The following is a 55,263-nucleotide window of genomic DNA, read 5'->3' as shown; positions in this document are numbered from 1 at the left end:
CCCCAGCAGGTGTGCTTCTCCCAGCGCAGGTTCGACCTGACCGCGCCGGCCCGGGTCTCCATGGACGCCTGGGACGGCTACCGCGCCTCCCGCAACCGCGTCATGGCGGGCGCGAAGGCCGCGGGCGTCGACAACTGGATGGTCCTCACCGGCGACGTCCACGTCGGGTACGCCTTCGACATCAAGGACGACTTCGACGACCCGGCGTCCAGGACGGTGGGCACGGAGTTCACCTGCACCTCCATCGCCAGCGGCGGGAACGGCGCCCAGAAGCCCACCGAGTGGGACACGTACATGAAGGCCAACCCGCACATGAAGTTCTTCGACGGCCGGCGCGGCTACGTCCGGGTCGCGCTGGGCCGCGAGAACGCCCAGGCCGACTTCCGGACCGTCTCGGCCATCACGACCCCCGGGGCCGCCGTCTCGACGGCTGCGTCCTTCGTCACGGAGGTGGGCTCACCCGGCCTGAAGTCCGCCTGACCCGCGTCACGTCCGCACCTACTGCACTTGGCGCCCCATCCCCGCTCCAAAGCGCGAAACGCGGCGGCCCGGGACATCACTCCGGACCGTTCCGGCAAGGCCTATGGCCTTGCGTCAGTTCCACCGTGAGCGAAGGAGACACACCGAATGGTCCACAGACATGCCGTGACCGGCCGCCGGGCGGCCCTGACCGCGCTCGGCGCGCTCGTCGCCACCGGGATCCCCTCGGTCGTGGCGGCCGAGCCGGCGCCCCCCGCGGAACCTCTGCCCTCGGCCGCCCAGACCGTCGGCGCCGACCGCGCACCGGCTCCGGTCCTGCGTGCTCTGCAGCGCGACCTCGGGCTGACCCCGGCCCAGGCGTCCCGGCGACTGATCAACGAGGCGGAGGCGGGCACCCGGGCGGGGCGGCTGCGCAACGCGCTGGGCAACCGTTTCGCGGGGGCCTGGCTGCGCGGCACGACGTCGCAGGAGCTGTTCGTGGCGACCACCCACGCGACCGATGTGCCCGTCATCAAGGCCCAGGGCGCCAAGGCGGCCGTCGTGAAGCGGACACTCCGCGACCTCCGGGCCGCCAAACGGAAACTGGACGCGGCGGCGGGGCGCGTCAGCACGCGTGACACGCCCCTGTGGTACATCGACATCCCGGCGAACCGAGTCGTGGTGGAGGCCACGAACAAGGCCTCGGCCGCCGCCTTCGTCAAGGCCGCGGGCCTCGACGGCAAGAGCGTGGGCGTCAAGGTGACGGCCGACCGGCCGCGCCTTCTCACGGACATCACGGGCGGCGACGCCTACTACATCGACGGCTCCGCCCGCTGCTCCGTCGGCTTCTCCGTCACCAAGGGCGCGCAGCAGGGCTTCGCCTCGGCGGGCCACTGCGGCCGGAGCGGCGCCCGGACGACCGGGTTCAACAACGCGGAGCAGGGCACGATCCAGGCTTCCACGTTCCCCGGCAAGGACATGTTGTGGGTGGCCGTCAACGACCAGTGGACGGCCACCCCGAACGTGAGGGTCGAGGGCGAGCAGAAGGTGCAGATCACCGGCTCGGTCCAGGCGCTCGTCGGAGCCGCCGTCTGCCGCTCCGGCTCCACCACCGGGTGGCACTGCGGCCAGATCGAGCAGCACGACACCAGCGTCAGCTACGCCGAGGGCAGGGTGGACGGGCTGACCCGGACGACGGTGTGCGCCGAGCCGGGCGACTCCGGCGGGCCCTTCGTCACGGGCGTCCAGGCCCAGGGTGTGACCTCCGGCGGCACGGGCGACTGCACGAGCGGGGGCACCACCTTCTACCAGCCGATCAATCCCCTGCTCAGGGACTTCGGCCTCACGCTCAAGACCGCCGCCGCCCAGTCCTCGGCACAGCAGGACAAGGTCACGCAGGCGTGGGCCGCCGGGCGGGTCTATGAGGCCGGTGTCACGGTGAGCCACGCCGGTGTGCGCTACCAGTGCCTGCAGACCCACCAGGCCCAGGGCGCGTGGGTGCCCACTCGCACTCCGGCCCTCTGGCAGCGGGTGTGACGAAGGGTCAGGGCTGTCCGGTGCCGGCACGCCCCGTGCCGCCGGCGCCGGTCGGGCCCCGCTACTCCTCCTGAGCCAGCAGCGCGTACGCGGTGGCCAGGAACGGGTCGTGGGCGCGGAAGCGGCGGGTGCACAGCGCGGCCAGGGCCGTGCCGGTGTCCGGGCGGAAGCCCAGGAACGCCTGCTGGCCGAGCGTCGCGCCGCTGTGGAAATACATCGGTCCGCCGTCGGTCGGGTGACGGAACCAGGCGATGGTGTGGACGTGCCGGTGCCCGATGCCCCGGCGGAGCACGGGGCGGCACACCGCGCGCAGGGCGGGGGCCAGCTGCGATGGTGCTCCGTTCGGGTCCAGGTGAGCCTCGATGAAGGTGAGCAGGTCGTGCGGGGTGGCCCGCACGGCACCCGCCGCCTGGAAGCCCCCGGCGTCGAAGGGGGGTACGGGTGACTCCCCGTCCTTGCCGTGCCCGCGGGCGTCGAAGCCGGAGTCGTCCGCCCGCAGAGTCGTGCCGTTCAGGCCGAGCGGGCGCAGGACCTGGCCGGTGAGCAGGTCCTCCCACGGTGTGCCGGTCGCGGCGGCCAGTGCGTGCCCGAGCACGGCGACGCCGTAGTTGGAGTAGCGCCAGCGGGTACCGGGGCGGTGGCGGGGCCGGTGACGCAGGAAGGCGTCGACGACCCGGGCCGCGGGGAAGCGGGCGTAGGGGTTGGTGTGCCAGGCGGGCAGGCCCCGGAGGTAGAAGCCGGCCGGAAGGGCGGGCAGCCCGGAGGTGTGCGTGATCAGGTGGGCGAGCGTCACCGGGTTCGCACCCGCCGGCCGCCCCTCGTCCAGCAAGGCGGCGGCCGGTTCACCGCCGGACAACTCGCCGCTGTGGATCAGCCGGGCCAGCAGCAGACCGGTGAACGCCTTGGCGGCCGAGCCGGTCTCGTAGCGGAGGTCCTCGCGGGGAAGCGGCGGGGGCGGGGCGGTACCGCCGCTCAGGACGGTGCGGCGGCCGTGCCGGGAGAGGGCGAAGACGACGTCCGGGGCGTCGGATGCGGCCACGGCGTCCGCGAGCCGCTCGGCGAGCGGGCCGTCGTCCGGGGGCGCAGCCGGCCGACGGACGCGCCGGTCGGCGGTCGCGGCCGCAGGCGCCGCACGCTCATCCGTCGCCGTGTCACACAGTGGCGGGGACTCGTCCGCCGACCGGGCACGCGGTCCCGGGGCCCGGCCCCCCGACGTGCCACGCGAAGTAGCCGGACCCCCCTCCGCCGTCGTATCCCACCGAGCCGGCACGCCGCCCGCCGACCCCGAATGCGGCCCCGGCGCCCGGCCCCCCGACGTGCCGCGCGAGGTCGCCGGGTCCTCCTCCGCCGTCGTATTGCACCGAGCCGGCACGTCGTCCGCCGGCCGGGGATGGGGAGCCGGAGCCCACGTGTCGTCGGGTGGTTCGCCGGGCCAAGGCGTCTGCCGACGGGGCGTCATGAGGCCTCGGCGAGCAGGGACAGGGACCGGGAGGTGGCCAGGACGGAGGCGTAGGCCGCGACCAGGGTCGGGTGGTAGACGATGTCGAACACCTCGTCGGGGGCGCCCTCGGGCATCGTCCGCAGGGCGGGCATGGCCCCGTCGGGCTGCTGGGCGGCGGCGAAGCCCTCCCACGCCCTTTCGTCCAGGGTGGGGCGGGGCAGGCAGGCGTCGACCACCAGCAGTTCGCCGAGCAGGTCCCAGCGTTCCAGGTCCAGCCAGTCGTCGATCCAGACCGGCAGCCAGGTCTCGAGGTAGTCCGCGGTGCCGGGCGGCAGGCCGTCCGGCCTCTCCCCCCAGTCGGTCAGGTGGAAGACGTTGTGCGTGACGTCGTAGGCGATGTGCCCTTCCACGGTCCAGGGCTCGGGGGTGCGGGCCAGCCAGGTCGTGTCCCGCAGGTCGGCTTCCGGCGGCTTGGGCGTGAGACCGAACCGGCGCTGGAACGCGGACAGACCGAGTCGCCGGGTGGGGGTCGCCTCGAACGCCACCCAGCTGTCCAACCGGTGGTTCAGGACTGCCGCCCGCTCGATCTCGGGCTGGCTGTAGCCGAGTTCCTTGAAGGGCAGGTACACCTCGAACGGGATGGGGGACAGCGGCTCCGTGAGCTGCCCCCGCACCAGCATGCGGCCGCCGTCCAGCGTCTCGCGCCAGGCGTGGTCGAGGAGTTGCCGGGCCAGCTGCGCCTGACGCGATCCCGCGACACCCTCGCGGAAGAGCACCTTGCAGATCATGGCGAGTTCGCCGATGGGCTTGAAGCGCTCCAGGAAGCCGACCTCCGGGTCGACGTCGGGTTCCAGCTCGAATCCGTCGCGATGGGCCCACAGCCATTCCAGCGCGCCGGCTCCGACGTTGTGGATCAGGCGGGTGTCGGTCATCCCAGCACTCCTTGTCCGCCCGTCCGGTGGTGCGTGCCGGCCCGGGCTCCGTCGTCGAGCCGCCCGATGGTCAGGGTCGCCGCGAAGGCGGCCATGAGGGTGGGGTGGTAGTGGGAGAGGAAGTCCGGGCCGCTGTCGTGGCCCTCGCCGCTCCCCTGCTCCGGGATCGCGCCTGAGGGGTGCTGTACCGCCGCGATCCGCGCCCAGGCGTCCTGGAGGACATCGTGGTCGGGCAGCAGGGGCAGGCTCGCCGCCACGGCCAGCAACTCGCAGCCGAGGTCCCACATCCCGGCGTCCAGACACGTGTCGAGCCAGGGCGGCAGCCAGTCGGCGAGGTAGTCGGCCAGGTCCGGTGGCAGGCTCCCGGGCCCGGCGCGTCCCCAGTCGGTCAGGTGGAAGACCACGTGGGTGAGGGAGTAGCCCGAGGACGCCTCGAAGGTCCAGGGCTCGGGCAGCCCGGCCAGCCAGGTGCGCCGCAGCGCCTGCGGCATGCCGTCGGATTCCCGGATGCCGCTGCGGGTCTCGGCGTTCAGGACGCCGAGCCGCCGGGTGGGCTCCTGCTCGGTCAGCCGCCAGCTGCGGGTGCGGGCCACCGTGGCGGTGGCCGCCTCGTAGCCGGGGTGCCGCAGGCCCGCCGCGGCCATGGCGGCGTACACCTCCAACGGGTAGGTGGCGAAGGGCTCCAGCCGTTGCAGGCGCACGAACAGCTCTCCCCGGCCGGTCTGCTGCCACGCGAAGGCCATCAGGTCGGCCGCGCAGGCGTGGAGCGGATCCGGGGGCGCGGTGTGCCGGGACACGGTCGCGCACACCTGGGCCAGTTCCCCGAGCGGTTTCCAGCTGCGGTTCACCTGCCCGTCGGGGGCCAGCGCGTCCTCGCCCAGTGCGAACTGCTCGCGATGGGCGGACACCCACGCCAGCGCATCCTCGGCCACCTGCCGCGTCCCCCGTGACCTGCTCACACGAACGCTCCCGTCCGTGTCAGCCGCGCCGCCCGCACCTGCAGGGCCACGAGCGGGTCCTGACCGCCCATCAGCTCCACGAAGTCCAGGCCGTTGTCGAGTCCCAGCGTCCGCGGTACGCCGTCCAGAAGGGTCAGCCAGCGTCCGGCGCCGGCCGCCTGCCGCCAGTCCCTGCGGCGTACCGCGCGCACGAAGCCCCGGGCGACGTCGACCGGACGCTGCCCGGCCGCGCGGGCGACCGCGCACTCCTCGCCGGGCAGGGCGAGGGCGGCCAGGACCGCGAGCTGGTGCGTCAGGACTTGCCAGGTCGTTCCCCGGAGCCAAGCGGCGTCGGGTTCCTCGTCCGGGCCGTCGGCGTGGTCCGGGTCGAGCCGCCGCAGCGTACGTCGCATGGCCCAGTGGCTCCACCTGACGGTGGGGGCGGCGCCGGCACCGGGCGGGTAGGCCTCCACGGCCTTCCGGAACACGGCCAGTTCGCCGGGCGGGGGTGGGGCGTGCAGAAGGGTGCTCGGCAGCAACGCGTCGGCTCCCAGCACACGTACGGCCGCAAGGGTGAGGCCCTCCGCTTCCGTGTCGGCCACCGCCGGGCCGGGCGCACGAGCGTGGTCTCCGCTCCGAAGAGCGGAGACCACACCGGAAGCGAGTTCCCGCACCGCGTCCTGCAAGAGGGACGAAGTGCCTGACTGCTCCATGGTCACTCCTGTCGATCCACTCAACCCTTCTTGGGGCGCGGGGTGGGCGGCGAGAGGAGGAGACCGAATCCACCCTTGAACAGCGCGAGTGCGGCGCACTCACGGCTGTCGCGGTAGATGCCGTCGGCTTCTGCCGGGTCGAGTGCCGCTTCGATGTCGGCACTCTGGATGCCCGTCAGTTCTTCGGTGAACTTCTCGGTGGAAGTCATTGCACCATCTCCTTGGAGGAAGTGGACGCTTTCTCCTCTAGTGCACCCGATGTGGACAAAGCATGCCAACTTACCCATGAGTTTATTTCCATCACATATTCAACATCTCGCGCATGAGTAACAGCGCTGTCGCACTTGATGCCATGCACTGCGGGCCACCGGTTCAGCCCTGTGCCACCACCCGCAGGGTGCGGACGGAGGAGTCCGCCGCGTCGGGGATGAGGACACCGTGATCGGCACCGCTGCGCAGGTAGTCCAGGACCTCGTCGGTGATGACCTCGCCGGGTGCCACCACCGGCACGCCCGGCGGGTAGGGGCTGATCATCTCCGCGGCGATCCGTCCCGCGGCCCGTTCGGCGGGCACGTGCTCGACCGGGGCGAAGAACGCCTCGCGGGGCAGCATCGCCTGCTCCAGTTCCAGCGCCGAGGGCTCGGGCAGGTGGACCGGCGGCCGCCGCTCGATGGTGTCCGCACGCTCGACGAGCGCGGCCAGGGCGTCCACCAGGGCCGTCTCGGTCCGGTCGTCGTCCGCGTACGTGATCGAGGCGCTGATGCGGCAGGTGTCCGAGCCGCCGACGTCCACGTGGCGGTGGGTGCGCAGCCACTCCGTGGCCTGCATCCCGCTGATGCCGAGCTTCCGTACGTCTATGACGAGCTTGAGCGGATCGAGGTCGGCGGCGAGCCCCTCCTCCACGACCTCCCGGCCCATGGGCCGCAGACCCGGCAGGTCGGCGACCACCGCCCGGATGCGTTCGGCCCGGCGGATGGCCGCTTCCAGGAGCTCGCGTCCCTGTTCGACCATCTGGCGGCGCCAGCCGTCGAGCGTGGCGTACACGAGGGAGGAGGCACTGGTGGTGCCGAGCAGGTCCTCCCGCTGTTTCAGGGCCTCGGGCGAGACGCGGTCGTGCTGGAGGTGGAAGACGGAGCTCTGTTCCACGGCCCCGCCCATCTTGTGCACGCTGGTCACCACCAGGTCGGCCTCGGCATCCATGCCCCAGGCGGGCAGCGCAGGGTGGAACGGCAGGTGGGCGCCCCAGGCCTCGTCGACGATGACGGGCACGCCGAACTCGTGGCACACCCTGGCCACTCCCCCGATGTCCGCGCAGGAGCCCCAGTCGGTCGGGGTGATGAGCAGCATGCCCTTGGCGTCCGGGTGCTCCTCCAGACGACGGCGGACGTCATCGGGCTCGGGCGGGTGGGCCACGTGGCGTTCGGCGTCGAACTTCGGGTGCACCCAGATCGGCTCGACGCCGTTGACGACGACGGCCGCGATGACGGACTTGTGGGCGTTGCGCGACAGCAGCAGCTTCTCGCCCGGGCCGGCCACGGCCAGCATGGCGGTCTTCACGGAGAGGGAGCTGCCGCACGTGGAGAAGAACGCCTGCTCGGCGCCGACCGCGTCCGCCATGAGCTCCTGGGCCCGGCTGAGGACGCCCTGCGACTGGCGGCGGTCGTCGAGGCCGTTGAGGGAGAGCACGTCGGAACGGAACACGTCGAGCCCGACGATCTCGGCCACCCGGGGGTCCACTCCCCTGCCCTGCTTGTGGCCCGGCGGGCCGTAGGCGATGTCGCCGCGGCGCCGGAAGTCCTCCAGCGCCTCCAGGACCGGCACGCGCGAGTGGTCCATGGTTCCTCCCAGGTCCGGCCCGCCCGGCCGCCGCGGCGTCCACGCTGTCGTGGCCCGGCGGGGTACACCGACCGTGTTGCACTCGGGGACGCGTCGAAACGCGGTGCTGTCGCGCCCCTGGGCCGTGCCCCGCCCAGGGCACGGCCGCACGGGTCGGGAACGCGGCCCGTGCGGCCGCCCCAGGCGCTGAGCGCCCGGAAGCACAGCACACCGGCCGCACGCGGTCGGCACCACGGAGCACAGCCACACCGGCCGAGAACACGGCGACCCGTCGCCTGCGCTCGGCGTCGGGCACCGCGATACCCGCCAAGGGGCAGCCACACCGGCCCGAGACACGCCGAATGCCCCCGCCTCCGGCGCCGAGCCGCCCGGAGACACACCCGCACCGGACGGACGCGGCCGGTGGCGCTGTTCTGCGCCCTCACCAGCGCCGCCGGAGGCGATGCGCGGCAGGGCCCCCCACGGAACACAGCACCGCCCAGAACGCCGCGAGTGTCGTCGCACCGGGTGGTGAAACCCGGTCGGGGACTCATCGCGGTCGACGCCGGGGAGGCCCCTGTGGAGCGCACGCTCGACGACGTACACCAGGCCGTTCGTGAGGAGGTGGCGGCGCGGGCCGACGCGTTGTGGGGCGTGGCCTCGCTGCTGCACGCCGAGCCCGAGTACGCCTTCGCCGAGCACCGGGCGGCTGCCCTGCTGACGGGTGAGCTGGAGCGGGCCGGTTTCGCTGTGGAGCGCGAGGTGGCGGGGATGCCGACGGCGTTCACCGCGCGCTCGGGCCGGGGCCGGCCCGCCGTGGCACTGCTGCTGGAGTACGACGCCCTGCCCGGCCTCGGCCACGCGTGCGGCCACAACCTCATCGCGGCGGCCGGCCTGGGAGCCGCGCTGGCGGTGAGCGCCGTGCCGGATGCGGCCGCGGGGACGGTGCTGGCGGTGGGCACCCCCGCCGAGGAGGGCGGGGGCGGCAAGGCCCTCGAGGTGGAGGCCGGGGTGTTCGACGGCGTCGACGCGGCGCTGATGTTCCATCCGGGCGTCCACAGCTGGGTGCGGGCGCCGCTGACCGCGCAGGTGCAGTACCGGGTGGCCTTCCACGGCCGGGCCGCGCACCCCACGGGGAATCCGACGGAGGGCATCGACGCGCTCGCGGCGCTGGTGGAACTGTTCAACGTGCTGGCCGTGCTGGGACGGCGACTGCCGGAGGGCTCCCACGTGCAGGGCATCGTCACCCAGGGCGGCATCGCCACGAACATCGTCCCGGAGTACGCCGAGGGCCTGTTCGGTCTGCGCGCGGCCACGACGCCGGCGCTGGAGGACCTCACCGACCGGCTGCGCGAGTGCGCCGACGGCGTGGCGCGGGCCACGGGCACGACCGCCGAGGTGGAGCGGGCCACCGTGCGCTACGAGCACTTCCGGGACAGCGAGACGCTCTCCGAACGGTTCGCCGCGCATCTGTCCCGGGCCGGGATCTGGCTGTCACCGCCGGCGCCCGGCGTGTACCTGGGGTCGTCCGACATCGGGAACGTCAGTACGCGGGTGCCCGCCATCCACCCGTTCGTCGCGATCATGGACGAGGACGGCTCCGACCACACCACGGAGTTCGCCGAGGCCGCCGCCTCTCCCCGGGCCCGCGAGGTGCTGCTCGCCGCCACGGAGGCCCTCGCGTGCACCGCCGTGGACGTCCTGCTGTCGAAGGAGCTGCGCGCGGAGGCCTGGGCGCGCCACCGGGCGGCGCGAACCGCGTGAGTGCTTCAGCCCCAGGTGGGGAACCCGGCGAGCGCTGTACCCACCGACACCCTGGAGAGGGCCATGAGTCTGTTGCGTGTGCTCGGCCGTCCCATGCTGGCCTCGATGTTCCTCACGGGCGGCCTGAACTCCGTCCGCGACCCGGAGGCGGTCGCCCCGGCCGCCGAGCCGGTCGTACAACCGGTCACCGAACGCGTCTCGGCCCTGCCGGACCGCACCGAGCAGGTCGTACGGCTGAGCGGCGCCGTGCAGGTCGTGGCCGGGCTGATGCTGGCCACCGGGCGCATGCCGCGTCCGGCCGCGCTGGCCATCGCGGCCACGCTGGTGCCGACGACGCTGGCGGGGCACCGCTTCTGGGAGGCAGAGGATCCTTCGGAGCGGGCCCAGCAGCGGATCCACTTCTTCAAGAACATGTCCATGCTGGGCGGGCTGCTGATCGCCGCGGACGACACCGGCGCCCGCCCCTCGGTGCTGTGGCGCGGCAGCCACGCCGCCCGTGACCTGCGGCGGGACGCGAGTCTGGTGCGGCGCTCCGTCCGTGGCACCGCGGGCCCGGCCGCGGCGGCCGGGCGTATCCGGGCCAAGCTCCCGGCCTGACGCATCGGCGGGGGGCCGATCGGACCGCGCGTTAACCCCCTGGGGCCCGGGGGACCCGGGGGCTGGAGGTGAAGGACATGGGACACGGAGGAAACGTCATCGACGAGCTGGTGACCGATCACCGCGAAGTCGAGGAGATGTTCGGCAAGATCGAGGGACTGCCGTCCGGTCACGCGGACCGCAAGAGGTACGCGGACCAGGTCACGATCGAGCTGGTACGGCACTCGGTGGCCGAGGAGGCCTACCTCTACCCGGCCGTACGCGAGCACGTGGCCAACGGGGACAACCTCGCCGACCGGGAGCTCGAGGACCACGCCACGGCCGAGCGGATCATGAAGGACCTGGAGGGCTGCGACCCGGGCGACGCCGACTTCGACCGGCTGATGGGCATGCTGATGAGCGAGATCCGCTCGCACATCGCCGACGAGGAGGGCAACCTCTTCCCGGCGCTGCGACAGGCCTGTCCGATGGACACGCTGAACGAGCTGGGCGAGAAGGTCCGGAAGGCGAAGAAGACCGCCCCGACCCGGCCCCACCCGGCCGCCCCCGACAAGCCCCCGGCGAACAAGCTCCTGGCTCCGGGCACCGGGATGGTCGACCGGCTGCGCGACGCGCTGACCGGTCGCGGCAAGTCCGAGTAGAGCGGCCACCGCCGCACACCACAGAACAGAGAGAAGGGCCCGTCGCTCGGCGACGGGCCCTTCTCGCTGTCCGCTGTGGCCGCCGTCACGTGATGCGGCCGGGGCGAGGCTCATGATCGACAACTGTGATCAACCACACTCGCGGCCTCAAATGCCCGTGAGCCGGGTGTGGTTGGCAGGTGTGCGGGCGGCCGACGAGGTGCGTACGGAACCGACTCGGGGGTTTGCTCTGCCACGATGGTCGGCGCCGTATCCGGCGAGGGGAACCACCGCGCAGCGCAGCCGGTGTTCCTCGTTCTCCTCGTCCCCCTCCGCGTGAGTCCTCCGACTCGTCTTGCGAGTACCGATCTGTGTCTTCCTCACCCTCTCCTGCCCAGCCCGCCTCGCGCTCGCCCTGGCGGTCGCTGCGGTACCGCAGCATGCGCTGGTGGTCCGTCGCGAACTTCGTGTCGAACGCCGGTACGTGGATGCAGCTCACGGTGCAGAACCTGCTGGTCCTCCAGATCACCGGGTCGGCCGCCGCGACGGGGCTGTCCATGTCCGTGCAGGCCGCCCCGGCCCTGCTGATGAGCGTCCTCGGCGGCGCGGCCGTCGACCGGTGGCCCCGCAAGCTGACGGCGGCCGTGAGCCAGGCGCTGCTCGGCGCGATCGCCTTCACGACGGCCGTGCTCGTGGCGCTGGACCGGCTCGACATGACCTCCCTGATGGTGCTGGCCGCCGTCACGGGTGTCGTGGCGACCGTCGACAACCCGGCGTGCGCGCTGCTGGGCAACGATCTCGTCCCGGCGGAGGACGTGCCCTCGGCCATCGGGGTCGGGGCGCTGGTGCACCAGGCGGGCAGGCTCGTGGGAGCGGCCATGGCCGGTGTGGCGGTGGGATTCCTCGGCACGTCCGCGGCGTACTTCGCGAACGGCGTGTCGTTCCTGTTCGTGGCCTCGGTCATTCCCTTCCTGCGGCCTGCCGCCGGAGCGGTGCGGGAGGCCGCCGCGGGCCCGGGCCCGAAGGACACCGGCTCCGACATGTCCGTGCGCGAGGGGCTGGCCTTCTTCGCGCGCCGGCCGCGTCTGATGGCGCTCGCCGGGGTGACCGGGATCAGCGCGGTGTTCGGCCGCAACTACGGGCTCACCCTGGCGGTGCTCGTCACCGGGCCGCTCGCCGGTGGTGCCGGTTCGTTCGGCACGGTCTCGACCGTGCTCGCCGTCGGCGGCATCCTCGGTGCGGTCCTCGGCGCCCGGCTGCGTCGGCCGTCGGTGCGGCTGGTGGGGGCGCTGGCGGCGGCCGGGGCGCTGCTCCAGGTGGTGGCGGGGCTGTCGCCGTCGGTCGCGGTGCTGATCGTGCTCGTGCTGCCGATGGCCGTGGTGGAGTCCGTCTCCGACACCGCGGGCACGGCCGTACTGCAGACCGACCCGCCCGCCCATCTGCGGGGTCGTGTGCTGGGCGTGTGGGGCAGCATCGGCACGGTGTGGAGCCTGGGCGGCCCGCCCGCGCTCGGCCTCCTCATGGAACTGGCCGGCGCCCGTGGTGCCCTCGTCACCGGCGGACTGCTCATCGCCGGCGCGATCGGCGCGGGCCACCTGCTGCGCCGGCGCCGCACCGCGACGCCGGTGGTGGTCCGCACGGAGGAGGGCGACGTTCAGGGGCGGTCGGCACTGAGCACGGCGGCCTGAGCGGCCTCAGGACCCCGACGGCCGCAGGGCCGTCGTCGCCGCCTTCGCCGCCCGGCGGGTCAGCAGGGTCGTGGAACGGCCGTCGAGGTACGGCAGGACCACGGCCTGGCCGCCCCAGGCGCGCAGGGTCGCCGCCTCGGGCAGGTCCTGGACTGAGTAGTCGCCGCCCTTGACCCAGACGTCCGGCCGCAGCCGGGCCAGTACCGCCTCGGGGGTGTCCTCCTCGAACACCACGACGGCGTCGACACTGCCGAGCGCGGCGAGGACGCGGGCGCGGTCCGCCGCCGGGTTGAGCGGGCGGCCCGGGCCCTTGCGGCGGGTGACGGACGCGTCGGAGTTCAGGCACACGATGAGGCAGTCCCCGATCCGCCGCGCGCTCTCCAGCAGGCCGACGTGACCGGCGTGCACCAGGTCGAAGCAGCCGCCGGTGGCGACCACGGTGCCACCGCGGGCCCGGACGCTCTCCGCGAGGGTGAACGCGTCGGTCGCGGCGTCGTCCTCCGGGCCGGGCGGCGGCTCGGTCCGCCACAGGTCGGGGTTGCCCGCGCCGCCGGCCGCGACGAACGCGGCGGCCTCGGCGACCGCCCGTTGCAGGGCCTCCTCGGGCAGCAGGCCGTCGGCGAGGGCCGCCGCCGTGGTCGCCGCGAAGCAGTCGCCCGCGCCGCACGGGTCCCCGGCTGCCCGGTAGGGCACGGGGACGAGCATCGGCGTACCGGCCCCGGGCCGGGCCAGCAGCACCCCCCGGTCACCAAGGGTGACGGCGACTCCCGCGGCGCCCCAGCGCTCCGCGAGCCGTGTCCCGCGTTCGGCGTACGCGCCCAGGGACGTCCCTCCGGAGCCGGGGTGGAGAGCTTGCGCCTCCGCCGCGTTCGGCGTGACGAGCCGGGCTCCGGGCACGGGCGGGTCGCCCTTGGGGTGCGGGTCCCACACCAGGGGTGTGCGGCGGGCGGCTGCCTCGAGGTGCGGCCGCAGGGCGCCCGCGGTGTGGCGCCCGTAGTCGGCGACCAGGATCGCGCGGGCGTTCGCCAGGGCCTCCCGGACCGCGTCGTCGGGTTCGCCGGGCGTGCCGCCGCCCCGGTCGATGCGTACGACGGGCCGGCCGCCCGCGAGCACGCGGGTCTTGACCGGCAGGGTGCCCTTGAGCGGGAGCTCCAGCAGCCGGACCCGGCCGCGCAGGTCACGCCGTACGGCCTCGCTGGCGTCGTCGTCGCCGAGGGCGGTCACCAGGACCACGTCCCGGCCGCCGCGGGCGGCGAGGGCGGCGGCCAGTCCGGCTCCTCCCGGGTGCCGCCGGTCGCCGGTGACGTCGACGACGGGGGCGGGGGCGTCCGGGGAGAGCCGGGTGGAGACGCCTTCGATGTCCTCGTCGAGGAGGACGTCCCCGACGACCGCGAGCGGTTCCGGTCCGGTCATGACGTGCTCCCGTGGGTGAGGACCGTGCGCCGTGCGAGCGGTGAGGACACGGCCGTGTCGAAGCACTCGCAGAGCAGGTGGACGGCGACGAGGTGGGTCTCCTGGACGGTCGCGGTGCTGCCGGCGTCGACGCACAGGGCTTCGTGGGCGGCTTCCGCGAGCGGGTTCGGGCCGCGCCCGGTGAGCGCCCACACGTGCAGTCCGGCCTGCCGGGCGGTCACGGCGGCGGCGACGAGGTTGGCGCTGCGGCCTGAGGTGGACAGCAGCATCAAGATGTCGCCGGGGCGGCCGTGGGCGGTGACCTGGCGGGCGTAGACGTGGTCGAAGCCGTAGTCGTTGCCGATGGCGGTCACGCTGGACGTCTCGGCGTGCAGCGCGAGCGCGGAGTAGGCGCGGCGTTCCTGACGGTAGCGGCCGACCAGTTCGGCGGTGAGGTGCTGGGCCTGGGCGGCGCTGCCGCCGTTGCCCGCGGCGAGGAGCCGGCCGCCGCCGGTCAGGACGTCGGCGAGCCGGCCGCCCCAGTCCGCGATCCGTTCGAGGCCGTGCCGGCGGAACCGGCCGAGTGCCTCTTCCAGTGACCGGCAGTGCAGGCGGGCGGCATCGAGCGCGGGGTGTGCAGGGTGTTCGCTCATGCTGTTCGGGCGTGCCGCCGCCCGGTGGACGGTGGCGGACCCGCACCTCCTTCGGTCTTCGGGGTACCGGCGGTTGTCGGCGGGCCGGGGACGGATCGGTTCAGCCGGCGCCCGTCGCGGCGGGCTCGGCGTCGAGCACCTCGCAGTAGGCGGCCTCGGTGGCCGCGGCGACCCGGCCCCAGCCGTAGCGGCTCAGGACCCGGCGGCGGCCGGCCGCCCCGCACGCCTCGCGGGCCGCCGGGTCGGCGAGCAGGACGGCGACGGCGCCGGCCAGGGCCTCCGGGTCGCGGGGTGGCACCAGCCGCCCGGTGCCCGGGTCGGCGACGGTGTCGAGCTGCCCGCCGACCGCGCTGGCCACGACGGGCACGCCGCACGCCATGGCTTCCAGCGGGACGATGCCGAAGGGCTCGTAGTCGGCGGGGCACACCACGACGTCTGCGGAACGCAGCAGCGGCGGCACGTCCTCGCTGGGCACGGCGCCGGTGAAGCGGACCCGGTCGGCGACGCCGGCGTCCCGGGCGATGCCGCGCAGCCGACGCACCTCCGGGTCGTCGTCGAGCCGGTCCGCGGGCGGCCCGCCGACGACGACGAGTTCGGTGCCGGGCAGCCGGGCCAGCGCGGCGACGGCCACCGCGGCTCCCTTGCGCGGCACCAGCCGGCCCAGCTGGAGCAGCCGGTGCGGGTACGGGCCGCGCGGCGCGGCCGGGCCCTTGGGGGTGAACCGGTCGGGGTCGACGCCGCACGGCACGATGCCGATCTTGTGCCGGGGGATGCCCATGCGGGTCAGTTCGGCTGCCTCGTCCCGGCAGGTGGCGACGATGCGGTCGCAGCCCAGCCCGATCTCGATCTCGCCGGGGATCCGCTCGGGCGGGCTGGTGTCGGCATGGCGCTGGTGCCGTCGCTTCACGGTGCCGAGGGCGTGGTACGTGTGCAGCAGGGGCAGCCCGTGGGCACGGGCCGCGCGCAGTGCGGCCAGGCCCGACATCCAGTAGTGCGAGTGCACGAGGTCGGGGGCCCGGGTGCGCCAGCCGCGTGCCAGGTAGCGGCCGAACTCGCCCATGTACGGCAGCAGCTCGTCCTTGGGAAGCGGCTCGGCCGGTCCGGCGGGGACGTGGTGCACCTCGACGCCTTCGCGCAGCTCCACCCGGCCGGGCAGGTCGGGTGCGTCACGGCGGGTGTAGACGGTGACGCGGTGGCCACGGTCGGCGAGGGCGCCGGCGAGGCAGGCGACGTGGACGTTCTGCCCGCCGGCGTCGACCCCGCCGAGCGCGGCGAGCGGACTGGCGTGCTCCGAGACGAGCGCGATCGCGAGGACGCCCGGGTCGAGGGGGTCGCCGCCGAGCGGTCCGGTGGGGAAGGGGCTGAGGGACGGGGTCATGAGCACACCTCCGTGATCAGGCGCTCCCAGTCGGCGAGGAAGCGCTTGAGCCCGTAGCGTTCGAGGGCCGCCTGCCGGGCCCTGGCCCCGTCCGCGGCCGCGGCCTCGGGTTCGTGGAGGTAGCGGCGGGCGGCGCGGGCCAGGACGTCGGGGCGGGTGGAGAGGGTGCCCGCGCCGGGCGGGACGGCCTCGACGGCCCCGGTGGTGGCGAGGGCCAGGACGGGCAGGCCGAGGTGCATCGCCTCCAGCAGGGACAGCCCGAGGGAGGTCCAGCGCACCGGGTGCAGGTACATGCGGCGTTCGGCCATCGCCGTGTGCAGCTCGCTCTGCGGCAGGTCGGCGGTGCGGCACCGGTCGGGTGGCAGGGCGAGGTGGCCGGCCAGGCCCTCGGTGCCCATGCCGAACACGTCGAGCGGTACCGCCTCGGTCAGGGCGGGCAGCAGGTCCGTGCCGGTGTACCGGGCGCGTCGCACGGGTTCGTTGACGACGACGGCGGCGCGGGCGAGCCGGCCGGTGTAGCGGTGGCCGGGGTCGACGATGCCGTGTTCGACGACCTCGGTGCGGGTGCTGCCGCAGTCCCAGAACAGCCGGTTGAAGTGCGTGACGTGCACGATGGTCAGATCGGCGCGGTCGGCGCACGGATGCCGGGTGTCCGGTACGCCGCCGTCGGGCGCGTTGTGCTCCAGGTACAGCGCGGGCACGTCCCGGCCGGGGCGGCGTCCGCCGAGCCAGCGTTCGGCCAGTTCGAGTTCGTGCGGCCGTTGCAGGAGGACCAGGTCGACGGGCGTGTCGCGGAGTTCCCCGGGGGTGACCTCGCGGACCGAGGCGGGCCAGGAGAAGGTGCGGGCCCGTCCCAGGCCGTCCGGGTCGCGGCCCGGGGTGACGGGGACGAGGCAGGTGTGCGGGCCCTGGACGAACGCGGTCGTCCAGGAGCCGTGCACGTGCCACAGCAGGATGTTCATACGGCCGCTCCTCGCTCCGTCTGTTCTCCCTGGTCCGCCGGGTCGCCGGTGAGGGCCGCCACGGCGGCGAGCACCTCGGCGTCGCCGATGCCGTCCAGGCAGGGGTGTCCCGGCAGGGGGCAGTGCCGGGCCCGGGTGTCCGCGCACGCGGCGCGCCGGTCGCCGAGCAGGACGTGCGGCACGCCGTAGGGGGCCCATCGTTCGGCCGGCACGACCGGTGCGAAGAGGCTGACGACAGGTGTGCCGACGGCGGCGGCGAGATGGGCCGGGCCGGTGTTGCCGGCCACCACGGCCCGCGCCCGGGCGAGGACTCCGGCCAGGTGCGGCAGATCGGTGGCGCCGCCGAGGTCCAGCGCGTGCCGCCCGGCGACCCGCGCGGTCAGCTCCCGCTCGGCGCGGCTCCCGGTGACGACGACCCGGTGTCCCTCGGCGGACAGGGCGGCGACGGCCCGTGCCGCCCGGCCGGGGGTCCAGGCCCGGGCGGGGACGGCGGCGCCGGGGTGGACGACGACGTACGGTTCGCGGCCGGTGAGGTGAATGGTGCGGGGTGGCGGTGTGACGCGCAGCCTGCCGTCGTCGCCGGGCGGAAGGGCGTAGCCGGCGGCGCGTGCCAGGTCGAGGGCGGCCAGGGCCTCGTGGCGGTGCGGCGGTCTGCGGTGCCGCAGGTCGAGCAGCGCTCCCGGGTAGTCCTCGCTGTCGGCGGCGGTCCAGCCGATCCCGGCGAGCCTCAGCAACAGGGCGATCGGCAGCGCGCTCTGGTGGTACGACACGAGGACGAGCGCCCGGTCGAAGCGGCCCGCCGTGAGTGTCTCCATCAACCGCCGGGTGGCCCTCCGGGTGACCGGCGGGGGCTCCAGCCCGACCCAGGGGGCGTCGTAGGTCAGCACGTCGTCCGCCCCGGGCAGCATCCGCCCGGCCGCGGCGCCCTGCGGCCCGCACAGCAGCGCGGTGTACGAGGACCCGGCCGCGACGGCCCGCACGGCGGGCCCGGCCAGGAGCACGTCTCCGGCGCTGTCGAGACGGACGACGAGGGTCCGGGGCAGGCGGCTGCGGGAACGGATGGGGGTCATCGCGGCTCCCCCGTCGGCAGGGCGGGGTGGCCGCGCGGTGCCGCCGCCGGCGCGGCCGGGTGACGGCGCGGTTCGCCGGCCGGCCCGGCCGGGCCGCTCCGCCACTCCCTCGTCGCCGTACCGGGATTCCACCGAGGCTGTCCCGCCGGCGCAGCGGCGGGGGCCGGGTCGAGGACGAGGCGAACCGCGGCGAGCAGGTCGGCTGCCGTGGTGTCGGCCGCTGCGGTCTCCTCGGGGCGGGTGTCGGTCGTGGGGACCAGGACACCGCGGGCCCCCGCGGCCCGCGCGGCCTCCACGTCGGCCCCGATGTCACCGATGACGACGGTGCGTCCGGACGGGACGGCAAGCCGGCGGCACGCGGCCAGTACCAGGCCCGGGGCCGGCTTGCGGCAGCCGCAGCCCTCCCCCGGCCCGTGCGGGCACACGGCCCAGACGGCGAACGGCCCGAGCAGCTCCTCCACCCGCAGACGTACGTCCTCGACCTGGCGAGGAGTCAGCAGACCACGGGCCACGCCCGACTGGTTGGTCACGACACCGACGGGAATCCCGGCGGCGCGCACGGCGGCGACGGCCTCCCGCGCGCCGGGCATGAGCGCGACCCGCGACGGGTCCCCGTTGTAGGGGACGTCGGCGACGAGCGTGCCGTCGCGGTCGAAGAGGACAGCCGCGGGAAGCGGGCCGCCGGGGTCGTGCGGGGGCAGCCGTCCCCCGGTGGACCCGTTCCGCCCGGAGAGCAGCCAGGGGCCGGTGGGGCGGGTCATGACCGCAGCCGTTCCCTGACCACCGGGCGGGGCGCGGGCGCCGGCCCGCCGGTCCGCAGCGGGGTGAGCGGCCGGGCCGTACGGTGCGCGAGTCGCCCGCGCAGCCAGTGCCAGGTCGCGGCCGGCGGGACGAGCGCGCTGGTCACGGCCATGGTGAGTACCTCGTCACGGGTGCGCGGCCCGGGCAGGATCCGGGCGAGGGCGAATTCGGCCGTGCCGGCCAGCCATGCGGCGGCGCAGGCCCCGGCCGGCCGGTACCGGCCGAGCAGGGCGCAGCCGAGCGCCGTCACCCCCGCACCGGTCACGGCCAGGTGCAGGGGCAGCCGCCCGCGGGGAGCCTCCGCCCGGCGCCACCAGGTGCGGCCGTGCAGCCGGGTCATCAGCACGTCGTCGGCGTTGCCGGCCTGGAGACGGACGGAGGTCCACAGCCCGGCCGGCCGCACGGGGTGGGTGGTGGTGCGCCGGCCCCCGGTGAGGGTCCAGCCGGCGTCGAGGATGCGCAGGGCGAGGTCGGCGTCCTCCCGGAAGGCCCGCCGGAAGCGTTCGTCGAACCCGCCGACGGCGGCCAGCGCGTCCCGGCGGTACGCCATGTCGGCGGTGATCCAGCGGGCGCCGGCGAGTCCGGCCGTGTTGCGTTCCCAGTCGGTGGGGCGGCGGTCGGTGGGCAGCGGCACCTCGATCCGGGCGCTGATCCCGGCGGTCCGGTCCGTCGCCGCGGCCAGGTCCATCGTCAGGTCGTCGCCCCAGGTGGGCCCCGGTACGACGTCGTCGTCGAGGAAGACGATCCAGGGCACGTCACCGGCGGCCCGCCAGCCGAGGTTGCGTGCGGCGGCCGGGCCGCGCGCCCCGCCGGGTACGACGAGGGTGCGCGAGCGCAGGGACGGCGGGACGTCGGCGGTGAGGGACGGGCCGGCCGGGTCGGGCCGGTCGTCGACGAGGACCACCCGGACCGGCCCCGGTCCGCTCGCCTCGGCCAGTGCGTGCAGGCACCCGCGCAGGCTGGGCCGGCCGAGGGTCGGGACGACGACGGCGTACTCGGCATCCCGGGTGCGGGCGTCGGGCTCGGTCATCGCAGGCCTCCGGCGTCCTCGGAACGGAACAGGTCGCCGCGGCGGACGGCGTAGGGGCCGATGGCCAGCAGGTCGACGGGTGAGGAGCCGAAGCACTCCAGGGCGTCGCGCGGGTCGTCGACCATGGGCCGGCCGGCCGTGTTGAGGCTGGTGTTGACGACGACGGGCAGCCCGGTGAGTCGCTCGAACTCGCCGAGCATGCGGGCCACCAGCGGTTCGCGCGCCGGGTCGACGGTCTGGATGCGGGCCGTGCCGTCGACGTGGACGACGGCGGGGATGCGGTCCCGCCAGGCCGGCGCGACGTCGTGCACGAACAGCATGTACGGGCTGGGCAGCGGGCCGTCGAAGATCTCGGCGGCGCGGTCGGCGAGGACCATGGGTGCGACGGGCCGGAACTGCTCGCGGCCCTTGACGTCGTTGAGCCGTTCGAGGTTGCCCGCGTGCCCGGGGTGGGCCAGCAGGGAGCGGTGGCCGAGCGCCCGGGGGCCGTACTCGGAACGCCCCTGGAACCAGGCGACGATGGCGTTGTCCGCGAGGGCGCGGGCGACGGTGGCGGCGATGTCCGGGGGCCGTTCGAAGGGCACGGCGGCCGTCTTCAGCGAGGCTCCGAGCTCCGCGTCGGACCAGTCCCGGCCGAGGTCGGCGCCGGTCATGGGCTCCGGTTCGTCACCCTCGGCGGCGGACAGCAGCAGGGCGCCGCCCAGGGCGGTACCGGCGTCTCCGGCGGCGGGCTGCACCCACACCCGGGAGAAGGGGCCCTCGCGTGCGATACGGGAGTTGGCGACGCAGTTGAGGGCGACGCCGCCCGCGAGCGTGAGCACCCGGTCGTGGGTACGGCCGTGCAGCCAGCGCACGAGGTCGAGCAGGGTCTCCTCCAGCACGGCCTGGGCGCTGGCGGCGACGTCGGCGTGGTCCTGGGTCCACGGCTCGTCGGGGCCGCGGGGCGCGCACAGGTCGTGCCAGGGCACGCCGGTGGCGTGGAAGCCGCCGTCGCCGGTGGGGTAGACGTGGCGGCGCAGCTCGGTGAGCATGCGCGGGGTGCCGTGGGAGGCGAGGGCCATCACCTTGAACTCGTCGGAGGAGCGCAGGAAGCCGAGGTGTTCGGTGAGTTCCTCGTAGACGAGGCCGAGCGAGTGCGGCAGGTCCTGGGCGTGCAACGCCTCCAGCCGGCCGCCGACGCGGCGGGCGGCCAGGTGGGAGGCGCGTTCGCCGCGGCCGTCCAGGACCAGGACCGAGGAGTCGCCGGCGTCCGGTGCGGCGAAGGCGCCGGAGGCGGCGTGGGCCATGTGGTGCGGCACGAAGCGGACGATGCCGGGGGCGAGGCCGGGCAGGGCCGTCCGCAGGAAGCCGGGCGCCTCACGGGCGTAGATCAGCCGCAGGTGGTCCCACGGGTCGTCCAGGCCCATGTCCTCGGCGGGCCGGGCGAGTGCCGGGTCGAAGGAGTAGGTGACGGCGTCGAGGTCCTGCGGGCGCAGCCCGGCCCGCTTCAGGCACCAGGCGGCGGCCTTCTCGGGCAGCTCCCAGGCGGAGAACGGCAGGGGTCTCTTCCCGTGCTTGCGCCGGGAGAACCGCTCCTCCTCCGCGGCGGCGACGGTCCGCCCGTCGATCACCAGGGCGGCGGCGGGGTCGTGGAAGAGGGCGTTGATTCCGAGGATGCGCATGGGGTGGCGGGCCTTTCGGCGGTCGGGAGAGAACCGGACGCGGCGGTACGGAGATGCCCGGGCGCTGGGGTCAGTCGTCCGTGCCGTCCTCGCGGAACCAGGCGATGGTGCGCCGCAGCCCCTCCTCGGGGCGCACGTGCGGCTCCCAGCCGAGCTTGTCGCGGGCCAGCGTGATGTCCGGGCAGCGCACGGCCGGGTCGTCCACCGGGCGTTCGATGAAGCGGATCTCCGACGGGGAGCCGGCGAGTTCGACGACCAGCCGGGCCAGGTCGAGCATGGTGATCTCGGTCGGGTTGCCGATGTTGACGGGGCCGCGCATGCCGTGGGCGGCCGCCGCGAGGATGCCGCGCACGGTGTCGTCGACGTAGCACAGCGACCGGGTCTGGAGACCGTCGCCGGTCACGGTGAGGGGCTCGCCGGCCAGGGCCTGCCGTACGAAGGTCGGCACCGCGCGTCCGTCGTGGCCGCGCATCCGCGGGCCGTAGGTGTTGAACAGCCGCACGATGCAGGTGTCGGTGCCGTGGGTGTCGGCGTGGGCGGTGGTCAGCGCCTCGCCGAAGCGTTTGGCCTCGTCGTAGACGCTGCGCGGGCCGACCGGGTTGACGTTGCCCCAGTAGCGCTCGTCCTGGGGGTTCTGCTGCGGGTCGCCGTAGACCTCGGAGGTGGAGGCGAGGACGAAGCGGGCGCGGGAGGACCGTGCGAGCTCCAGGGCGTTGCGGGTGCCGAGGCTGCCCGTCTCCATGGTGTGCAGTGGCAGGCGCAGGTAGTCCGCGGGGGACGCCGGGGAGGCGAAGTGCAGGACGAGGTCGGGCGTTCGCTTGATCCGCAGGCCCTCGGCGACGTTGGCCTGCACGAGCGTGAACCCGGGCTGTTCGAGCAGCGGGGATATGTTCTCGGGCCGGCCGGTGCTGAAGTCGTCCACGCAGGTGACGGCCGCGCCCGCGTCCAGCAGGGCGGCGCACAGGTGGGAGCCGACGAATCCGGCGCCGCCCGTGACGACGGCGTGTTCCCAGCTCCGTGAGAGGGCGGTGGTCATCTCGGTCTCTCCTCCGTCAGCGGCGTCACTGCCCGGCACGACGGTGTACGCCTCGTGCCGCCGAAGGTGGCCGGAGGCCGTCGAGCCCACGCTCAGCGTCCGCCGCCCGTGCGCCCGTGGCACGGTCGCGTACGGCAAACCGGTGAGTCACGCAGGGTGACCGACTGTTCGCGCAGGTCGAAGATGTGGTGGAGAGCTGGGATCGGGGGTGCCCGCCCAGCCGGCGAGGGGGCCTGCGGGGCGGGTGTTCGGTCGCTGGGCCGAAGCCGGGGCGGTCCGGCGGACCGGGCCGTCGCAGGTCGGAGGGCCCGGTCCGCTGCGGGTCGGCGGACTGGGGTTGCGGCAGTCGGCGGAGCGAGGGCCGCTGCAGGTCGGCGGACCGGGGAGCCAGCGACGTCGCGGACCGACGCCTCGCGGACCAGGGGCGCAGCCCGGTCGCGGAGCGAGGGTCCAGCGCCGACGCGGACCAACGTCGGCGCTGTTCGGGGAGCGGCCGTCGTGGCTCGGGGGGCCAGCGCCCCGTGAGGCGGCAGATCCGGCCACCGAAGGTCGGCGACTCGACTCCGTTGCGGGCCGACGCCTGCCCCCCTGGGCTGGCGGAGGGGGGCTGCCGGAGGCCAGTGGGCCAACGTCATCGCAGACCGGGAGCCCGGGGCCCCTGGGCCGGTGAACCCGGCCACCGCACGCCGGCGAGCCACGCCACCGCAGACCGGAAGACCGGCGCCCCTGGGCCGGTGAACCCGGCCACCGCACGCCGGCGAGCCAAAGCCACCGGCAGACGGGCACGTGAAGGTCGGCGGACCGAGGCTGCTGTGAGCCCGGCGGGGCGGGCCCCGTCAGGGACAGCCGCCTGGGTCAGGCGATCAGTGTGCGGCCCGGGTGCAGGCGGGCGAGGAGCTGGGAGCGGTGCAGGTCGGCCACGGGGGCGAGCAGGTCGGGGTGGCGCAGCAGGGCGGCGGCGCGCTGGTCGCCGTCGTCGGGCGCCACGAGCCGCCGGAACTCGGTCGGTGTGCCGGTGCTGTGGCTGCCCTCGGCGAGCGCGGCCACCGCCAGGGCGGCCAGCTCCGGGTCGGTGAGCAGACTGGCCGCCCAGCTCGCCACGACCTCGTCGACCCAGGTGCGCCAGGCGTGCGCGTCCACGTCGTCACCCAGGGTCGCGTCGGTGCCGGTGACCCAGTCCAGCCGCGCGGAGCCGCCGGGGCCCGCCACACCGACCAGGGCGGCGTCCATCTCCGTCGGGTACCTGAGCCATGCCGCGACCGTCACGGCCTGCCGGGCCTGCACCTCGCACAGCGCGGAGGCGAGCGCGCCGCCGGAGGCGGGGAAGGCGCGGGTCAGCCACTGGGCGGTCGCCGCTATGACAGGAGACAGGTCTGCTTGCACTGCCGGGCCGTCCGAAAGGGGTGGGGAAGCGGGGGATCTGCCCGTAGACGGTAGCCGCCGCCCCGCACACCCGGACGTGATCGGGACCTCGTCCGAGCTGTGGCCTCGGCCACATCGAATCAGGGCTCGTGTGCAGGGACGCCGATCCCGTTTCGCCGGGAGGGGCCCGGGCACCCGCCCCGCGTAGTCTTCCGCAAGCCGGAAAGGTCCGGCGAACCCCCTGTTCCGGCCGCCCTGGGACAGGGCCGGAGCAGGACAGGAGCAATGCCATGACGGAACAGCGAACGGATCCGCCGGGCGCCCGACGTGCTCCGGCCACCGACATGTCGCTGCTGGGCGTCTACCTCAACGACCATCTCGCCGGCGCCACCGCCGGGACCGCGCGGATACGCCACCTGCTGCGCTCGTGCCGGGGCACGGCGCTGGCCGACACCCTGGCCCCGGTCGCCGCCGAGATCGCCGAGGACCGGGCGAGCCTGCTCCACATCATGCGGCGACTCGACGTCCCGGTTCGGCGCTACAAGGTGTACGCGGGCCGGGCGGTCGAGCAGATGGCCCGCCTGAAGAGCAACGGCAGCCTGGTACGGCGTTCCCCGCTGAGCACGCTGTGGGAGCTGGAGGCGCTGAGTCTGGGGGTGGAGGGCAAGTCGTCCGGCTGGCAGACGCTGCGCGACCTGGCCGCCACGGACACCCGCCTCGACGCGCGACACCTCGACGACCTCGTCGAACGGGCGCGGCGGCAGCGCGCCACGCTGGAGGAGCTGCGCCGCGATCAGGTGAGGGTCGCCTTCCGCGAGACCTGACGCACGGGTCCCGCCGCCGGCCTCGATCTACCAGAACCTGCTGCTGAGAGCCGGCTGATGCGACAGTTCCACGGCGTCCCGCAGCCGCAGCGCGACGCTGATGACGGCACGCAGGGCGGAGGGCCGTACGGTCTGGGCGGTCTCGGTGGCCAGGACCAGCAGGCACGCCGCCGCCTGCTCGACGACCGGCACGGGGAGGATGAAGTCGTTGTCGGCGGCGGCGCGGAACGCCTTCAAGGGGATCGCGGCCCCGTCGATGGCCCGGTGCGCGGCCTGCTCCAGGTGCTGTGCGGCCTGTTCGCACACGGGGGCGGGCAGGGCGATGGTGGGCTGGAACGATGAACTCGTCATGCCCCGACTGGTCCCCCGGCGATGGCTCGTTCTGTCGGCGGGCGGCGGGATTTCACCGTCCCGCGTGACCGGGGCGTGGCGAATGTCCCGGAACCACAACGGCCGCCGTGCCGATCAGGCTCGGAGCCGAGGAGGAGCACGTATGACCACGTGTACGGACGCCGTGACCCGGCTCACCGGGCGGCCGGTCACCGCGGAACGGCCCCTGTCCGGGGCCCTCGCCGAGGTGACGCTCAACGACGGGCGGGTGGTGGTCGTCAAGCGTGCCGACGATCCGGGGGCGACGCGGGCCGAGGCGGCCGGGCTGCGCTGGCTGGCCGGCGCCGGCACGGTGCGGGTACCGGCCGTGCACGGCCACGACGGGAACTGGCTGGTCGTCGACCGGGTCACGGAAGGGCGGCCGAGCCGTCAGGCGGCGGTCCGCTTCGGCCGTGACCTGGCCGCCCTGCACGCAGCCGGTGCGCCGGCGTTCGGCGCGCCGCCCCCTGGCGGCCCGGCGGACGCGTACATCGGGCTCGCCCCGATGCGCAACGAGCCCGGCACCGACTGGCCGGGCTGGTACGCCGAGCATCGCGTGCTGCCGTATCTGCGGCGCGCCGTCGACCAGGGCACCGTCCGCCCCGGCGAGGCGACCGACGTGGAGCGTCTGTGCGAGCGACTGCCCGAGCTGTCGGGGCCCGCCGAGCCGCCCGCGCGGCTGCACGGCGACCTGTGGAACGGCAACGTGCTGTGGGCGGCCGACGGGGACGTCCGGCTGATCGACCCGGCCGCGCACGGCGGGCACCGCGAGACCGATCTGGCGATGCTGCGGCTGTTCGGCTGCCCGCACCTGGAGCAGGTGCTGGACGGCTACCGGCAGCAGGCGCCGCTCGCCGAGGGCTGGGCGGACCGCGTCGGCGTGCACCAGCTGTTTCCGCTGCTGGTACACGCCGTGCTGTTCGGCCGGAGCTACGCGGAACAGGCCCTCGCGGTGGCCCGTGGCGCCCTGACGAGGTGACCGGTCAACGGGTCACGACGTGCCGTTCGTCCGGCACGCAGTGGGTCATGGTGAGACCCTCGACGTCGCGCGGCTGGTTCTTGCCCAGGTTGGCCAGGCGTTCGCGGTCCTCGTCGGTGAGGTCCTGGCTCGCCAGCGGCTGCAGACCGGCGACGTCCTCCGGGCCGATGCCCAGCCCCTCGCCGACCCGCAGACCGAGGTCGTTCTCGACCAGCAGGAAGTGCCAGACCATGCGCTCCTGGACGGGCCGGTCGCACTGGGACAGCAGGTCGGTGAAGTTCTTCACCAGATCGTCCCGCTCCCAGTCCTCCAGCAGCAGGTAGCGCTGCCCGGCCTGCATGTAGTCGTTGGTGCGGGGGATGCGCTTGCGGGTGACCCGCCCCTCGATCACGGGTCCCTGTTCGTCGTGGGTCGGGTAGCGGGCCTCGCGCAGACCGCCGGTGATCGACGGCTCGTAGTTGACCTGCGGGTTCTCGCCGCCGCCGTCCACGTGGTACGTCATCTGGCCGTCGCGCTGGTTGGTGCGCACGTCCGCGGCCTTGGCCTGGTTGACAGGGAGTTGGAGGTAGTTCGGGCCGACCCGGTAGCGCTGGGTGTCGCTGTAGGAGAAGGTCCGGCCGACGAGCATCTTGTCGTCGGAGAAGTCCAGGCCGTCGACGAGGACGCCGGTGCCGAAGGAGATCTGCTCGTTCTCGGCGAAGAAGTCCTTCGGCATCCGGTCGAGCACCATCCGGCCCACCGGCTTCGGCGGGAAGTCCTGCTCGGGCCAGGTCTTGGTGTCGTCCAGCGGGTCGAAGTCGAGCTCCGGGTGGTCGTGGTCGTCCATCATCTGGACGAGCAGTTCCCACTCCGGGTGGTCGCCGCGCCCGACGGCCTCGTACAGGTCCTTGGTGGCGTGGCCGAGGGAGTCGGCCTGGACGCCCGCCGCGTCCTCCTCGGTCATGCTGCGCACGCCCTGCTTGGGCATCCAGTGGTACTTGACGAGCTTGGTGTCGCCGTCGGCGTTGACCCACTTGTACGTGTTGACGCCGAAGCCCTGCATGTGGCGGTAGTCCGCGGGGATGCCGCGCGGGCTGAACAGGTTGACCAGCATGTGCATGGCCTCGGGCGTCTGCGACATGAAGTCGAAGATGCGGCGGGGCTGCTGCTCGAAGGTCACCGGGTCCGGTTTGAGGGCGTGGATGACGTCCGGGAACTTGATCGCGTCGCGGATGAAGAAGACGCCGAGGTTGTTGCCGACGAGGTCCCAGTTGCCGTCCTCCGTGTAGAACTTCACCGCGAAGCCACGCGGGTCGCGGGCGGCCTCGGAGGAGTCGCGTCCGCCGATGACGGTGGAGAAGCGGACGGCCACGTCGGTGCGTTTGCCGCGTTCCTGGAAGAGTTTGGCGCGGGTGTAGCGGCTGATCGGCTCGTCGCCCCAGGTGCCGTAGGCCTCGAAGTGGCCGTAGGCGGTGACACCGCGGGCGTGCACGACGCGCTCGGGGATGCGTTCCCGGTCGAAGTGGCTGATCTTCTCGAGGAACTGGTAGTTCTCCAGGGTGGCGGGGCCGCGGGGACCGATGGAGCGCTGGTTCTGGTTGTCGTAGACCGGATGACCCTGGCGGTTGGTGAGGACCTCGCGGTCGTCGCCCGGGGCGGGGCCGGTACCGGATACGTCCGTCATATGCGTGGGCTCCTTCGGCTCATGGCCGGCGGCCGGCCGGGGCGGCGCCGCGAGCGGCCGCCCGGCCGGTCGTGGCGGGACGGGCCGGGTACCCGGCGGGGCGGGGTCAGTCACGCGGGAAGAAATGGCCGGCTCCGGGCAGCGGCGGCTGGGCACCGTCGCGGCCTCCTCCCGGGCCTCCTGGGCCGGGGGTGCGGTCAGGGGCCGGGCACGCGTACCGTCCCGCGCACCACGGACCAGACCTCCGCGAGGAGGGCCGGGTGGTCGTCGCCGTAGGCGGCGACGGCCGCGTGCACCGCGTCGAGGGCCGCCCGGAGCGGGTGGTGCTCGGCCGCGCCGGTCACCGCGGGGAGGGCCATGTGCGGCTGGGAGATCCGCAGGGACGGGTGCGGTGGGCCGATGGTGAGCGCCACGGCGTACGGGCCGGAGCCGGAGGCCGGCGGTTTCGCCACGACGACCGCCGGGCCCACCACGGCCCGTGCCGCCTCCTGGGATTGCGGCACGGGCGTGCTCGTGGACGCGGGCGGCCGGAAGGGGGGCCGCTCGGGCGGGACGGCCCGGCCGACGGTCCGGTCCGGGACACGCGGGGCGGTGGCCAGGGTCTCCCACATGCGGGTGTCGTCGTCGAACGGCGGCGGCAGCGGACGCCCCTCGGCCAGGGCCGCGAGCGGGTCGGCGACCCGGTCGAGGGCGGTGAGACCGGCCGCTTCACACGCCCGGCGGGCCGTGAACAGGGCCACCGCGCGCTGGGTGGCGGGGCCGGAGACGTCGATGGCGTGGAGCAGGGCGGGGTCGGGCGAGCCGGCGTTCCCGTTGCGCTGTCTCCTGAGCGAGGCGGGCCCGGCGTTCGGCTTCGGCGCGTTCGGCCGGGGTGGGAGGCGGCGGTGGTTCGCGGGCGTAGCGGTGCCAGTAGGCGGCGACCTGCGCGGTCTGTCTCAGGACACGGTCCGGCTCGGGTGGGGCGGGCCAGAACTGGAGGAGGTACCGGTCGAGTTGGGGCTCGCCGTCCACTGCACGAGCGCGCTGTCGGCCGACACGGGACGGAAGGACACCTCCACCACGTCCTCCCAGGCCGGATCCAGCGGCGGGGCCTGCTCGTGCACCTCGACCGTGAAGCCCACGTCGCCGGTGTGCAAACCGGTGTTCAGCCACAGGACGCACGGTGTCGCCGCCCCGCACAGTCCCGCACTCTGCCCGGCGAACGCCTCCGCGAGGTCCGGCCCGAAGCTGTCCGGATCGGTCTCGACGTAGATCTGGCCGTAGTGCACATGAACCTCTCCATCGACCGGCCTGCGCACGATCAACTCCTCCTCGTGGCGGCGATGGAGTGGTGAGCTGTCGGCATCGTGGCGACCCGTACAACCTCCGGTCGGTGGCAGGTGTCTTCCTCAGCGAACGGAACAACACGGAATATCTCCGTCCCGACTCGTTCCAACGGGGGAACACATGAGCATGGCCCGCAGCCTGACCCGCCGCGGCACGACCGCCGCCCTCACCGTCCTGATGGCGGCCGCCCTCGGCGCCGCCGGCGCCGGGGCGTCGAGCGCGGACACCGCCGCCGCACCGCAGACCCGGCAGATCGCCTCGTCCGTCGTCGGCTCCGACTACAAGATCACTCTCACTGCGCTGCGCTCGACGGAGGACGAGTACGCCGCCTCGGTGCGCCTCCAGGTCTACACTCAGTCCGGGGGCGCCTGGAAGGAGTCGGACCGCGTGACCGTGGGCGACGTGGACGGCTGGTTCTGGTACCCGCTCACCGGCAAGGGTGCCGTCTGCGAGTTCTCCACCGCGAGCACCGAGCCCGCGCCGCTGACGGTGAGCCTGCTGCTCACGCCGTCCATCGGCTGCTCCGAGCCGGCCGAGTACGTCGTGAAGGAAGGCAGGGTCTACGCCGGCTGAGCCGGACCGGCCGGGGCGGTTCTGCCGCACCGGCCGCGAAAGCCCCGGACACGAAATCCTGGCCCCGCAAGCCCGGACACGAAAAGGCCCGGACCCCGCCCGTCGGCGGTGTCCGGGCCGTCCGGCCCCGGTGGGGCCTCAGCCGCCGTTGAGGCGTGCGCGCAGGAGCCCCTTGCCCAGTTCGGCACCCTTGCGGCTGTCCGCCTGGGCCTTGCGGAACAGGTCCGCGACCTCGGTGTCCTTGGCGCGCTCCGCGTCCTGGATGTAGCTCTCCAGACGCAGGGCGTTGTTCAGGCACGCCTCGACGTACCAGATCAGGTTGTAGTCCTTGTCCTGCGTACCGGTCACGCCGCCGGTCTCCGTCTCGCTGGTCATTCGGGCCTCCTTCTTGCGGAGCGGACCTCTTCAGGCGCCGGACGGGTACCCGTCCTCCGGTCGGACACACAGCCCGCCCGCATCACGTTCGGTGACCACCCGGTCACGACCGTTGCGGACGGGTGGTCGACCCGCCGACCAGACCCGTACGGACCACCAACTCCCCTCCCCCGTACGGCAATCCTGACAGTTGCCACAGAAGCGAACAGACCCCGGTCAGTTCCGGAACGAAGTGCCGCTCCACCGTGCGAGACCGGTCGATGACGGTGTGTACTGTGCTGCGGGTGGCTCGTCAGAGCGCCTCGGACTCCGCCCTGCCCGACTCTCCCTGGACTCGACTCGATGATCGAATTACCGGACCTGGTCGTCGGCGGTCTCGCCGTCGGCACACTGTCCGCGTTCGCCCTCGGCGGCGGTTTGCTGCGCTCGCGGCGGCAACTGGCCGCGCAGCGCGCGAAGACGGCCGCCCTGCGGGCCCGGCTCGACGGCACCACACGGGCGTTCACGGCCGAGGTCGAGCACCTGGCGGCGCGGCGCGTGCCCGCCGCGGCCCGGCAGGTGGCCCATCCGCACGTCGCCGTGCCCGGCCCGCTCAGCCCGCAGCTCGCGGGTTCGCCCCTGGGCCTCGCGCTGGAGCAGGTGCTGAAGGCGCTGCACGCGGAACTCGCCGCGCAGCGCACCCGCATCGACGCCGCCGCGAAGGCCGGGATGCGCGGGGCCACACGGGAGATCCAGGCGGCGCTGTACCGGTTGCAGGACGCCCTGCGCGGTCTGCAACAACGTTACGACGACCCAGAGTTGGCTCAAACCCTGTTCGAGCTCGACCACGAGAACGAGCAGTCGCTGCGGCGCGCGCAGATCGCCGCGGTGGTGTGCGGGGCCTGGGTGGGGCTGGCCCGGGAGGAGTCCCATCTGGTGGACGCGGTGACGGGCGGTCAGGCCCGGCTCACGGGCTACCAGCGCGTGCGGATCCACAACCACCTGGAGGCCGGGACCGCACTGGTGTCCCACGCCGTCGAGCCGGTCGCCATCATCGTCGCCGAGCTCCTCGACAACGCGCTGCGGCACTCAGCGCCCGACACCGACGTCGTGGTCAACCTGGAGGCCGTCCACCACGGTGTCTGTGTCACCGTGGACGATGCCGGGCTGGGCATGACGCAGGACGAACGGGCCCGTGCCCAGCGGATGGTGGCCGGCTCCGAACCGATCCTGCTCACCGAGCTCGGCGACCCGCCGCGCATGGGACTCGCCGCCATCGGCCAGCTGACCCGGCAGTTCGATCTGAGCGTGGACCTGACCTCGCCGTCCCCGTACGGCGGGGTGCGGGCGGTGCTGCGGGTCGACAGTCACCTGCTGACCCGCATCGATCCCGAGGAACTGCCTCCGGCGGCCAGCGCCCCGCGTTCGACGCGGAGGGTCGCGCGGGGCACGGCGGACGGTGGCGCCTCGCCTTCCGGGGTCCCCGCGTCCTCCTACGCCGGCGCTGCCTCGCCCTCCGCAGCCTCGCCGGACGGTGCCGACTCGGGCGCGTCGGCCCCTGGCGCCTCAGCCAGCCCTGCCACCGCTGTCACCGCTGACGCCCCTTCCGCCCCGCCCCGTGCATCCGAACCGGCCTCGGCCACCGCGCCCCACGGCTTTGAGCCGCACACCTCGCCCCGGAACCCCGAGCCCCCGTCCCCCACCGCCGCGACCCGCCCCACCGCACCCGACGATCACGGCTACGGCACCGACCAGGACGACCGGACCTCCGCCCCGGCCCCCGGCCACCGCGGCCCCCGTGACAGCGGCGGACTCCCCCAGCGGCGTCGCCGCAGCCGGGCCACGCCCCCGCCGGACACCCCGGCCTCCGCACCCGCTCCCGCACCCGCACCCGCACCCGCACCCGCACCCGCACCACAGCGCCGACCGCGGCGTCCCGAGGAGTCCGCCGCCGCCCTCGGCGCCCTGCAGTCCGGCACGGCGGCCGCCCGTTTCGCCGCCCGGCCGAACACCGGCGCCGTTCCAGCCGTACCTGAGGGTGCCCCGGCCGCGACCACGGCCGACGGGACCGACGACACCGGCCGAGACCGGAACGACCACGAAGGGGGAACGGCTCGATGACCAGCCGCGCAGCGGGGGACACGGCCTGGGTGCTCGAACCGGTTCTGGAGGTGCCGCACGTCGTGGCCGCCGTCCTGCTCACCCGGGACGGGCTCGTGACCGGCTACACCGACGCGCTGTCGCAGCCGTCGGCCGAGCGGGTCGCCGCCATCACGAGCACCGTACAGGGCGCCTGCCGTACCGCGGCGGCGGCGTTCGCCGACACCGACCGGGCCGACATCCGGCAGGTCGTCATCGAGTCGGACCACGGCTATGTGCTCATCGTGCCGACGGACCACGGCACCTGCGTCGCCGCGTACGGCGACCCCGAGGTGCGCCTGGACCTGCTCGCGCACCGGGTGCACTCGCAGGTCGCGCGGCTGGGTGAGAAGGCGATGGCCGCCGGGCCCCGAGGTGCCGACGGCGACACGCCGGCATGACCGGCCGCCGAGGCGGCCGTCCCCTGGTTCCCGCGTACCTGTCGACCGGCGGGGTGGCCCGGCCCAGCCGCGCCCATCTGGAGCGGCTGTCGGTCCTCACCGGCAGCGGCGATCCGCCTCCCGCCGATCTGCCCGCCGCGCAGGCGGCCCTGCTGGAGGAGCTGGAGTACGGGTCGCTGACGGTGGTGGAGGCCGCGGCCCTGCTGCGGCTGCCCGTCTCCGCCGTGCTGGTGCTGGCCGCCGACCTCATCGACCGTGACCTGGTGCTGGCCCGCGCGCCGATCCCGCCCGCCCGGCGCTTCGACCCCGACCTGCTGAAGAGAGTGGCCGATGGCCTCCGCGACCTCAAGCACCGTTGATGGCGCCGCCGGCGGCGGCATCCATCTCCCGGACACCGCCCGTGACCTGGTGAAGATCCTGGTCACGGGGCCTTTCGGGGTGGGCAAGACGACCCTGATCGGCTCGGTGTCGGAGATCCGCCCGCTGCACACGGAGGAGCAGCTCACCGAGGCGTCCGCGCACGTCGACGATCTCGCCGGGGTCCGGGAGAAGTCGACCACCACGGTCGCCATCGACTTCGGCCGGATCAGCCTGCCGGGCGGGATCGTGCTGTATCTGTTCGGCACGCCCGGCCAGGAACGGTTCCGGTCGCTGTGGGACGACATCGCCCATGGGGCGCTCGGCGCGCTCGTGCTGGTCGACGCCCGCCGGATCGACGCCTCGTTCGACGTGCTCGGGCTGGTGGAGGAGACCGGGCTGCCGTACGCGGTCGCCTTGAACACCTTCCCGGACGCGCCCCGGCACCACACCCCCGAGCAGTTGCGCGCCGCTCTGGACCTGGAACCGACGACCCCGATGGTGACGTGCGACGCGCGGGAGGCGAACTCCTCGATCGACTCCCTGCTCGCCCTCGTCCAGCACCTGATCGACCACCGACCCGCGGAGCACCGGTGACCCACCCGTCCCCTGCCGAGCAGGCCTTCTCCGTCGCGGCGCCCGTGCGCCTGTGGGAGGACGGCTTCGCCCGCGACCCCCACCCGTACTACGCCGCCCTGCGCGCCCAGGGCCCGGTCGGCTGGGCGGAACTCGCCCCCGGGGTGCCGGCGTACGTCGTCACGGACCGGCGGGCGGCGCTGGATCTGCTGCACGACACGAAGACGTTCTCGCACGATCCCCGGCCGTGGGAGGCGGCCGTCCCGGACGACTCCCCGGTGCTCGGCATGATGCGCTGGCGGCCCAACACGCTGTTCGCCGACGGGGCCGCCCACATCCGCTACCGCACCACGCTGATCGACGCCTTCGACCTGGTGGAACCGCACGACCTGCGCGGCCGGGTGCACCGCGCGGTCCATCTGCTGGTGAGCCGGATCGGGCCGCGGGGCGAGGCCGACCTGGTCGGCGAGTTCACCAGGCCGCTGATGGCGCTGGTGTTCAACAGCCTGTTCGGGCTGCCGGACAGCGCGAGCGACCGGCTCGACGCCGCGCTCGCCAAGCTGATCGAGGGCGGTGCGCAGGCGGCGGAGGGCGAGGCCGAGTTCGCCGGGTACGTGCTGGAGCTGATCGCGGCCAAGACCGAGCGGCGCGGCGACGACCTGCCGAGCTGGCTGCTGGACCATCCGGCGGGGCTGACCCCCGAGGAGGTCACCTGGCAGGTGTTCCTCACGCTCGGCGCGGGACACGAGCCGACGGCCAACCTGGTGTCCAACGCGCTGTCCAGGATCCTCGGCAACCCGGCCTACTACTCGACGCTCACCAGCGGCGCCCGCCCGGTGACGGACGCGGTGCTGGAGGTGCTGCACCACGAGACGCCGCTCGCCAACTACGGCATCCACTACGCCCGCACTCCGGTCACCTTCCACGGCGTGTGGATCAGGGCCGCGGTGCCGGTGGTGGTCTCGTACGGGGCGCTGGCACAGGCCACCGAGCGGGAGCGCGGCGCGGACCGGCACCCGGGCGACGCCTCCCACCTGTCCTGGTCGGCGGGCCCGCACGCCTGCCCGGTCAGGCAGCACACGCTGCTCATCGCCACCGAGGCGATCGAGCGGCTCACCCAGTGGCTGCCCGACCTGGAACCCGTGCTGCCCCGCGAGCGTCTCACCTGGCGGCCCGGCCCCTTCCACCGCTCGCTGACGGCGCTGCCCGTCCGTTTCACCCCCCGCTCCCCCGATCAGCCAGGAGGACGACCGTGACCGTGACCGACCGCATCGCACTCGACCCGTTCGGCGCGGACATCGCGGGCGAGTGCGCCCGGCTGCGCGTCCTCGGCCCGATCGTGCCCGTGGAGCTGCCCGGCGGGATCCCCGCCTGGGCGCCCACGCGCTACGACACGCTGAAGGAGCTCATCCTCGACCCGCGGGTCAGCAAGGACCCGCGGCTGCACTGGCGGCTGTGGCCCGAGATCGGCCGGCACCCGTCCTGGGGCTGGATCGTGAGCTGGGTAGGCGTGATCAACATGTTCACCACCTACGGCGCGGACCACACGCGACTGCGCAAGCTGGTGGCACCGAGCTTCACGCACCGGCGCACCGAGGCGCTGCGGCCCCGGGTGGAGGCCATCACCGCGGAGCTGCTGGACGCGCTCGACGCGGCCGACGGCGAGGTCGTGGACGTCAAGGAGGGGTTCGCCCGTCCGCTGCCGATGCGGATCATCTCCGAACTGTTCGGTGTTCCCGACGCGTTACGCGAGGACACCAGCCGGATGATCGCGGCCATCATGGACACCACCGACCCGAGCGCGGAGCACGCGGCGTCCGTCCAGCGGCAGATCGGCACGGTGCTCCCCGCGCTGATCGCCCACAAGGCCGCGCACCCCGGCGACGACATGACCACCGAACTGATCCGGGTCCGGGACGAGGACGGCGACCGGCTCAGCGACGAGGAGCTGCTGTACACGCTGTTGCTGGTCATCGGCGCCGGTTTCGAGACCACCGTCAATCTCATCGGCAACGCGGTGGTAGCCCTGCTCCGCCGCCCCGAGCAGCTCGCCGCCGTACGGTCCGGGGAGATCGGCTGGGACGCCGTCGTCGACGAGACGCTGCGCGCGCACCCGTCGGTCGCCTCGCTGCCGCTCCGGTTCGCCGTCACGGACCTCACCGTCGGCGACGTCACGATCCCGGCCGGAGACGCCATCCTCACGACGTACGCCGCCGCGGGGCTCGATCCCGAGCACTACGGGCCGGACGCCGACGTCTTCGACGCCACGCGCGCCGCCGACGACCATCTGGCGTTCGGGCTCGGGGTCCACCGCTGTATCGGGGCGCCGCTGGCCCGTCTGGAGGCGCTGACCGCGCTGCCGGCGCTGTTCGACCGGTTCCCCGGCCTGAGCCTGGCCGCGGGTGACGAGGGCCTGCGGCAGGTGCCGTCGTTCATCGCCTTCGGCTGGCAGGAGATACCCGTGCGACTGCGTGGCTGAGGCAGCCGCTGGGACGCCGCCTCTCGGCGCAGCGCGCGGGAGCGCGACCGGTCCCCCGTTCCGGTCGAGCCCCCGCGGTTCGTCGAACCTACGTCCCTGGCTGAGGCCTTGTGAATCGCGTCGATGCCCGTTGCACGCTCAACAGGGCTCACTCGTGCACAGCTGAGTCCGGATGGCCCGGTTTCGTCCCGCCGCGACCTGGCCAACCGGTTGCCCCTGAGGCCGGCCGGTCAGTCGTGGCGGCGCAGAGCCGGCAGATCGAGGTCACCGACGGCCAGGTGGGCCAGCACGACCTCGTACAGGTCGGTACCCGCGGCGAGGAGCTGGCGTTCCAGCACGGGTTCGGCGCTGCGGACGTGCTCGCGCACGGTCTGCGCGTGCATGCCCAGGGCCTGCGCGGCCCGTTCGGCGTTGCCGCCCACGGCGATCCAGGTGCGCAGCGTCCGGCGCGGGTTCCGGGCGTCCGCCTCCAGCCGGCCCAGCAGGTCCTGGGCCCAGGTGCGTACGGCGGACCCGGACAGCAGGTCGGAGAGCCGGAGCGTGGAGTTGCCGGTGTCGTCGGGGTGCCGGCCGTCGGGCAGGCCGATCTGGGTGTTGAGCGCCAGGTGGACGACGGCCCGGACCGTGAGGTCGGCGAAGTCGGTGCCGAGCAGGGCCTCCACGCGTTCCATACGGGCGCGGACCGTGTTGCGGCTGACGCCGAGGACCTTGGCGGCGTTGACGGCGGTGAACTCCAGGCCGAGGCGTGTGGTGGCGAGGAGTTCGGCGCGGGTGTGGTGCGGCAGGGTGTCGAGCGGGCGCAGCACCCGGGCCGTCCAGCCGCGCAGCGCCCCCGGGTCCATGAGGCGTTCGGGGTGGGTGCGCTCGGCGTAGACCGCCGTCTTGTCGGGCCGGAAACGGGCGACGGCGAGGGCGCTGACGGCCTGTCCGTACGCGGTGGCGGTCCGGGCGAGGCTCTGCCGGACGCTGCCGCCGAGGAAGATGTCCGGGTGCCGGTCGACCAGTGACCGCAGGGTCTCGCCGGTGGTGTCACGGGGGCTGACGACGATGACGTGGCCGTCCATGGCCGGGCAGCGCACGACCAGGGCGTCCTCCCCGGTGCCGGCCAGGCACTCCTGGGCGATCCGGTCGCGTACGGCGGGGTCGGACTCGACGACGTACACACGGGCCGTGTCGGCGTCGAGCAGTCCGGGCCAGAGCCCGGCGGCGACCCGGCGGGCGGCGATGGTGTCCTCGACCATCAGCAGTTGCAGGATCGCCAGGCGCAGGTCGGAGGTGGCCCGCCGGAGCCGGTGCCCGGCCGCGGTCGACTCGCGCGCGGTCAGCAGGAGCTCGATCACCTGGGCGGTGTGTGTGACGACGTCGGCGGCCCGGCGGTCGAAGGGGGTCTCGCGGGAGACGGCCAGGACGCAGGTGTGGGACGGGTGTTCCACCCTGACCAGGCGCTGATGGCGCTCCCGGCTCTCCCAGGCGGCGGAGGCGATGCGGCCGGCGGTGATGTCCGTGACGAGGCCCTCGTCCAGCGGGAGCCGGGTTCCGGCCAGGAGGTTCCCGGCGGCGTCCTGAAGGGCCACGGACCCGCGCACGGCGCCGGCGAGCCAGCCCACGACCCTGCGCACGTCGCGCCCCGCCGGGCGCAGGTGCTCGAGCAGTTCCTCCGCCCACGCCGGGCCCGGCCCGGCCGGTGTCCCCTGCTGCCGGTTCCCGTCCTCTCGGCCAGCCACCTCGGCCTTCCCCTCGTTCCTCGCGCCATCCGGCGCACCGGTCGCGGACGTTACCTCACACGTCCCGCGCTATCGTCCCGGGCGTCCCGGGCGGAAGCCCCCGGCGTCCGCCCGCGGGCCGACACCCCGCCCTGCGCCGCCGCACTGCGCGGGCGGCATAAGCTCGGCGGATGGCGAAGTACTACGACGTGCACCCCGACAACCCCCAGCCCCGCACCATCGGCCAGATCGCCGACAGCATCCGTGCGGACGCTCTTGTCGCCTACCCCACGGACTCCTGTTACGCACTGGGCTGCCGCCTGGGCAGCCGTGACGGCATCGAGCGGATCCGTACGATCCGCAAGCTGGACGACCGGCACCACTTCACCCTCGTGTGCCAGGACTTCGCGCAGCTCGGTCAGTTCGTGCGGGTCGACAACGACGTGTTCCGCGCGATCAAGGCGTCGACGCCCGGCAGCTACACGTTCATCCTGCCCGCGACGAAGGAGGTGCCGCGCATGCTCCAGCACCCCAAGAAGAAGACGGTCGGCGTGCGGATCCCCGATCACGTCGTCACCCAGGCCCTGCTCGCCGAGCTCGGTGAACCGCTGCTGTCCAGCACCCTGCTGCTGCCCGGCGAGGAGGAGCCGATGACGCAGGGCTGGGAGATCAAGGACCTGCTCGACCACGTGCTGGACGGGGTGGTCGACTCCGGTGACTGCGGCACCGAGCCGACGACGGTGATCGACTTCTCCGGTGGGGAGGCCGAGATCGTGCGGCACGGCGCGGGCGACACCTCACGGTTCGAGTAAAGCGCGCGCCAAGGGGCGTTCACGGTTGCGCCCGGTGTGGGGGGGGTGGGCGAAATGCCCCGGGAAGCGGCGTGTCACGATGCCCGTGATCCGCCCGGTGACACGGACGGGTTCCTGGCCGACACCCGCAGAGAGGCAGCCCAGTCATGACCGCCGTACAGGGAACCGCCGTCGACATCCCCACCGAGGACGGCACCGCCGACGCGTATCTGGCCCGTCCCGCGGACGGGGCCGCCCACCCGGCGGTCCTGCTCTACATGGACGCCTTCGGCCTGCGCCCATGGCTGCGGTCCATGGCCGACCGGCTGGCCGGTGAGGGGTACGCGGTGCTGGTGCCCAACGTGTTCTACCGGCACGGCCGCGCCCCGCTGTTCGAGCTGCCCGAGCTCATCGACCCGGGGGCGCGGCCGGAGATATTCGAGCGCATCATGCCGGTCATGCAGGCCCTGACGACCGAACGGGCGATGCGGGACGCCGGCGCCTATCTGCGCTGGCTGGCCGAGTCACCCGCGGTGGCGGACGGTCCGGTCGCGCTGACCGGTTACTGCATGGGGGCGCGCCTGTCGCTGCTCACGGCCGGGACGTACCCGGAGCGGGTCGCGGCCGCAGCCGGTTTCCACGGCGGGCGGCTGGCCACGGACACGCCGGACAGCCCGCACCTGGTGGCCGGCAAGGTCACCGCGGAGCTGTACTTCGGCCACGCCGACCAGGACCCCTCGCTGCCCGAGGAGCAGATCGAGCGCCTGGAGGAGGCCCTGACCGAGGCGGGCGTCCGCCACCGCTGCGAGGTGTACACGGGCGCGCCCCACGGTTTCACGCAGGCCGACACCGCGTCGTACCACAAGGAGGGCGACGAGCGGCACTGGGCGGCTCTGCTCGACCTGCTGAAGCGCACATTCTGACCTCAATCGACTCCTGGTGAACAGGAGTTGCCGCCCTACCGACGGTAAGGGCTTGCTTTCCCGCGATCCCTGCGCGTAGACCTTGCTGAACACCAGGCGCGACTCGGGGGGAGTTGGCTCATGGAGGGCACGGTCGAGGGGTTCCGTTACGGTGCGGTGACCCCGGTGGCGGCGTATCTGATGGCCTGTCTGGGAGGGGCGCTGGGGCTGCGGTGCATCGTGCGCTCGCTGCTGAACGCGCGGTCCTGGAAGCCGGGTTGGCTGGCGTTAGGCGCCGCCTCCATCGGGTGCGGGATCTGGACGATGCACTTCATCGCCATGACCGGCTTCCACGTGGAGGAGACCCGGGTCCGTTATGACGCGGCCACGACGGTGCTCAGTCTCGTCGTGGCCGTCGCCGTTGTGGGCGTCGGCGTGTTCATCGTCGGCTACCGCGGCACGGGACGTGTCGCCCTGGCGGTCGCGGGTGTCGTCACCGGACTGGGGGTGGCGGCCATGCACTACCTGGGCATGGCCGCGATGCGGCTGCACGGTGACATCGGCTACGACCCGGTCGGCGTCGTACTGTCCGTGCTGATCGCCATCGCCGCCGCGACGGCCGCGCTGTGGTCCGCCGTCACGATCCGCGGCCTGATGACGAGCCTCGGGGCGAGCCTGGTGATGGGCGTGGCGGTGTCCGGGATGCACTACACGGGCATGGCCGCCGTCAGCGTCCATGTGCACGACACGACCGGCGGGACGTGGGAGGGCGACTCGCCCCTGTCGCTCCTGCTGCCGATGCTGCTGGGGCCGGTCGTCTTCCTGCTGCTGGCCGGGGTCGTGGTCATGTTCGACCCGCTGCTGGTGCACGGTGAGAGGGCGGAGAACCGCAGCCCCGCCCGGCACCCGGGCCGCTCGGCCGGCGTCCGGGCCGCCAACTCCATTCCCGCGCCGCGCACGTCGTGGCACGACGCGGACTCGCCCACCCGCGGCCGGTGAACGACCCGCCCGCGGACGGCTCGTAGATCATTGTTACGGTGCAGCGGTGTCTGACTCCTCACGCCACACGGCCGAGGGCGCCGGCTGGGGCACCGGCGAACGCGGCGCCTACCGGCAGTTGATGCCGCAGCAGGTCGAGAAGATCTCCTGGCTGGACCCGAGAATGTGGTGGGCCGCCCGCAACGGGGTGCTGGCCTCCTGGTTCGGTGACCCGACCGGCCGCACCCGCGGCCGGTGGGTGACGCAGCGCGCGGCCGCCGGCGCACCGGCCGACAAGGTGATCCGGCGCGACGATCCGGAGCGCTTCTCGTTCCTGGTCATCGGCGACACCGGCGAGGGCGATGACCCCCAGTACGCCGTCGTGCCCGGCTTTCTGAAGGTCGGCCTGGACACCCGCTTCGCCGTGCTGGCCAGCGACGTGATCTACCCGGTGGGCAGCGCGGACGACTACCACACCAAGTTCTTCCGCCCTTACCGCGATTACCAGGCGCCGATCTACGCGATCCCCGGCAATCACGACTGGTACGAGGACCTCGGCGGATTCATGCGCGTCTTCTGCGACGACGCCCCGCCGCTGCCTCCCGAGCCCCGGCCGCGCCCTCTGACCCGGGCCTGGCTGCGGTCCCTGCTTTGGCACCGGCCGCGAAGGGACCACGGGCAACACCTCGCCGAGGCCCGGAGGTTGCGCTCGGCACCCGCCCAGCAGGCCGTCCAGCCGGGCCCGTACTGGGCGATCGACGCCGGACCCGTGCGGATCATAGGCATCGACACGGGCCTGCTCGGCACCCTCGACGCCGAACAGGGCGCCTGGCTGCGCGAGGTCTCCCATGGACCCCGCCCGAAGATCCTGGTCACCGGGTCGCCCCTGTACGTCGACGGTCGGCACGAGCCGTGCGCCATCGAAGGGGGCGGCACCGTCGACGACATCGTCCGCGACCCGGCGCACCACTACGTGGCGGCGATTGGCGGCGACATCCACAACTACCAGCGCTACCCGGTGCGGCTGGACGACGGGCGCACCCTCCAGTACGTCGTCGCGGGCGGCGGCGGGGCGTTCATGCACGCAACCCACACCATCCCCCGCGTCAACGTCGCGAACGTGACCGAGCGGGACTTCCGCTGCTATCCGCTGCGCGGCGACTCCCTCGCCTTCTACAGCCGGCTCTACGGCCGCCGGCTGCGCATGCCCCGCTTCTTCACGCTCACCGAGGCGGAGGCGACGGCCGTGATCGCGGAGCGCCTGGGCATCCCGCCGACCCGTGTCCCGGGCGCGGACACCCGCGTCACCCGGCGCGTCCGGCTGGTCGCCGGGCTGCTCGGCACCGGCCGCCGGCCCGACCGGGCCAAGCGGTTCCGGCTGCCCGTGCGGAAGATCTACACGTCGTTGTTCTCGCCGAGCTCGGCGACGTACAGCCCGCCGTTCTTCAAGTGCTTCCTGCGCCTGGACGTCTCCCCGGAGTCGGTCCGGCTGCGCTGCTACGCGGCCACCGGCAACCGCGCCCAGGAACTCGCCCCGCCGGTCGAGGACGAGGTGACGATCCCGCTGCGCTGATCCGGTGCGGCGGGAAACCGGTGCGGCGGGGACCGCCGGGCGGGAACAGCACGGGCCGCTGCCGGGTTGGCACAGCCGTAGACCATTGAACGTTCAAATGATGGAGGTCCCGTGCCCCCGACCCCACGACCGCTGCGCAAGCTGGGCTTCCTGACCATCGGGCTGTTCGACGAGGCGGATCCGCGGCGCGGCCACGAGTCCACGCTGGAGATCATCGAGCTGGGCGAGCGGCTCGGCTTCGACAGCGCGTGGGTGCGCCACCGCCACCTCCAGTACGGCATCTCCTCCCCCGTCGCCGTCCTGTCCGCGGCCTCGCAGCGCACCCGCCGCATCGAACTCGGCACGGCGGTCATCCCCCTCGGCTGGGAGAACCCGCTGCGCCTCGCCGAGGACCTGGCCACCGTCGACCTGCTGTCCGGGGGCCGGCTCAACCCGGGCGTCAGCGTGGGCCCGCCGATGCACTTCGACCAGGTCAAGGGCGCGCTCTACCCCGACACCTCCGACGCCGAGGACTTCGGCTACGGGCGGGTGGAGCGGCTGCTGGACTTCGTGCGGGGCAAGCCGGCGACGGACTTCAGCGGGACGGAAGGGTTCGAGACCTTCTCCGACCGGGTGCAGCCCCACTCCCCCGGCCTGGGCCGCCGCCTGTGGTACGGCGGCGGCAGCCTGCGGTCGGCCCGGTGGGCGGGCGAGCACGGGATGAACCTCCTCACCAGCAGCGTCGTGAAGGCCGAAGATCCCGACGGGCCGCATGACTTCGCGCGGATCCAGCTCTCCCACATCCGGGCGTTCCGCGCCGCCCACCCCGACGGCGAGGCCGCCCGCGTCTCGCAGGGCCTCGTCGTCATCCCCACGGACTCCGCCACGCCGGGCCAGCGCGCCCGCTACGAGAAGTACGCCGCCGAGCGCACTCCCCGTACGGCCGCACCGCAGGGCCCGGCGCGGCTGCTGTTCGCGCCGGACCTGGTGGGGACGTCGGAGGAGATCGCCGAACGGCTGCACGCGCACGCGGCGTTCCGGGAGGTGGACGAGGTCGCGTTCGCGCTGCCGTTCACCTTCGAGCACGAGGACTACGTCCAGATCCTCACGGACATGGCGACGAAGCTGGGCCCGGCACTGGGCCGGCGACCGGGCGCCCCCCAGGTGTAGTGCCCCGGGGGCGTTGTTCACGCGGGTGATGGGAGTGGGGCGGCTGCTCGCGGTCACTGGTTCCGCCGTGCGTCGAAGTGGGCCGTGGCCAGGACGGAGCCGTCCGCGGCCAGCAGCCGGGCACCGGACACCGTGTCCGGGTCGACACGCGTGGGGGCTCCCCAGTACCCCTGGCCGGCGTCGTCGAGGGAGAACTCCCCGATGTGGACCGACGTGCCGTCCGTACGCTCGAGTCGGCAGCTGATCCTTCCGGCCTCCGGATATACGTCGCTCGACCCCGCGGCCATGGATTCGTCTTCGGTCGGGACGTCGGATCCGGACCCGTCCCGGCCGAGGTGGACCGCCATGTAGACCCAGCCCGGATTTCCGGTGTAGGTGAAGATCCGGCCCACCGGGCGGTGATCGGGGGCCAGCAGAGACGCTGCGATCAGGCCGTGCTCCGAGTCGGAGGACTCCGAGCTCCGTGCGGCGGGAGCCGACGCACCCTCGACGGCCGTACCGACGGCCCAGCCACCGAAGCCGAACCCGAGGGCGATCGCGGCGGCGGCCGCGACCGCGACGCCGGCCCGTGGCCGCCGCCGTCGTGGCGGCCGCTTCAGGCCCAGCCGGTCCGTCACCCGTGTCTCGAAGCCGGCGGGCGGCTCGCTGCCCGGGAGGAGAGAGAGCAGTCCGTCGCCGACGAACGTCAGCTGCTCGACGTGCTCCCGGCAGGTAGGGCAGCGGTCAAGGTGGGCGATGGCCTCGGCGCGCTCCTGACCGGGGAGGACACCCAGCGCCAGCTCGTCGGCGACGGCCCTCAGCCACTCGCAGTCCCTGTCAGTCATGATCGGCTCGCTGGGGTCCCAGAGCCTTCCGCAGTTTCCCCATCGCCGTCCTGATCCGCGTCTTCGCCGTGCCCAGGGGGATCCCTTCGAGCTCGGCGATCTGCCGTGCGGTCATCCCGTAGACCCCGGCCATGACCACGGCACGCGCCTGCTGGCGCGGTAGGTCCGCCACCGCGGCCCGTATCCGGGATGCCGCCTCGTCGGCCAGTGCCCACTGTTCGGGCGTCCGGGTCATGACGCCGAGCAGAGCGTCGAGGTCCTCGGGGGAGACCGGGGTCGCCTTGCGCGCGCGGACGGCGTCGATCGCAAGGTTGTGCGTGATGGTCCCCAGCCAGGTCTTCACCGATCCGCGCCGGGAGTCGTAGACCTGCGCATGACGCCAAGCCCTTTCGAAGGTCTGCTGGGCGATGTCCTCGGCGAGCTGGGCGTCGTCGACGACAGCGATGGCGATACCGAAGACCATCCGCTGGAACCGGCGGACGAACGCGAGGGCGGTCTCCGGGGCGCCGGTCGCCATTCCCGCCAGCAGCGCCTCGTCCGAGAGCCGTCCGAGTGGTGGGGCCCATCGCCGCATACCAGTGGATACGGCGAACCTCGCCGAACGGATTCCCCCGGTTCCACTCGGGATCACGGCCCCCATTCTCCCGCTTGCTCCCGCTTGCCGGAAATCCCCTGGCGCGGTCCGTCCGTACCTCTGGTCAGGAACGTTTTCCCATGGAGGGCCGAGACATGGCGACGATGCTCATGACGTTCGTGCGCGGGAACGTCGGGGCCGGGTTGGCCGCCGGAGCGCTGGCGGGCATCCTCGTGGCGTGCGGAGGCGGATACGGCGACGGGGGTGACTCGTCATCGTCAGCCCCGGACCAGAGTGGCAAGCCGGGAACCACCCGGGTGGACGTGAAGCTGGTCGACTTCAAGATGGAGCTGTCCGAGAAGACGTTGAAGGCAGGTGCCTACACCTTCGTCGTCAAGAACGACGGCCGTCACGACCACGCCATGGAGATCGAGGGCTCCGGAACGGAACAGAAGACGCGGACGCTGGCACCCGGGGAGTCGGCGCATCTCAGCGTCTCGCTGAAGGACGGCACGTACGAGGTCTACTGTCCTGTCGACGGCCACAAGGACATGGGCATGAAGACCGAGGTCACCGTGGGCGGCAGCGGCACCGAGACGACCAACGGCGATGGCTACTGAGCGCGCCGTCGCGCTCACCGCCCTCCGGCCGGCCGGAGGGAACGGCCGTGGCCACCTATGGCACCGCACTCGGCGGCCGGCCGCCCGTCACCCGCGTCGACGACGCAGCGGGTCAATGCACCTGGCGCGCCACGCGGTGGCGGAGGTAGACGACTCCCGAGCCGAAGGTGCGGGTCTCGACGAGTTCGAGATCCACCCGGCGCTCGCTCCGGGGAAAGAACGGAATGCCACCGCCGACCAGCACCGGGTAGACCACGGTCCGGTACTCGTCGATCAGACCCGACGCGGCCGCCTCGGCGGCGAGAGTCGCGCCGCCGATCGCGATGTCGCCCTCCGCCGGCTCGGCTCGCAACCGCTCGATCTCCTCGGCCACGCCGCCGGAGGCCAGGCGGGCATGGCCCTGAACCTCCGACAGCGTGGTGGAGAACACCACCTTCGGCAGTGGATTCCAGAGCGCGACCCATTCGAGTTCTGCGTCGTCGAGCGACGGATTCTGGTCGGCGGTCTCCCAGTACAGCATCGTTTCGTACAGCCGTCGTCCCAGCAGGTGGACGCCGACGTCTCGGATCTCGTCGATCCAGAAGCGGAAGACGTCCGGGTCGGGCGCCGTCCAGGCGAAGTCGCCGTCCGGCCCGACGATGTAGCCGTCCAGTGAGACGTTCATCGAATAGGTCACGCTGCGCATCGGCGTCCTCCTCGGTAAGGGGTTCGACAGTACGACCGCGGGACACCGCAAAACTCATCGCGACTCAGGGATCGCCCCAGGGGTCACCAGCGGCCGGGTGCGGTCCCGGTGATCGCCTCCGACGCCCTGCCGTCCACCCCGACGGGCACGTCCCCGGCGAGCATCACCCGGTGCATGATCCGCGGGTGGTCGAGGTGTGCGGTGTCGCCGGGAGCCAGGTGCATCGTGGCGCGGTTGTCCCAGAACGCCACGCTGCCCGGCTCCCAGCGGAAGCGGACCGTGTACTCGGGCCGGACCGCCTGTTCCAGCAGCATCTGAAGGATCGCGGCGCTCTCGGACCGGGAGAGGCCGGCGATCTGCTCGACGTAGTAGCCGTTGACGTAGAGGATCCGTTCGCCCGTCTCCGGGTGGACGCGCACCAGGGTGTGCAGCGAGGCGACCTGGCGGTCCAGCAGGTGGCGGACGTAGGCGTCGTCGCCGGGCCGGGGCTGGTAGCCGACGCCGAGCCGGTGCTCGGCCCGCAGCCCGTCGACGAACTGCCGCAGCGGCGCGGAGAGTCCGGCGTACGCCGCCGCGAGGTTCGACCAGGTCGTGTCGCCGCCGTAGGGCGGCACGGTCTCGGCCCGCAGGATCGTCGCGGCGGGCGGGTCGACGCGGGCGCCGTGGTCGCAGTGCCAGCCGCGCAGCAGCGAGTGGCGGCGGCGCCGCAGCCACTCGTCGTGCTCCATGCCGAACCGTCCGCCCAGCTCCAGCCGGTCGGCGGTCGTCTCGATCTCGGGGAAGTCCGGGGGCGAGGCCTTGCCGCGCCGCGGCAGCACCACCGTCTCACCGAACCGCCGCGCGAACGCCACGTGCCCGGCGTGGTCCAGCCGCTGCCCCCGGAAGAACACCACCTTCCACCGCAGCACCGCCGCCCTGATCGCGGCGACCACGGTGTCGTCCAGGTCCGCGGCCAGGTCGACCCCGCTGATCTCGGCACCGATGTGCCCGGCGACCGGCTTCACCTCCACCCCGGCGTCCCGCACCGCCTCGTCCGTCATCGAACTGTCCGTCGTCATGCGCACTCCGCTGGTCATGGGCGTGGTCGTGCCTACCGGAAGATCGTGGCAGCGATCCCGGCCCGGGGCGACACCGCAGGACCTAACCCGTTAAAGGTCAATCTGCCGAGCGTCTTGACACACTTCCGCGGCGCTCACATCATCTGGGGCATCATTCCTCGACTAACACGAGTTAGGCCTCACGATGACCGACTCGCACCTCACCCGCCGCGCCTTGTTGCGGTACGGCGCCTACGGCGCGGGGGCCGCCGCCCTGACCGGCACCGCCGCGAGCTGGGACCGGCTCACCGGAGCCGACATCCCCGGCCGTGACGACGGCTCCCTCGTCGTCGCCACTCTGGGCCCCGCCTACGGGCCGGAGGCCATCCGCACGCTCCGCGAGGGCTTCCGCGAGCTGCACCCCGACATCAAGCTCCAGATCAACGCCGTGCAGGCCGTGGACTGGTCGGACTTCTTCGCGAAGATCCTCACGCAGGTGGCCGCCGGCACCGCCCCCGACCTGGTGTACGTGGCCACCGAGGGCGTGCAGCTGTTCGCGCAGCGGCTCGGCGTGGCCCTGGACAGGTGGGTGAAGCGGGACGCGGCCGAGCTGAAGGAGTACTTCGCCGACGTCCACCCCTCGCTGGTGGAGTCGATGATGTACGAGGGCAGCCTCTTCCAGCTGCCCGTGGAGTTCAACGCCGCCGACATGTACCTCAACCGCCAGGTGCTGCGCAGGGCCGGGGCACAGTACCCGCCGGCCGACTGGACCCGCGACGACTTCACGGCGCTGCTGCGCGACATGAAGCAGGCCAGCGGCTCCCGCTTCACGCCCTACTTCTGGACCAACCGGCTGTGGGGCGGCGTGGTGCCCTGGCTGTTCGCGAACGGCACCAATCTGCTCGCGGAGTCCAAGGCGCCCGGCGGCGAGTGGCTGTGGGACTCCTTCTACCCGGCCGAGCAGCGCAGAGGCCGCGGGGGCGGCTTCCGGTGGACGACGCCGCAGGCCACGCACGACCGGGTGGAGGAGGTCTACGACTATCTCGCCTCCCTCGTCCGGGACGGCCTGTGCACCCGCCCGGAGGGCGGCAACGGCCAGAACCTCATCGGCGTGTTCTCCACCGGCCGGGTCGGTGTCACCCCGGCGGGCGGCTTCTGGGCGGGTGGCCTGCACCTGGCGGGGATGGACCGGGACGGGTTCGACGTGCAGTACTTCCCGCGCTGGCGCGCCCAGCGCATGCAGTACGGCGCGGCGGGCTACGCGCTGCTGCGCACCTCGCAGAAGCAGGAGGAGGCCTGGGAGTTCATCAAGTACGCGGCCCGCAGGGACACCCTGACGCGGCTGTTCACGACGAACCAGACGACCCCGGCCCGCCGCTCGATGCTGACCGCCGGCCGCTACGAGAAGACCGGCCCGGCGCACTGGCCGGTCTTCTACGACACCCTCGACCGGTTCCCCGACACCGGACCGATCCCGGCGCCGCCGCAGGTCGCCGAGGTCGAGCAGCTGCTGCTCAAACACACCGGTACGGCCCTGGCCTCCCCGCGCTCGGTGCGTCCCGCGCTGCGCCGGTTGCAGGGCGACCTGGAGAAGGCCATGGAGCGTGACGCATGACGAACACCCAGATACCGCCCGCGCGAGCCGAACGGCCCGAGGCCCGGCCCGCCGAGGACGCACCGCGTCCCTCGGCCCGGGACCGCGGCACCCGGCTGCTGGCCACGCTGTTCCTGGCCCCGACGATCGTCGGCATCGTGGTCTTCACGGTCGTCCCGATCGTCGGCTCGGTGGTGCTGAGCCTCTTCCACTGGAACGTGATCGACTCGCCGCGCTTCGCCGGTGCCGCCAACTACGGGGCGGTGTTCGGCGACGAGACCGTGCTGGTGTCCTTCCGCAACACCCTCGTCTTCATGGTCCTCGCGGTGGCGCTGCAACTGCTGGTCGCCCTGGCGCTCGCCCTGACCGTGAACGGGCGGATGCCCGTGTGGCTGCGGTCGGTGTTCCGCTCGGCGTTCTTCTTCCCGCTGGTGCTGTCCGCCGCCTCGATCTCGGTGGTGATGAAGTACCTGTTCAACCAGGACTTCGGGGTGGTCAACTGGCTGCTCGGCTTCGTCGGGATCGCGCCGGTGCCGTGGCTGACGTCGGAGAACGCGGCGATGGCGACCGTGGTCCTGGTCTACGTCTGGCAGCAGTTCGGCTTCTCGTTCCTGCTGTTCGTCGGCGGTCTGAACAACATCCCGAAGGAGATCCACGAGGCCGCCGCACTGGACGGTGCGACCGGCCTGCGCAAGCACCTCACCGTCACGTTGCCGCTGCTGTCGCCGACGCTGCTGGTCGCCTCGGTGGTCGGCATCATCAACGCGCTCCAGGTCTTCGAGCAGCCGTACGTCCTGACCAGCGGCGGTCCCGGCGACTCGACCCGCACGGTCGTGATGGTGATCTACGAGACCGCCTTCGAGCAGCTCCGCTTCGGTGAGGCGTCCGCGGTGGGTGTGCTGCTGTTCGTGCTGATCATGGCGGTCACAGCCCTCCAGTTCCGGCTCAGCCGGCGTTTCGTCCACTACCAGTGAGCCGGGTGAGTCTTCCCATGAGCCAAGCAACCCTGTCCTACAGCCGCGTGCGGCACGGGCTGGCGCCCTGGGCCCGGATCGCCGGGCTGACCGTGTGCGCCCTGCTGACCCTCGGCCCGGTCGTGTGGACCGTGTCGACCTCGCTGCGCACGCCCGCCGAGGCGTTCAACCTGCCGCCGCAGCTCATCCCGGCGCACCCCTCCACCGAGGCGTACCGCGGGGTGTTCGACCAGATCGACGTCTGGCTGCTGGCGTTGAACTCCACGCTGGTCACAGGGCTGATCGCGGTCGGCCAGATGATCACGGCCGGGCTGGCCGGATACGCCTTCGCCCGCCTGGAGTTCCGCTTCAAGAAGCCGCTGTTCGGTCTGGTCCTGGCGACGATGATGGTGCCGTTGCAGGTCACGATCGTGCCGGTGTTCCTGGTCCTGAAGTCGATGAGCCTGACCGACACCCTGCTCGGACTGATCATCCCGGCCTTCCCGACGGCGTTCGGCACGTTCCTGATGCGGCAGTACTTCCTGGGCATGCCCAAGGACCTGGGCGAGGCGGCGATGCTGGACGGTGCCGGGCCCTGGCGGACGTTCCGGTCGGTGTACGCCCCGCTGGCCGCGCCGGGCCTCGCGATCGTCGGCGTCCTGGCCTTCAACTACCACTGGAACGAGTTCTTCCGGCCGCTGATCCTCGAAACGTCGGGGCAGAACTACACGTTGCCGCTGGGGCTGGTGTCCCTCCAGGGCAACCTCGGCACCGGTTCCATCTCCGTGGTGCTCGCCGGTGTCGTGCTCTCCATGATCCCCGCCGTCGCCGTGTTCGTCGTCGGCCAGCGCCCTCTGCGTGAGGGCATCACGTCCGCAGGAGTCAACCGTTGAGCCTCGCCGCTCCACCGCAGGACCCGCACGCCCCGCGCTTCAGGGTCCGCCCGCCCGCCAACTGGATGAACGACCCCAACGGTCCCTTCCACTGGCGCGGCCGCTACCACCTCTTCTACCAGCACAACCCCGACGCCCCGGTCCACGCGAACGTCCACTGGGGCCATGTCTCCAGCCCCGACCTCGCCCGCTGGGAGCACCACCCGATCGCCCTCACGCCGACTCCGGGCGGCCCGGACGAGGCGGGCTGCTGGTCGGGGTGCGTGGTCGACGACGGGGGCGTGCCGACGGCCGTCTACACCGGGGTCGACCGTGACCACAGCGGACTCGGCACCATCTGCCTGGCCCGGGCGGCGGATCCGGACGACCCCGCGCTGACCGGCTGGACTCCCCTGCCCACGCCGGTGGTCACGGGCCCGCCCGAGGGCCTGGACGTGGTGATGTTCCGCGACCCGTTCGTCTTCCGGCACGACGGACGGCGCTGGGCACTGGTCGGCGCCGGCCACGCCGACGGCACGCCGTCGGTCCTGCTGTACGACTGCGACGACCTGACCGACTGGCGCTTCGCCGGTGTGCTCCTGGACGGCCGGGACCCGGCCGCCGCGGCGGCGTTCGGCGACCGGGCGACAGGCTGGGAGTGCCCGCAGCTGTACGCGACACGGGGCGGCGAGTGGGTGCTGGTCGTGTCCCTCTGGGACGGCCACCCGTGGACCACCGGCTATCTCACGGGACGTCTGGACACCGGGCGCGCTCCGACGGACCTGCGCTTCTCGGCCCGGGCGGGCGGCCTGCTCGACCACGGCCGCGACTTCTACGCGCCCGCCGTGCTCCAGGAGCCGGACCGGGCCCTGCTGTGGGGCTGGTCGTGGGAGGCCCGCGAGCCGGGCGAGGCCGACTGGGCCGGCGTCCTGACCGCACCCCGGGTCGTCGACGTCCATCCGGACGGGGCGCTGCGGGTGACCCCGGCACCGGAGTTGCACCGCCTGCACGCGGCCGAGCCGTTCGTCGTCGCCCCGGGCCGGTCCGCGCTGCCGGCGGCCTACGACCTGACGGTCAGCGCCCGCGGTCACGCCACGGTGAGTCTCCTGCGGTCGTCCTCGGGCGCCGAGCTGACGGTCGGGCTGGACCCGGCTCGGGGCACCGTGACACTCGACCGGGGCGACTGGCCGCGCGGGGAGGCCGAGGCGGCGCCGGTCGTCGTGCGCGTGCCGCCGCGGGAGGAGCTCACGGTGCGGGTCCTCGCCGACGGCTCGCTGTACGAGCTGTTCGTCGGTGACCGGGCCGTGGTCACCGAGCGCGTCTACCACCGGCCCGATGACGTACGGGAGTTGAGGGTGCCGTCCGGAACGGCCGTCACCGGATGGGAGCTGGTCCCACCGACGCGCGGCTGATCACCGGGCAGGCCAGGCGCCGCACGGTGGCGGGCGGGGTCCGGCCGGTGGCGATGGCGTCGAGGAGGAGCCGGGCGGCGGCCTCGCCCATCGCCCGGTGGGGCAGCGCGACCGTGGTGAGGGGCGGCGCGAGATACGCGGCCATGTGCTCCTGGTCGTCGTAGCCCACCACCGACAGTTCGCCGGGTACGGAGATGCCGAGCCGGGTCGCGGCGTGCAGGACGCCCGCCGCGACCCGGTCGTTGTAGGCGAAGATCCCGGTGGGCCGGCGGTCGGCCGGGGTGCCGTCGAAGAGGCGGACGGCTCCCTCGTAGCCGCCGGAGATCTCGCCTCCGGTCCGTACGACCCAGTCCCTGGGGACGGTGATGCCCTCGGCGCGCAGCGCGTCGCGGAAGCCCCGCAGCCGCTCCACGGAAGCGATGTCGTCCTGCCCGCCGACGAGTGCGACCCGCCGGTGCCCCTGCTCCAGCAGCAGCCGGGCCGCGGTACGGCCGCCGGCGCGCTCGGCGGGGACGACGGCGGGCAGCGAGTCGTCCTCGGGCAGGCAGTTGGCCAGCACGGAGTGGGTGCGGTGCAGTCCCTCGGGGACCCGGACGCGGCGCAGGGACATGGCGGCGTAGATGATGCCGTCGACGCGCCGGTCGAGGAGCTCGGCGACCGCCGCGTCCTCCTTGGCCGGGTCGCCGCCGGAGTCGACGGTGAGGATCAGGTGCTCGCCGGCCCAGGCGGTTTCCATGGCGCCGCGCAGCAGCCGCCCCGCGAACGGGGAGGAGGCGATCTCGTCGGTGACCAGGCCGATCACGGCCGTACGGCTGCGGCGCAGGCCGCGGGCGACGGGATCGGGCCGGTAGCCGAGCTGGACCGCGGCCTGCCGGATGCGCTCCTGGGTGGCGGGCGAGAGATTGCCCTCGGCGCGGCCGTTGAACACGAAGGACACCGCGGTGTGCGACACGCCGGCGAGCCGGGCGACGTCCCGCGAGGTGGGACGCCCCGGTCGTGCCGCCGGCTTCTCCTCGGCGCTGCCCATGCCGTCCGCCGTCCTCATTCCCCACCCGTCCGGTTGATCACCGCTCACCCTATCCGTGACGCTGGAGGGACGACACAGTCAGACGACACAGGCAACGGGAAGGTCCGACCGTGATCAGCATCCCGACGCACACGCTCAACGACGGCACGACGCTCCCCGCCCTCGGCCTCGGCACCTGGCCGCTCGGCGACGACGAGGCGCAGCAGGCGGTCCTCTCGGCCCTGGAGGCGGGCTACCGCCTGATCGACACGGCGACGAACTACCGCAACGAGACGGGGGTCGGCCGGGCCGTGGCCTCCGGCGTGGTGCCGCGCGAGGAGATCGTCGTGACGACGAAGCTCCCGGGCCGGCACCACGGCTACGAGGAGACGCTCGCCTCCTTCGAGGCGTCCCGGGCCCGTCTGGGCCTGGAGTACGTGGACCTGTACCTGATCCACTGGCCGCTGCCGCGCGTGGACCGGTACGTCGACTCCTGGAAGGCCATGATCAAGCTGCGCGAGGAGGGGCTCGTCCGGTCGATCGGCGTCTCGAACTTCACGCCCGGGCACATCGAGCGGCTGGAGGAGGAGACCGGCGTGCTGCCCTCCGTCAACCAGATCGAGCTGCACCCCTTCCTGCCGCAGGACGAGCTGCGCGCCTTCCACGCGGGCAAGGGCGTCCTGACCGAGAGCTGGAGTCCGCTGGGCCGGGGCACGCCCCTGCTCCGGGACCCCGCCGTGGCGCGGATCGCCGAGGCGCACGGGGTGACGGCCGGGCAGGTCGTGCTGCGCTGGCACACGCAGCTGGGCGCGGTGCCCGTCCCGAAGTCGGCGAACCCGGAGCGGCAGCGCGAGAACCTCGACGTCTTCGGCTTCGAGCTGAGCGAGGACGAGATGACCGCCGTCGCGGACCGCGCGCACCGGCGGGTCGGCGGGGACCCCGAGGTGCACGAGGAGTTCTGACGGGTACCCGGGGCGCGCGAGGCAGGAAGGAGCCGCAGGTGGCTGAGCGGGACCGGCTGCGGGACTACCGCGGCAAGCGCGACTTCGACCGGACCGGCGAGCCCCGGGGCAGCGGGGGGTCCGCCGGGGACCGGCCCCGGTTCGTGGTGCAGATCCACGACGCGAGCACGATGCACTTCGACTTCCGGTTGCAGGTGGACGACGTCCTGAAGTCCTGGTCGATCCCCAAGGGCCCCTCGGCGGACCCGAAGGACAAACGGCTGGCCGTGCCCACGGAGGACCATCCGCTGGAGTACGAGGAGTTCGAGGGCGTGATCCCCCGCGGCGAGTACGGCGGCGGCACGGTGATCGTCTGGGACCACGGCACGTACGAGCCGCTGAGCCACGACCGCAAGGGGCGGCCGGTCGACTTCGCCGAGTCCCTGGAGCGGGGGCACGCCACGTTCCGGCTGAGCGGGGCGAAACTGCGCGGCGAGTACGCCCTGACCCGGTTCCGCGGCGACGGCAGCGGTGCCGGCGAGGAGGCCTGGCTGCTGGTGAGGCGGGCCGGGGGCCGGGCCCGTGCGCACGGGGCCCCCGATCCGCGCCGGGCGCGTTCGGCCGTGTCCGGGCGCACCCTCGCCCAGGTCGCCTCGGACGCGGCCGGGGAGTGACCGGCGATGGCCGGTCTCCTCGACACCCTGTCCGACGGACAGCGGCGGCTGCTCGGGGCGGCCCGCCCGGGGGCGGAACTGGCGGCGCGCCCGATGCTCGCCACACTGAGCGACCGGCGGGACTTCACGGAGGCGGACGAGGAGTGGGTGTTCGAGCGGAAGCTGGACGGCGTCCGCGTGCTGGCGGTCCGGGAGGGCGAGCGGGTGACGCTGCTGTCCCGGTCGGGTCGCCGGCTGAACGACACCTATCCGGAGATCGTGGACGCCCTGGCGGCCCAGTCGGGCGCCGACTTCGTCCTCGACGGGGAGATCGTCGCGTTCTCGGGCGGGCGCACGGACTTCGCGCGGCTCCAGCAGCGCATGGGCCTGACCCGGCGTCAGGACGTGGCGGCGAGCGGCGTGGCCGTGACGTACTACGTGTTCGACCTGCTCCGGCTGGACGGGGCCGACACCAGGGAGCTGCCGCTGCGGATCCGCAAGTCGCTGTTGCGCCGGGCGCTCGCGTACCGCTCCCCGCTCCGGCTGACGCCGCACCGCAACGCGGGCGGCGCCGAGCTGCTGGCGGACGTCTGCGCCCGGGGCTGGGAGGGCCTGATCGCCAAGCGCGCCGACGGCGTCTACGAGCCGCGCCGGTCCGGCGACTGGCTGAAGCTGAAGTGCTCCCAGGGGCAGGAGTTCGTCGTCGGCGGGTTCACCGAGCCGGCCGGGAGCCGGGTCGGGCTCGGCGCGCTGCTCCTCGGCCACTACGAGGGCGGGCGGCTGCGGTACGCGGGCAAGGTCGGCACGGGTTTCGGCCGGCGCACGCTGCTGGACCTGCGCGAGCGGCTCGACGGGCTGCGCGAGTCCGGTTCTCCGTTCGACGGGCCGGTGCGGGAGGCGGGCGCGCGCTGGGTGCGGCCGGAGCTGGTGGCCCAGATCGCGTTCGCCGAGTGGACCCGGGACGGCATGCTGCGCCACCCGCGCTACCTGGGGCTGCGGGACGACAAGAAGCCGCGGGACGTGGTGCGGGAACGCCCGCCGGGGCACGCCGCCGGGTGAGCGGTCCGGTCAGAACAGCGGGGTGAGCGACTGTTCGCACCAGATCGTC

General features: G+C 73.5%; 55 protein-coding genes and 1 pseudogene (2 of these 56 cut by a window edge). 28 read left to right on the top strand and 28 right to left on the bottom strand.

The genetic code is table 11. The features are described 5' to 3' along the window. Together GTY47_RS15200 and GTY47_RS15195 are read left to right on the top strand one after the other, a co-directional pair. Positions 1-480, top strand: partial view of an alkaline phosphatase D family protein gene (locus tag GTY47_RS15200; RefSeq protein ID WP_010033560.1) — the final stretch only. 1,185 nt of this gene lie to the left of the window's left edge; the window shows 480 of its 1,665 coding nt (coding positions 1,186-1,665); the start codon falls outside the window, past its left edge; it ends in the stop codon at positions 478-480. A gap of 147 nt (positions 481-627) precedes the next feature. Then, a complete protein-coding gene (locus GTY47_RS15195; RefSeq protein WP_010033558.1) occupies positions 628-1,995 on the top strand; it encodes an alpha-lytic protease prodomain-containing protein in 1,368 nt (455 codons plus the stop codon). A gap of 61 nt (positions 1,996-2,056) precedes the next feature. On the opposite strand, the pseudogene GTY47_RS15190 reads toward GTY47_RS15195, so the two are convergent. The 6 genes and pseudogenes from GTY47_RS15190 to GTY47_RS15165 form a co-directional block, all read right to left on the bottom strand. Continuing rightward, positions 2,057-3,067, bottom strand: a pseudogene (locus tag GTY47_RS15190) (serine hydrolase domain-containing protein); the annotation flags it as partial. 383 nt (positions 3,068-3,450) lie between these two features. Beyond that, entirely contained in the window at positions 3,451-4,368 is a 918-nt protein-coding gene (locus GTY47_RS15185; protein ID WP_010033554.1) for a hypothetical protein, read from the bottom strand. Next, positions 4,365-5,327 carry a hypothetical protein gene (locus GTY47_RS15180; RefSeq protein WP_086012458.1) on the bottom strand — a complete coding sequence of 321 codons (963 nt, stop codon included), beginning with the start codon at positions 5,325-5,327 and terminating at the stop codon, positions 4,365-4,367. Before GTY47_RS15180 ends, GTY47_RS15185 begins: the two co-directional genes overlap by 4 nt. Beyond that, positions 5,324-6,019: a hypothetical protein gene (locus GTY47_RS15175; protein ID WP_029180734.1), complete on the bottom strand. Its 696-nt coding sequence runs from the start codon at positions 6,017-6,019 to the stop codon at positions 5,324-5,326. The genes GTY47_RS15180 and GTY47_RS15175 overlap by 4 nt, the downstream gene beginning before the upstream one ends. Before the next feature lie 20 nt (positions 6,020-6,039). Further along, complete coding sequence (locus GTY47_RS15170) at positions 6,040-6,228, bottom strand: hypothetical protein (RefSeq protein ID WP_010033546.1); 189 nt, start codon at positions 6,226-6,228, stop codon at positions 6,040-6,042. Between the two features lie 163 nt (positions 6,229-6,391). Then, positions 6,392-7,855 (bottom strand): PLP-dependent transferase, encoded by a 1,464-nt coding sequence (locus tag GTY47_RS15165; protein WP_010033543.1) that lies wholly within the window; start codon positions 7,853-7,855, stop codon positions 6,392-6,394. A gap of 558 nt (positions 7,856-8,413) precedes the next feature. On the opposite strand from GTY47_RS15165, the gene GTY47_RS15160 reads away from it, so the two are divergent. The 4 genes from GTY47_RS15160 to GTY47_RS15145 all read left to right on the top strand — a co-directional run bounded on the left by GTY47_RS15160 (position 8,414) and on the right by GTY47_RS15145 (position 12,503). Further along, complete coding sequence (locus tag GTY47_RS15160; protein WP_029180733.1) at positions 8,414-9,598, top strand: amidohydrolase; 1,185 nt, start codon at positions 8,414-8,416, stop codon at positions 9,596-9,598. Positions 9,599-9,661: 63 nt separating this feature from the next. Beyond that, the gene (locus GTY47_RS15155) at positions 9,662-10,195 is read left to right on the top strand and encodes a DoxX family protein (protein WP_010033540.1); all 534 of its coding nucleotides are present in this window, start codon (positions 9,662-9,664) and stop codon (positions 10,193-10,195) included. Between the two features lie 77 nt (positions 10,196-10,272). Next, the gene (locus GTY47_RS15150) at positions 10,273-10,836 is read left to right on the top strand and encodes a hemerythrin domain-containing protein (RefSeq protein ID WP_010033538.1); all 564 of its coding nucleotides are present in this window, start codon (positions 10,273-10,275) and stop codon (positions 10,834-10,836) included. A gap of 350 nt (positions 10,837-11,186) precedes the next feature. Then, positions 11,187-12,503, top strand: coding sequence for an MFS transporter (locus tag GTY47_RS15145; protein WP_040902453.1), 1,317 nt, complete (start codon positions 11,187-11,189; stop codon positions 12,501-12,503). 6 nt (positions 12,504-12,509) lie between these two features. Here GTY47_RS15145 and rfaE2 read toward each other — a convergent pair whose 3' ends face one another. The 10 genes from rfaE2 to GTY47_RS15095 all read right to left on the bottom strand — a co-directional run bounded on the left by rfaE2 (position 12,510) and on the right by GTY47_RS15095 (position 23,869). Continuing rightward, positions 12,510-13,916: a D-glycero-beta-D-manno-heptose 1-phosphate adenylyltransferase gene (gene rfaE2 / locus GTY47_RS15140; RefSeq protein ID WP_010033533.1), complete on the bottom strand. Its 1,407-nt coding sequence runs from the start codon at positions 13,914-13,916 to the stop codon at positions 12,510-12,512. After that, entirely contained in the window at positions 13,913-14,548 is a 636-nt protein-coding gene (locus tag GTY47_RS15135) for an SIS domain-containing protein (protein WP_010033530.1), read from the bottom strand. The genes rfaE2 and GTY47_RS15135 overlap by 4 nt, the downstream gene beginning before the upstream one ends. 100 nt (positions 14,549-14,648) lie before the next feature. Further along, positions 14,649-15,926, bottom strand: coding sequence for a glycosyltransferase (locus GTY47_RS15130; protein WP_010033523.1), 1,278 nt, complete (start codon positions 15,924-15,926; stop codon positions 14,649-14,651). Continuing rightward, positions 15,923-16,888 (bottom strand): glycosyltransferase, encoded by a 966-nt coding sequence (locus GTY47_RS15125; protein ID WP_010033521.1) that lies wholly within the window; start codon positions 16,886-16,888, stop codon positions 15,923-15,925. Before GTY47_RS15125 ends, GTY47_RS15130 begins: the two co-directional genes overlap by 4 nt. Further along, positions 16,885-17,958 carry a glycosyltransferase family 9 protein gene (locus GTY47_RS15120; protein ID WP_050810158.1) on the bottom strand — a complete coding sequence of 358 codons (1,074 nt, stop codon included), beginning with the start codon at positions 17,956-17,958 and terminating at the stop codon, positions 16,885-16,887. Before GTY47_RS15120 ends, GTY47_RS15125 begins: the two co-directional genes overlap by 4 nt. Further along, complete coding sequence (locus GTY47_RS15115; protein WP_010033517.1) at positions 17,955-18,719, bottom strand: HAD-IIIA family hydrolase; 765 nt, start codon at positions 18,717-18,719, stop codon at positions 17,955-17,957. Before GTY47_RS15115 ends, GTY47_RS15120 begins: the two co-directional genes overlap by 4 nt. Next, positions 18,716-19,789, bottom strand: a complete 1,074-nt coding sequence (locus tag GTY47_RS15110; RefSeq protein WP_010033515.1) for a glycosyltransferase — start codon at positions 19,787-19,789, stop codon at positions 18,716-18,718. Before GTY47_RS15110 ends, GTY47_RS15115 begins: the two co-directional genes overlap by 4 nt. Then, positions 19,786-21,450 carry a carbamoyltransferase C-terminal domain-containing protein gene (locus GTY47_RS15105; RefSeq protein WP_010033513.1) on the bottom strand — a complete coding sequence of 555 codons (1,665 nt, stop codon included), beginning with the start codon at positions 21,448-21,450 and terminating at the stop codon, positions 19,786-19,788. Before GTY47_RS15105 ends, GTY47_RS15110 begins: the two co-directional genes overlap by 4 nt. A gap of 70 nt (positions 21,451-21,520) precedes the next feature. Further along, positions 21,521-22,486, bottom strand: a complete 966-nt coding sequence (locus GTY47_RS15100; RefSeq protein ID WP_029180732.1) for an NAD-dependent epimerase/dehydratase family protein — start codon at positions 22,484-22,486, stop codon at positions 21,521-21,523. A gap of 855 nt (positions 22,487-23,341) precedes the next feature. Further along, entirely contained in the window at positions 23,342-23,869 is a 528-nt protein-coding gene (locus GTY47_RS15095; RefSeq protein ID WP_010033509.1) for a hypothetical protein, read from the bottom strand. Positions 23,870-24,138: 269 nt separating this feature from the next. On the opposite strand from GTY47_RS15095, the gene GTY47_RS15090 reads away from it, so the two are divergent. Then, positions 24,139-24,672: a hypothetical protein gene (locus GTY47_RS15090; protein WP_010033506.1), complete on the top strand. Its 534-nt coding sequence runs from the start codon at positions 24,139-24,141 to the stop codon at positions 24,670-24,672. Between the two features lie 27 nt (positions 24,673-24,699). Here the strand turns inward: GTY47_RS15090 and GTY47_RS15085 are convergent, their stop codons facing one another. Then, the gene (locus GTY47_RS15085; RefSeq protein ID WP_010033505.1) at positions 24,700-25,023 is read right to left on the bottom strand and encodes a hypothetical protein; all 324 of its coding nucleotides are present in this window, start codon (positions 25,021-25,023) and stop codon (positions 24,700-24,702) included. A gap of 142 nt (positions 25,024-25,165) precedes the next feature. On the opposite strand from GTY47_RS15085, the gene GTY47_RS15080 reads away from it, so the two are divergent. Then, the gene (locus GTY47_RS15080) at positions 25,166-26,020 is read left to right on the top strand and encodes a fructosamine kinase family protein (protein WP_010033503.1); all 855 of its coding nucleotides are present in this window, start codon (positions 25,166-25,168) and stop codon (positions 26,018-26,020) included. A gap of 4 nt (positions 26,021-26,024) precedes the next feature. Here the strand turns inward: GTY47_RS15080 and GTY47_RS15075 are convergent, their stop codons facing one another. The 3 genes from GTY47_RS15075 to GTY47_RS40885 all read right to left on the bottom strand — a co-directional run bounded on the left by GTY47_RS15075 (position 26,025) and on the right by GTY47_RS40885 (position 28,981). Further along, a complete protein-coding gene (locus GTY47_RS15075; protein WP_010033501.1) occupies positions 26,025-27,683 on the bottom strand; it encodes a catalase in 1,659 nt (552 codons plus the stop codon). A gap of 197 nt (positions 27,684-27,880) precedes the next feature. After that, positions 27,881-28,423 (bottom strand): hypothetical protein, encoded by a 543-nt coding sequence (locus GTY47_RS40890; RefSeq protein WP_231911084.1) that lies wholly within the window; start codon positions 28,421-28,423, stop codon positions 27,881-27,883. Between the two features lie 195 nt (positions 28,424-28,618). After that, a complete protein-coding gene (locus tag GTY47_RS40885; RefSeq protein WP_231911086.1) occupies positions 28,619-28,981 on the bottom strand; it encodes a hypothetical protein in 363 nt (120 codons plus the stop codon). A gap of 148 nt (positions 28,982-29,129) precedes the next feature. Here GTY47_RS40885 and GTY47_RS15060 point away from each other — a divergent pair, with 148 nt between their 5' ends. After that, the gene (locus GTY47_RS15060) at positions 29,130-29,582 is read left to right on the top strand and encodes a hypothetical protein (RefSeq protein WP_029180731.1); all 453 of its coding nucleotides are present in this window, start codon (positions 29,130-29,132) and stop codon (positions 29,580-29,582) included. A gap of 138 nt (positions 29,583-29,720) precedes the next feature. On the opposite strand, the gene GTY47_RS15055 is transcribed toward GTY47_RS15060, so the two are convergent. Continuing rightward, positions 29,721-29,957 (bottom strand): hypothetical protein, encoded by a 237-nt coding sequence (locus tag GTY47_RS15055; RefSeq protein WP_010033497.1) that lies wholly within the window; start codon positions 29,955-29,957, stop codon positions 29,721-29,723. Between the two features lie 342 nt (positions 29,958-30,299). Here GTY47_RS15055 and GTY47_RS40880 point away from each other — a divergent pair, with 342 nt between their 5' ends. The 6 genes from GTY47_RS40880 to GTY47_RS15025 are packed head-to-tail and all read left to right on the top strand — an operon-like array spanning position 30,300 to position 35,888. Continuing rightward, positions 30,300-32,057: an ATP-binding protein gene (locus tag GTY47_RS40880; RefSeq protein ID WP_010033495.1), complete on the top strand. Its 1,758-nt coding sequence runs from the start codon at positions 30,300-30,302 to the stop codon at positions 32,055-32,057. After that, positions 32,054-32,476, top strand: coding sequence for a roadblock/LC7 domain-containing protein (locus GTY47_RS15045; protein WP_010033492.1), 423 nt, complete (start codon positions 32,054-32,056; stop codon positions 32,474-32,476). Before GTY47_RS40880 ends, GTY47_RS15045 begins: the two co-directional genes overlap by 4 nt. Next, positions 32,473-32,835 (top strand): DUF742 domain-containing protein, encoded by a 363-nt coding sequence (locus tag GTY47_RS15040; RefSeq protein WP_010033490.1) that lies wholly within the window; start codon positions 32,473-32,475, stop codon positions 32,833-32,835. Before GTY47_RS15045 ends, GTY47_RS15040 begins: the two co-directional genes overlap by 4 nt. Beyond that, on the top strand, positions 32,807-33,430 hold the full coding sequence (locus tag GTY47_RS15035) for an ATP/GTP-binding protein (RefSeq protein WP_010033487.1): 624 nt from the start codon (positions 32,807-32,809) through the stop codon (positions 33,428-33,430). Before GTY47_RS15040 ends, GTY47_RS15035 begins: the two co-directional genes overlap by 29 nt. Beyond that, positions 33,427-34,665 carry a cytochrome P450 gene (locus GTY47_RS15030; RefSeq protein ID WP_010033484.1) on the top strand — a complete coding sequence of 413 codons (1,239 nt, stop codon included), beginning with the start codon at positions 33,427-33,429 and terminating at the stop codon, positions 34,663-34,665. The genes GTY47_RS15035 and GTY47_RS15030 overlap by 4 nt, the downstream gene beginning before the upstream one ends. Next, positions 34,662-35,888 (top strand): cytochrome P450, encoded by a 1,227-nt coding sequence (locus tag GTY47_RS15025; RefSeq protein ID WP_010033482.1) that lies wholly within the window; start codon positions 34,662-34,664, stop codon positions 35,886-35,888. The genes GTY47_RS15030 and GTY47_RS15025 overlap by 4 nt, the downstream gene beginning before the upstream one ends. 230 nt (positions 35,889-36,118) lie before the next feature. Here GTY47_RS15025 and GTY47_RS15020 read toward each other — a convergent pair whose 3' ends face one another. Further along, positions 36,119-37,612: a helix-turn-helix domain-containing protein gene (locus tag GTY47_RS15020; RefSeq protein WP_010033479.1), complete on the bottom strand. Its 1,494-nt coding sequence runs from the start codon at positions 37,610-37,612 to the stop codon at positions 36,119-36,121. Between the two features lie 170 nt (positions 37,613-37,782). Here GTY47_RS15020 and GTY47_RS15015 point away from each other — a divergent pair, with 170 nt between their 5' ends. The 5 genes from GTY47_RS15015 (at position 37,783) to GTY47_RS14995 (ending at position 42,984) form a co-directional block, all read left to right on the top strand. Next, positions 37,783-38,403: an L-threonylcarbamoyladenylate synthase gene (locus GTY47_RS15015; RefSeq protein WP_010033475.1), complete on the top strand. Its 621-nt coding sequence runs from the start codon at positions 37,783-37,785 to the stop codon at positions 38,401-38,403. A gap of 146 nt (positions 38,404-38,549) precedes the next feature. Then, on the top strand, positions 38,550-39,305 hold the full coding sequence (locus tag GTY47_RS15010) for a dienelactone hydrolase family protein (RefSeq protein WP_010033473.1): 756 nt from the start codon (positions 38,550-38,552) through the stop codon (positions 39,303-39,305). Between the two features lie 120 nt (positions 39,306-39,425). Then, positions 39,426-40,283 (top strand): MHYT domain-containing protein, encoded by an 858-nt coding sequence (locus GTY47_RS15005; protein ID WP_010033471.1) that lies wholly within the window; start codon positions 39,426-39,428, stop codon positions 40,281-40,283. Positions 40,284-40,329: 46 nt separating this feature from the next. Next, a complete protein-coding gene (locus tag GTY47_RS15000; protein ID WP_010033469.1) occupies positions 40,330-41,835 on the top strand; it encodes a metallophosphoesterase in 1,506 nt (501 codons plus the stop codon). A 111-nt stretch (positions 41,836-41,946) separates the two neighbouring features. Continuing rightward, positions 41,947-42,984, top strand: coding sequence for an LLM class flavin-dependent oxidoreductase (locus tag GTY47_RS14995; protein ID WP_010033466.1), 1,038 nt, complete (start codon positions 41,947-41,949; stop codon positions 42,982-42,984). Positions 42,985-43,037: 53 nt separating this feature from the next. Here GTY47_RS14995 and GTY47_RS14990 read toward each other — a convergent pair whose 3' ends face one another. Next, on the bottom strand, positions 43,038-43,808 hold the full coding sequence (locus GTY47_RS14990) for a hypothetical protein (RefSeq protein ID WP_010033460.1): 771 nt from the start codon (positions 43,806-43,808) through the stop codon (positions 43,038-43,040). Continuing rightward, a complete protein-coding gene (locus GTY47_RS14985) occupies positions 43,801-44,382 on the bottom strand; it encodes a sigma-70 family RNA polymerase sigma factor (RefSeq protein ID WP_029180729.1) in 582 nt (193 codons plus the stop codon). Before GTY47_RS14985 ends, GTY47_RS14990 begins: the two co-directional genes overlap by 8 nt. Positions 44,383-44,537: 155 nt before the next feature. Between GTY47_RS14985 and GTY47_RS14980 the strand changes: the two genes are divergently transcribed. After that, complete coding sequence (locus GTY47_RS14980) at positions 44,538-45,002, top strand: cupredoxin domain-containing protein (RefSeq protein ID WP_010033456.1); 465 nt, start codon at positions 44,538-44,540, stop codon at positions 45,000-45,002. 112 nt (positions 45,003-45,114) lie between these two features. On the opposite strand, the gene GTY47_RS14975 is transcribed toward GTY47_RS14980, so the two are convergent. Together GTY47_RS14975 and GTY47_RS14970 are read right to left on the bottom strand one after the other, a co-directional pair. Further along, positions 45,115-45,687: a dihydrofolate reductase family protein gene (locus GTY47_RS14975; protein WP_010033452.1), complete on the bottom strand. Its 573-nt coding sequence runs from the start codon at positions 45,685-45,687 to the stop codon at positions 45,115-45,117. An 83-nt stretch (positions 45,688-45,770) separates the two neighbouring features. Next, positions 45,771-46,745, bottom strand: coding sequence for a TauD/TfdA family dioxygenase (locus tag GTY47_RS14970; protein WP_029180728.1), 975 nt, complete (start codon positions 46,743-46,745; stop codon positions 45,771-45,773). 184 nt (positions 46,746-46,929) lie between these two features. On the opposite strand from GTY47_RS14970, the gene GTY47_RS14965 reads away from it, so the two are divergent. The 4 genes from GTY47_RS14965 to GTY47_RS14950 are packed head-to-tail and all read left to right on the top strand — an operon-like array spanning position 46,930 to position 51,555. Next, on the top strand, positions 46,930-48,339 hold the full coding sequence (locus GTY47_RS14965; RefSeq protein ID WP_010033447.1) for an extracellular solute-binding protein: 1,410 nt from the start codon (positions 46,930-46,932) through the stop codon (positions 48,337-48,339). After that, positions 48,336-49,292 carry a sugar ABC transporter permease gene (locus GTY47_RS14960; RefSeq protein ID WP_010033445.1) on the top strand — a complete coding sequence of 319 codons (957 nt, stop codon included), beginning with the start codon at positions 48,336-48,338 and terminating at the stop codon, positions 49,290-49,292. Before GTY47_RS14965 ends, GTY47_RS14960 begins: the two co-directional genes overlap by 4 nt. 17 nt (positions 49,293-49,309) lie before the next feature. Then, positions 49,310-50,164 (top strand): carbohydrate ABC transporter permease, encoded by an 855-nt coding sequence (locus tag GTY47_RS14955; protein ID WP_029180727.1) that lies wholly within the window; start codon positions 49,310-49,312, stop codon positions 50,162-50,164. Beyond that, on the top strand, positions 50,161-51,555 hold the full coding sequence (locus tag GTY47_RS14950) for a glycoside hydrolase family 32 protein (protein ID WP_010033441.1): 1,395 nt from the start codon (positions 50,161-50,163) through the stop codon (positions 51,553-51,555). Before GTY47_RS14955 ends, GTY47_RS14950 begins: the two co-directional genes overlap by 4 nt. On the opposite strand, the gene GTY47_RS14945 is transcribed toward GTY47_RS14950, so the two are convergent. Next, a complete protein-coding gene (locus GTY47_RS14945) occupies positions 51,518-52,582 on the bottom strand; it encodes a LacI family DNA-binding transcriptional regulator (protein WP_010033439.1) in 1,065 nt (354 codons plus the stop codon). The genes GTY47_RS14950 and GTY47_RS14945 overlap by 38 nt on opposite strands. 110 nt (positions 52,583-52,692) lie before the next feature. Here GTY47_RS14945 and GTY47_RS14940 point away from each other — a divergent pair, with 110 nt between their 5' ends. Genes GTY47_RS14940 through ligD form a run of 3 tightly spaced genes read left to right on the top strand, consistent with a single transcriptional unit; the run spans position 52,693 to position 55,214 of the window. Next, a complete protein-coding gene (locus tag GTY47_RS14940) occupies positions 52,693-53,523 on the top strand; it encodes an aldo/keto reductase (protein ID WP_010033436.1) in 831 nt (276 codons plus the stop codon). Between the two features lie 38 nt (positions 53,524-53,561). Further along, on the top strand, positions 53,562-54,176 hold the full coding sequence (locus GTY47_RS14935; protein ID WP_010033434.1) for a DNA polymerase ligase N-terminal domain-containing protein: 615 nt from the start codon (positions 53,562-53,564) through the stop codon (positions 54,174-54,176). Positions 54,177-54,182: 6 nt separating this feature from the next. Continuing rightward, the gene (gene ligD, locus GTY47_RS14930; RefSeq protein ID WP_010033431.1) at positions 54,183-55,214 is read left to right on the top strand and encodes a non-homologous end-joining DNA ligase; all 1,032 of its coding nucleotides are present in this window, start codon (positions 54,183-54,185) and stop codon (positions 55,212-55,214) included. A 9-nt stretch (positions 55,215-55,223) separates the two neighbouring features. Here ligD and GTY47_RS14925 read toward each other — a convergent pair whose 3' ends face one another. Further along, positions 55,224-55,263 carry the final stretch of a SpoIIE family protein phosphatase gene (locus GTY47_RS14925; RefSeq protein ID WP_010033430.1) on the bottom strand. Its footprint extends 2,303 nt past the window's final position, so only the last 40 of its 2,343 coding nucleotides appear in the window; its start codon lies off the right edge, out of view; its stop codon occupies positions 55,224-55,226.

Source organism: Streptomyces sp. SID5464 (genome assembly GCF_009862985.1).
GTDB lineage: Bacteria > Actinomycetota > Actinomycetes > Streptomycetales > Streptomycetaceae > Streptomyces > Streptomyces chartreusis_D.
This window is presented reverse-complemented; position numbering and strand designations above follow the sequence as displayed.

Bases quoted from the DNA above. Each gene is read 5' to 3' on its own strand.
- GTY47_RS15170 (WP_010033546.1), bottom strand. From the start codon at position 6,228: ATGACTTCCACCGAGAAGTTCACCGAAGAACTGACGGGCATCCAGAGT.
- GTY47_RS14955 (WP_029180727.1), top strand. From the start codon at position 49,310: ATGAGCCAAGCAACCCTGTCCTACAGCCGCGTGCGGCACGGGCTGGCG.
- GTY47_RS15155 (WP_010033540.1), top strand. From the start codon at position 9,662: ATGAGTCTGTTGCGTGTGCTCGGCCGTCCCATGCTGGCCTCGATGTTC.
- GTY47_RS15060 (WP_029180731.1), top strand. From the start codon at position 29,130: ATGAGCATGGCCCGCAGCCTGACCCGCCGCGGCACGACCGCCGCCCTC.
- GTY47_RS15125 (WP_010033521.1), bottom strand. From the start codon at position 16,888: ATGAACATCCTGCTGTGGCACGTGCACGGCTCCTGGACGACCGCGTTC.
- GTY47_RS15085 (WP_010033505.1), bottom strand. From the start codon at position 25,023: ATGACGAGTTCATCGTTCCAGCCCACCATCGCCCTGCCCGCCCCCGTG.
- GTY47_RS14960 (WP_010033445.1), top strand. From the start codon at position 48,336: ATGACGAACACCCAGATACCGCCCGCGCGAGCCGAACGGCCCGAGGCC.
- rfaE2 (WP_010033533.1), bottom strand. From the start codon at position 13,916: ATGACCGGACCGGAACCGCTCGCGGTCGTCGGGGACGTCCTCCTCGAC.
- GTY47_RS15150 (WP_010033538.1), top strand. From the start codon at position 10,273: ATGGGACACGGAGGAAACGTCATCGACGAGCTGGTGACCGATCACCGC.
- GTY47_RS14990 (WP_010033460.1), bottom strand. From the start codon at position 43,808: ATGACTGACAGGGACTGCGAGTGGCTGAGGGCCGTCGCCGACGAGCTG.
- GTY47_RS15010 (WP_010033473.1), top strand. From the start codon at position 38,550: ATGACCGCCGTACAGGGAACCGCCGTCGACATCCCCACCGAGGACGGC.
- GTY47_RS15135 (WP_010033530.1), bottom strand. From the start codon at position 14,548: ATGAGCGAACACCCTGCACACCCCGCGCTCGATGCCGCCCGCCTGCAC.
- GTY47_RS15165 (WP_010033543.1), bottom strand. From the start codon at position 7,855: ATGGACCACTCGCGCGTGCCGGTCCTGGAGGCGCTGGAGGACTTCCGG.
- GTY47_RS15185 (WP_010033554.1), bottom strand. From the start codon at position 4,368: ATGACCGACACCCGCCTGATCCACAACGTCGGAGCCGGCGCGCTGGAA.
- GTY47_RS15005 (WP_010033471.1), top strand. From the start codon at position 39,426: ATGGAGGGCACGGTCGAGGGGTTCCGTTACGGTGCGGTGACCCCGGTG.
- GTY47_RS15100 (WP_029180732.1), bottom strand. From the start codon at position 22,486: ATGACCACCGCCCTCTCACGGAGCTGGGAACACGCCGTCGTCACGGGC.
- GTY47_RS15015 (WP_010033475.1), top strand. From the start codon at position 37,783: ATGGCGAAGTACTACGACGTGCACCCCGACAACCCCCAGCCCCGCACC.
- GTY47_RS15045 (WP_010033492.1), top strand. From the start codon at position 32,054: ATGACCAGCCGCGCAGCGGGGGACACGGCCTGGGTGCTCGAACCGGTT.
- GTY47_RS15195 (WP_010033558.1), top strand. From the start codon at position 628: ATGGTCCACAGACATGCCGTGACCGGCCGCCGGGCGGCCCTGACCGCG.
- GTY47_RS14945 (WP_010033439.1), bottom strand. From the start codon at position 52,582: ATGGGCAGCGCCGAGGAGAAGCCGGCGGCACGACCGGGGCGTCCCACC.
- GTY47_RS15080 (WP_010033503.1), top strand. From the start codon at position 25,166: ATGACCACGTGTACGGACGCCGTGACCCGGCTCACCGGGCGGCCGGTC.
- ligD (WP_010033431.1), top strand. From the start codon at position 54,183: ATGGCCGGTCTCCTCGACACCCTGTCCGACGGACAGCGGCGGCTGCTC.
- GTY47_RS15090 (WP_010033506.1), top strand. From the start codon at position 24,139: ATGACGGAACAGCGAACGGATCCGCCGGGCGCCCGACGTGCTCCGGCC.
- GTY47_RS15035 (WP_010033487.1), top strand. From the start codon at position 32,807: ATGGCCTCCGCGACCTCAAGCACCGTTGATGGCGCCGCCGGCGGCGGC.
- GTY47_RS15175 (WP_029180734.1), bottom strand. From the start codon at position 6,019: ATGGAGCAGTCAGGCACTTCGTCCCTCTTGCAGGACGCGGTGCGGGAA.
- GTY47_RS15115 (WP_010033517.1), bottom strand. From the start codon at position 18,719: ATGACCCGCCCCACCGGCCCCTGGCTGCTCTCCGGGCGGAACGGGTCC.
- GTY47_RS14980 (WP_010033456.1), top strand. From the start codon at position 44,538: ATGGCGACGATGCTCATGACGTTCGTGCGCGGGAACGTCGGGGCCGGG.
- GTY47_RS15105 (WP_010033513.1), bottom strand. From the start codon at position 21,450: ATGCGCATCCTCGGAATCAACGCCCTCTTCCACGACCCCGCCGCCGCC.
- GTY47_RS14975 (WP_010033452.1), bottom strand. From the start codon at position 45,687: ATGCGCAGCGTGACCTATTCGATGAACGTCTCACTGGACGGCTACATC.
- GTY47_RS15120 (WP_050810158.1), bottom strand. From the start codon at position 17,958: ATGACCCCCATCCGTTCCCGCAGCCGCCTGCCCCGGACCCTCGTCGTC.
- GTY47_RS15040 (WP_010033490.1), top strand. From the start codon at position 32,473: ATGACCGGCCGCCGAGGCGGCCGTCCCCTGGTTCCCGCGTACCTGTCG.
- GTY47_RS14985 (WP_029180729.1), bottom strand. From the start codon at position 44,382: ATGCGGCGATGGGCCCCACCACTCGGACGGCTCTCGGACGAGGCGCTG.
- GTY47_RS15110 (WP_010033515.1), bottom strand. From the start codon at position 19,789: ATGACCGAGCCCGACGCCCGCACCCGGGATGCCGAGTACGCCGTCGTC.
- GTY47_RS14965 (WP_010033447.1), top strand. From the start codon at position 46,930: ATGACCGACTCGCACCTCACCCGCCGCGCCTTGTTGCGGTACGGCGCC.
- GTY47_RS14970 (WP_029180728.1), bottom strand. From the start codon at position 46,745: ATGACGACGGACAGTTCGATGACGGACGAGGCGGTGCGGGACGCCGGG.
- GTY47_RS40880 (WP_010033495.1), top strand. From the start codon at position 30,300: ATGATCGAATTACCGGACCTGGTCGTCGGCGGTCTCGCCGTCGGCACA.
- GTY47_RS15130 (WP_010033523.1), bottom strand. From the start codon at position 15,926: ATGACCCCGTCCCTCAGCCCCTTCCCCACCGGACCGCTCGGCGGCGAC.
- GTY47_RS15075 (WP_010033501.1), bottom strand. From the start codon at position 27,683: ATGACGGACGTATCCGGTACCGGCCCCGCCCCGGGCGACGACCGCGAG.
- GTY47_RS15055 (WP_010033497.1), bottom strand. From the start codon at position 29,957: ATGACCAGCGAGACGGAGACCGGCGGCGTGACCGGTACGCAGGACAAG.